This window comes from Stenomitos rutilans (assembly GCF_059505485.1).
Genome location: NZ_JCACKR010000040.1, coordinates 57,672 through 108,312 on the forward strand (window position 1 = coordinate 57,672; position 50,641 = coordinate 108,312).

50 protein-coding genes and 1 pseudogene (1 of these 51 running past the window's edge) are annotated in these 50,641 nt (G+C 50.6%); 20 read left to right on the forward strand and 31 right to left on the reverse strand.

What is annotated here, in order from left to right; translation table 11 throughout:
- Positions 1-704: the 3' portion of a nickel pincer cofactor biosynthesis protein LarB gene (larB, locus tag AC5JLP_RS06440; RefSeq protein ID WP_496067097.1), read on the forward strand. 235 nt of this gene lie to the left of the window's left edge; only the last 704 of its 939 coding nucleotides appear in the window; the start codon falls outside the window, past its left edge; its stop codon occupies positions 702-704.
- Between the two features lie 35 nt (positions 705-739).
- On the opposite strand, the gene AC5JLP_RS06445 is transcribed toward larB, so the two are convergent.
- The 5 genes from AC5JLP_RS06445 to AC5JLP_RS06465 form a co-directional block, all read right to left on the reverse strand.
- Positions 740-1,411 (reverse strand): DUF6391 domain-containing protein, encoded by a 672-nt coding sequence (locus AC5JLP_RS06445; RefSeq protein ID WP_496067098.1) that lies wholly within the window; start codon positions 1,409-1,411, stop codon positions 740-742.
- Between the two features lie 106 nt (positions 1,412-1,517).
- Positions 1,518-2,258: a hypothetical protein gene (locus tag AC5JLP_RS06450; RefSeq protein WP_496067099.1), complete on the reverse strand. Its 741-nt coding sequence runs from the start codon at positions 2,256-2,258 to the stop codon at positions 1,518-1,520.
- A gap of 273 nt (positions 2,259-2,531) precedes the next feature.
- On the reverse strand, positions 2,532-3,383 hold the full coding sequence (locus tag AC5JLP_RS06455) for a M28 family peptidase (RefSeq protein ID WP_496067100.1): 852 nt from the start codon (positions 3,381-3,383) through the stop codon (positions 2,532-2,534).
- A gap of 219 nt (positions 3,384-3,602) precedes the next feature.
- Positions 3,603-4,916: a PQQ-dependent sugar dehydrogenase gene (locus AC5JLP_RS06460; protein WP_496067101.1), complete on the reverse strand. Its 1,314-nt coding sequence runs from the start codon at positions 4,914-4,916 to the stop codon at positions 3,603-3,605.
- 151 nt (positions 4,917-5,067) lie between these two features.
- Positions 5,068-6,048, reverse strand: coding sequence for a protochlorophyllide reductase (locus AC5JLP_RS06465; RefSeq protein WP_496067102.1), 981 nt, complete (start codon positions 6,046-6,048; stop codon positions 5,068-5,070).
- A 254-nt stretch (positions 6,049-6,302) separates the two neighbouring features.
- Between AC5JLP_RS06465 and tatC the strand changes: the two genes are divergently transcribed.
- On the forward strand, positions 6,303-7,127 hold the full coding sequence (gene tatC, locus AC5JLP_RS06470) for a twin-arginine translocase subunit TatC (protein WP_496067103.1): 825 nt from the start codon (positions 6,303-6,305) through the stop codon (positions 7,125-7,127).
- Between the two features lie 341 nt (positions 7,128-7,468).
- On the opposite strand, the gene AC5JLP_RS06475 is transcribed toward tatC, so the two are convergent.
- The 6 genes from AC5JLP_RS06475 to AC5JLP_RS06500 all read right to left on the reverse strand — a co-directional run bounded on the left by AC5JLP_RS06475 (position 7,469) and on the right by AC5JLP_RS06500 (position 13,199).
- The gene (locus AC5JLP_RS06475) at positions 7,469-7,801 is read right to left on the reverse strand and encodes a hypothetical protein (RefSeq protein WP_496067104.1); all 333 of its coding nucleotides are present in this window, start codon (positions 7,799-7,801) and stop codon (positions 7,469-7,471) included.
- Between the two features lie 53 nt (positions 7,802-7,854).
- Positions 7,855-8,052 carry a hypothetical protein gene (locus AC5JLP_RS06480; RefSeq protein ID WP_496067105.1) on the reverse strand — a complete coding sequence of 66 codons (198 nt, stop codon included), beginning with the start codon at positions 8,050-8,052 and terminating at the stop codon, positions 7,855-7,857.
- Between the two features lie 99 nt (positions 8,053-8,151).
- Complete coding sequence (locus tag AC5JLP_RS06485) at positions 8,152-9,879, reverse strand: hypothetical protein (RefSeq protein WP_496067106.1); 1,728 nt, start codon at positions 9,877-9,879, stop codon at positions 8,152-8,154.
- A 721-nt stretch (positions 9,880-10,600) separates the two neighbouring features.
- Positions 10,601-10,750 (reverse strand): photosystem I reaction center subunit IX, encoded by a 150-nt coding sequence (locus tag AC5JLP_RS06490; protein ID WP_496067107.1) that lies wholly within the window; start codon positions 10,748-10,750, stop codon positions 10,601-10,603.
- A gap of 149 nt (positions 10,751-10,899) precedes the next feature.
- Complete coding sequence (locus tag AC5JLP_RS06495) at positions 10,900-12,054, reverse strand: aromatic ring-hydroxylating dioxygenase subunit alpha (RefSeq protein WP_496067108.1); 1,155 nt, start codon at positions 12,052-12,054, stop codon at positions 10,900-10,902.
- 230 nt (positions 12,055-12,284) lie between these two features.
- A complete protein-coding gene (locus AC5JLP_RS06500; protein WP_496067109.1) occupies positions 12,285-13,199 on the reverse strand; it encodes a hypothetical protein in 915 nt (304 codons plus the stop codon).
- Between the two features lie 281 nt (positions 13,200-13,480).
- Between AC5JLP_RS06500 and AC5JLP_RS06505 the strand changes: the two genes are divergently transcribed.
- The 3 genes from AC5JLP_RS06505 to AC5JLP_RS06515 all read left to right on the forward strand — a co-directional run bounded on the left by AC5JLP_RS06505 (position 13,481) and on the right by AC5JLP_RS06515 (position 15,590).
- Positions 13,481-13,825 (forward strand): YbaB/EbfC family nucleoid-associated protein, encoded by a 345-nt coding sequence (locus AC5JLP_RS06505; RefSeq protein ID WP_106260567.1) that lies wholly within the window; start codon positions 13,481-13,483, stop codon positions 13,823-13,825.
- A gap of 153 nt (positions 13,826-13,978) precedes the next feature.
- Positions 13,979-14,464: a low molecular weight protein-tyrosine-phosphatase gene (locus AC5JLP_RS06510; protein ID WP_496067110.1), complete on the forward strand. Its 486-nt coding sequence runs from the start codon at positions 13,979-13,981 to the stop codon at positions 14,462-14,464.
- Positions 14,465-14,486: 22 nt separating this feature from the next.
- Positions 14,487-15,590 carry an NAD(P)/FAD-dependent oxidoreductase gene (locus tag AC5JLP_RS06515; RefSeq protein ID WP_496067111.1) on the forward strand — a complete coding sequence of 368 codons (1,104 nt, stop codon included), beginning with the start codon at positions 14,487-14,489 and terminating at the stop codon, positions 15,588-15,590.
- A 24-nt stretch (positions 15,591-15,614) separates the two neighbouring features.
- Here AC5JLP_RS06515 and pbpC read toward each other — a convergent pair whose 3' ends face one another.
- On the reverse strand, positions 15,615-18,104 hold the full coding sequence (pbpC, locus tag AC5JLP_RS06520) for a penicillin-binding protein 1C (RefSeq protein WP_496067112.1): 2,490 nt from the start codon (positions 18,102-18,104) through the stop codon (positions 15,615-15,617).
- A gap of 220 nt (positions 18,105-18,324) precedes the next feature.
- Between pbpC and AC5JLP_RS06525 the strand changes: the two genes are divergently transcribed.
- A complete protein-coding gene (locus AC5JLP_RS06525; RefSeq protein WP_496067113.1) occupies positions 18,325-18,930 on the forward strand; it encodes a pilus assembly FimT family protein in 606 nt (201 codons plus the stop codon).
- Positions 18,931-19,032: 102 nt separating this feature from the next.
- Here AC5JLP_RS06525 and glgB read toward each other — a convergent pair whose 3' ends face one another.
- Both glgB and AC5JLP_RS06535 read right to left on the reverse strand, forming a co-directional pair.
- Entirely contained in the window at positions 19,033-21,333 is a 2,301-nt protein-coding gene (gene glgB / locus AC5JLP_RS06530) for a 1,4-alpha-glucan branching enzyme (protein WP_496067114.1), read from the reverse strand.
- Between the two features lie 375 nt (positions 21,334-21,708).
- Complete coding sequence (locus AC5JLP_RS06535) at positions 21,709-22,020, reverse strand: 30S ribosomal protein PSRP-3 (RefSeq protein WP_496067115.1); 312 nt, start codon at positions 22,018-22,020, stop codon at positions 21,709-21,711.
- A gap of 190 nt (positions 22,021-22,210) precedes the next feature.
- Between AC5JLP_RS06535 and AC5JLP_RS06540 the strand changes: the two genes are divergently transcribed.
- Entirely contained in the window at positions 22,211-23,083 is an 873-nt protein-coding gene (locus AC5JLP_RS06540) for a TIGR01548 family HAD-type hydrolase (RefSeq protein WP_496067116.1), read from the forward strand.
- A 68-nt stretch (positions 23,084-23,151) separates the two neighbouring features.
- Here the strand turns inward: AC5JLP_RS06540 and AC5JLP_RS06545 are convergent, their stop codons facing one another.
- The 3 genes from AC5JLP_RS06545 to ruvB form a co-directional block, all read right to left on the reverse strand.
- A complete protein-coding gene (locus AC5JLP_RS06545; protein WP_496067117.1) occupies positions 23,152-24,057 on the reverse strand; it encodes a tetratricopeptide repeat protein in 906 nt (301 codons plus the stop codon).
- A gap of 84 nt (positions 24,058-24,141) precedes the next feature.
- Positions 24,142-24,945 (reverse strand): methyltransferase domain-containing protein, encoded by an 804-nt coding sequence (locus tag AC5JLP_RS06550; RefSeq protein WP_496067118.1) that lies wholly within the window; start codon positions 24,943-24,945, stop codon positions 24,142-24,144.
- A 72-nt stretch (positions 24,946-25,017) separates the two neighbouring features.
- A complete protein-coding gene (ruvB, locus tag AC5JLP_RS06555; RefSeq protein ID WP_496067119.1) occupies positions 25,018-26,157 on the reverse strand; it encodes a Holliday junction branch migration DNA helicase RuvB in 1,140 nt (379 codons plus the stop codon).
- 187 nt (positions 26,158-26,344) lie between these two features.
- Between ruvB and AC5JLP_RS06560 the strand changes: the two genes are divergently transcribed.
- Positions 26,345-26,911, forward strand: a complete 567-nt coding sequence (locus tag AC5JLP_RS06560; protein WP_496067120.1) for a sll1618 family protein — start codon at positions 26,345-26,347, stop codon at positions 26,909-26,911.
- 97 nt (positions 26,912-27,008) lie between these two features.
- Here the strand turns inward: AC5JLP_RS06560 and AC5JLP_RS06565 are convergent, their stop codons facing one another.
- Positions 27,009-27,152, reverse strand: a complete 144-nt coding sequence (locus AC5JLP_RS06565) for a hypothetical protein (protein WP_496067121.1) — start codon at positions 27,150-27,152, stop codon at positions 27,009-27,011.
- A gap of 66 nt (positions 27,153-27,218) precedes the next feature.
- Here AC5JLP_RS06565 and AC5JLP_RS06570 point away from each other — a divergent pair, with 66 nt between their 5' ends.
- From AC5JLP_RS06570 to AC5JLP_RS06580, 3 genes are all read left to right on the forward strand, one after another.
- Positions 27,219-28,094, forward strand: a complete 876-nt coding sequence (locus AC5JLP_RS06570; protein WP_496067122.1) for an ABC transporter permease — start codon at positions 27,219-27,221, stop codon at positions 28,092-28,094.
- Complete coding sequence (locus AC5JLP_RS06575; protein ID WP_496067123.1) at positions 28,095-28,859, forward strand: ABC transporter ATP-binding protein; 765 nt, start codon at positions 28,095-28,097, stop codon at positions 28,857-28,859. It begins immediately after the preceding gene.
- A gap of 434 nt (positions 28,860-29,293) precedes the next feature.
- Entirely contained in the window at positions 29,294-29,551 is a 258-nt protein-coding gene (locus AC5JLP_RS06580; protein ID WP_496067124.1) for a hypothetical protein, read from the forward strand.
- A gap of 22 nt (positions 29,552-29,573) precedes the next feature.
- Here the strand turns inward: AC5JLP_RS06580 and mreD are convergent, their stop codons facing one another.
- The 3 genes from mreD to AC5JLP_RS06595 all read right to left on the reverse strand — a co-directional run bounded on the left by mreD (position 29,574) and on the right by AC5JLP_RS06595 (position 32,106).
- Positions 29,574-30,134, reverse strand: coding sequence for a rod shape-determining protein MreD (gene mreD / locus AC5JLP_RS06585; protein ID WP_496067125.1), 561 nt, complete (start codon positions 30,132-30,134; stop codon positions 29,574-29,576).
- Positions 30,131-30,922, reverse strand: a complete 792-nt coding sequence (mreC, locus tag AC5JLP_RS06590; protein ID WP_496067126.1) for a rod shape-determining protein MreC — start codon at positions 30,920-30,922, stop codon at positions 30,131-30,133. Before mreC ends, mreD begins: the two co-directional genes overlap by 4 nt.
- 146 nt (positions 30,923-31,068) lie before the next feature.
- A complete protein-coding gene (locus tag AC5JLP_RS06595) occupies positions 31,069-32,106 on the reverse strand; it encodes a rod shape-determining protein (protein WP_496067127.1) in 1,038 nt (345 codons plus the stop codon).
- Positions 32,107-32,479: 373 nt separating this feature from the next.
- Here AC5JLP_RS06595 and AC5JLP_RS06600 point away from each other — a divergent pair, with 373 nt between their 5' ends.
- Positions 32,480-32,845: a single-stranded DNA-binding protein gene (locus AC5JLP_RS06600; protein ID WP_496067128.1), complete on the forward strand. Its 366-nt coding sequence runs from the start codon at positions 32,480-32,482 to the stop codon at positions 32,843-32,845.
- Between the two features lie 73 nt (positions 32,846-32,918).
- On the opposite strand, the gene AC5JLP_RS06605 is transcribed toward AC5JLP_RS06600, so the two are convergent.
- Positions 32,919-33,677 carry an SIMPL domain-containing protein gene (locus AC5JLP_RS06605; RefSeq protein WP_496067129.1) on the reverse strand — a complete coding sequence of 253 codons (759 nt, stop codon included), beginning with the start codon at positions 33,675-33,677 and terminating at the stop codon, positions 32,919-32,921.
- Positions 33,678-33,984: 307 nt separating this feature from the next.
- On the reverse strand, positions 33,985-34,986 hold the full coding sequence (locus AC5JLP_RS06610; RefSeq protein WP_496067130.1) for a GNAT family N-acetyltransferase: 1,002 nt from the start codon (positions 34,984-34,986) through the stop codon (positions 33,985-33,987).
- A 161-nt stretch (positions 34,987-35,147) separates the two neighbouring features.
- Between AC5JLP_RS06610 and AC5JLP_RS06615 the strand changes: the two genes are divergently transcribed.
- The 3 genes from AC5JLP_RS06615 (at position 35,148) to AC5JLP_RS06625 (ending at position 37,330) form a co-directional block, all read left to right on the forward strand.
- Positions 35,148-36,131: an ABC transporter ATP-binding protein gene (locus tag AC5JLP_RS06615; RefSeq protein ID WP_496067131.1), complete on the forward strand. Its 984-nt coding sequence runs from the start codon at positions 35,148-35,150 to the stop codon at positions 36,129-36,131.
- A gap of 136 nt (positions 36,132-36,267) precedes the next feature.
- Positions 36,268-37,056: an ABC transporter permease gene (locus AC5JLP_RS06620; protein ID WP_496067132.1), complete on the forward strand. Its 789-nt coding sequence runs from the start codon at positions 36,268-36,270 to the stop codon at positions 37,054-37,056.
- Between the two features lie 28 nt (positions 37,057-37,084).
- A complete protein-coding gene (locus AC5JLP_RS06625; RefSeq protein WP_496067133.1) occupies positions 37,085-37,330 on the forward strand; it encodes a hypothetical protein in 246 nt (81 codons plus the stop codon).
- Between the two features lie 62 nt (positions 37,331-37,392).
- Here the strand turns inward: AC5JLP_RS06625 and AC5JLP_RS06630 are convergent, their stop codons facing one another.
- Complete coding sequence (locus AC5JLP_RS06630) at positions 37,393-38,529, reverse strand: ParA family protein (protein ID WP_496067134.1); 1,137 nt, start codon at positions 38,527-38,529, stop codon at positions 37,393-37,395.
- Positions 38,530-38,808: 279 nt separating this feature from the next.
- Complete coding sequence (locus AC5JLP_RS06635) at positions 38,809-39,291, reverse strand: hypothetical protein (RefSeq protein ID WP_496067135.1); 483 nt, start codon at positions 39,289-39,291, stop codon at positions 38,809-38,811.
- 178 nt (positions 39,292-39,469) lie between these two features.
- On the opposite strand from AC5JLP_RS06635, the gene AC5JLP_RS06640 reads away from it, so the two are divergent.
- Positions 39,470-40,648: a hypothetical protein gene (locus AC5JLP_RS06640; protein ID WP_496067136.1), complete on the forward strand. Its 1,179-nt coding sequence runs from the start codon at positions 39,470-39,472 to the stop codon at positions 40,646-40,648.
- On the opposite strand, the gene glmU is transcribed toward AC5JLP_RS06640, so the two are convergent.
- From glmU to AC5JLP_RS06655, 3 genes are all read right to left on the reverse strand, one after another.
- Positions 40,637-42,034 (reverse strand): bifunctional UDP-N-acetylglucosamine diphosphorylase/glucosamine-1-phosphate N-acetyltransferase GlmU, encoded by a 1,398-nt coding sequence (gene glmU / locus AC5JLP_RS06645; protein ID WP_496067137.1) that lies wholly within the window; start codon positions 42,032-42,034, stop codon positions 40,637-40,639. The two genes, AC5JLP_RS06640 and glmU, sit on opposite strands and share 12 nt — an antisense overlap.
- 167 nt (positions 42,035-42,201) lie before the next feature.
- On the reverse strand, positions 42,202-43,224 hold the full coding sequence (locus AC5JLP_RS06650) for an HD domain-containing phosphohydrolase (RefSeq protein WP_496067138.1): 1,023 nt from the start codon (positions 43,222-43,224) through the stop codon (positions 42,202-42,204).
- A 304-nt stretch (positions 43,225-43,528) separates the two neighbouring features.
- Positions 43,529-43,795, reverse strand: coding sequence for a hypothetical protein (locus AC5JLP_RS06655; protein WP_496067139.1), 267 nt, complete (start codon positions 43,793-43,795; stop codon positions 43,529-43,531).
- Between the two features lie 403 nt (positions 43,796-44,198).
- On the opposite strand from AC5JLP_RS06655, the gene AC5JLP_RS06660 reads away from it, so the two are divergent.
- Together AC5JLP_RS06660 and AC5JLP_RS06665 are read left to right on the forward strand one after the other, a co-directional pair.
- Complete coding sequence (locus AC5JLP_RS06660; protein ID WP_496067140.1) at positions 44,199-44,492, forward strand: hypothetical protein; 294 nt, start codon at positions 44,199-44,201, stop codon at positions 44,490-44,492.
- 589 nt (positions 44,493-45,081) lie between these two features.
- Positions 45,082-45,282 carry a hypothetical protein gene (locus AC5JLP_RS06665; protein WP_496067141.1) on the forward strand — a complete coding sequence of 67 codons (201 nt, stop codon included), beginning with the start codon at positions 45,082-45,084 and terminating at the stop codon, positions 45,280-45,282.
- A 64-nt stretch (positions 45,283-45,346) separates the two neighbouring features.
- Here the strand turns inward: AC5JLP_RS06665 and AC5JLP_RS06670 are convergent, their stop codons facing one another.
- Positions 45,347-46,570, reverse strand: a complete 1,224-nt coding sequence (locus AC5JLP_RS06670; RefSeq protein WP_496067142.1) for a DUF8838 domain-containing protein — start codon at positions 46,568-46,570, stop codon at positions 45,347-45,349.
- Between the two features lie 139 nt (positions 46,571-46,709).
- Positions 46,710-47,927, reverse strand: a complete 1,218-nt coding sequence (locus AC5JLP_RS06675; RefSeq protein WP_496067143.1) for a chromate transporter — start codon at positions 47,925-47,927, stop codon at positions 46,710-46,712.
- A gap of 272 nt (positions 47,928-48,199) precedes the next feature.
- Here AC5JLP_RS06675 and AC5JLP_RS06680 point away from each other — a divergent pair, with 272 nt between their 5' ends.
- Positions 48,200-48,772: a hypothetical protein gene (locus AC5JLP_RS06680; RefSeq protein ID WP_496067144.1), complete on the forward strand. Its 573-nt coding sequence runs from the start codon at positions 48,200-48,202 to the stop codon at positions 48,770-48,772.
- 231 nt (positions 48,773-49,003) lie between these two features.
- Here AC5JLP_RS06680 and AC5JLP_RS06685 read toward each other — a convergent pair whose 3' ends face one another.
- Positions 49,004-49,963, reverse strand: a complete 960-nt coding sequence (locus tag AC5JLP_RS06685) for a tetratricopeptide repeat protein (RefSeq protein ID WP_496067145.1) — start codon at positions 49,961-49,963, stop codon at positions 49,004-49,006.
- A gap of 169 nt (positions 49,964-50,132) precedes the next feature.
- On the opposite strand from AC5JLP_RS06685, the pseudogene AC5JLP_RS06690 reads away from it, so the two are divergent.
- Positions 50,133-50,585, forward strand: a pseudogene (locus AC5JLP_RS06690) (transposase); the annotation flags it as partial.
- Positions 50,586-50,641: the final 56 nt, after the last annotated feature.

Sequence of the window (50,641 nt, forward strand, 5' to 3'; positions counted from 1 at the left end):
TTGTCATGGCAACCCGCATCGAACCAGATGTCTATGCCCAACTGAAAGCCAAAGTGCCAGATGTGGAGTATTACGCAACGGCACGCATTTGTGCGTTGAAAAGGAGTCAGAAATCAGAAATCAGAAGTCAGAAGTCAAGTATTGAGACTCACTCAAAACGTCCTGAAGCAACAGCCCAACTCAAAACTCAAAACTCAAAACTCTCTAGCTTGTCGGCGCAAAGCGCTACTCAAAACTCCACACCCCACACCCCACACCCCACACCCTCCCACCCCGGTACCATCAGCATTCTCTCTGCAGGCACGGCTGATCTCCCCGTTGCTGAAGAAGCGGCTGTCACGGCTGATTTGTGTGGTTTCAAAGTTAATCGGCTGTGGGATGTAGGCGTATCCGGCATTCATCGGCTGCTCGAAAACCGCTGGGCGATCGCTGAAGCTGATGTCCTCGTTGTGGTAGCGGGAATGGAAGGCGCACTACCTAGCGTCGTCGCTGGATTAGCAGAGTGCCCTGTCATTGCAGTGCCAACCAGTATTGGGTACGGAGCCAGTTTCAACGGGTTAGCCCCCTTGCTCACCATGCTTAACTCGTGCGCGGCTGGCATTGGAGTGGTCAACATTGACAATGGCTTTGGCGCAGCAATCCTGGCAGGACAAATTTTGCGCAGTGCGAACAGGCTGCAAGAACGGATTAAGGCTGAAGGATAAAGGCTAAAAAGTTTTCTCTTATCCTTTTGCTTTGGTCACGCTTCTTTCCAACTGACCTGAACGAAGTGCGCTGGGCGTCCGATCGCGTCTTTGGTGGGCGTAATACGCTCGATCGCCAGATTAAACGGAACCGCAGTCGTAATATATTGCTGAGCAAACCGACCCAAATCAGGCGTCAGGTGCGCGGCAGTAGCGGCAGCCACCCCCAATCCAACGAATTGCTCGATCGGCCCACGGGGCAAAAGCGTTGCCATACCTACCGCAAAGCCTGCTGTCAGCAGCATCCCCACCGATAAGTTTGTACCACAACGTGGGTGAACAGCTAAATGCCACTCGCCAGCCGTTAATCGCCGCAATGCTACCTGAACCGCTCGTTGCAACTCGATTGTGTTGACCTGTCCATAAAGGTGAAAACCGCGATCGGTTGACAGTCCACCGAGCAACTCATTATCTGGCACAGTTTCTATCGCTGTCGAATGGCGGGGTTTTGCCCAGCTACTTAACACCCATACAGTGGCATGCTCTAAAGCGTGAACCTGCCGCAGCATGAGCAGTTCTTTGAGACCCGGCACGAAATTGAATGCACGCAACAAGTCAGCATCCTGAGTCCAGCGCGGATCTGGCTGCTGATTGGGTGCAAAAAACAGATCAACAAGCTCGGTTCCTCCCAGAAACCAAGACGGTGGGTCAGTGGTGGCCTGTGTCATAACCGCACAACTTCACGTGAGAAGCAGTCGCTAAAAATGTCTTTTCACTCTAGCGCTAACACCATTACAGTGAACGTGAGTTGTTGCAAATCGTTGTTAGCAAGCATCAAGCAGGCTTATTGGCTGCTACCGTCGTCCCAACAGCTCTTGATACTTCAACCCCATTTTCTTCCAAAATGACGATTGGATCAGATCCTGCATTCATCTCAATGCGCTTCACCAGTACCTGCCCATTTGAAAGCCGCTGACCCACGCGAACGTAACGGCTGGTTTCTTCATTCGGTGCTTTCACGATCGCTTGTGCTACCCCGCCTACCATGACAACACCGCTCACTTCAACTGCACTCGCTAGCGTAGTAGAGGGCAGCGGCGGCAAGGTTTTGATCACTGGAACACCTGAATTTGAGCTACCAGGTGGCAGGGGTGTTCTAGGATTGAAGGCTGTTGAGTTTGGCCTCCGAGTCACAGCTCTTGGCGCAGCAGGTAGCTGGCGAACCGTGGGTACACTCTGGCTGTTTGCCGCTGTACGAGGCTGCTGTAGCTTTAAAGGTAGACCTGCAAAGGGATCTTTCCCTTTCCGACTATCAATGCTTGCCTGCACTTGCTTGGCGCGCTCGTCACCATTCGTGGATTGAATCAAACCGGGAATGCTATCGGCAGCGGGTGGCTTTTGAGCGACCAGCGGAGCAGCCTTTGCCCCAAAAGGTTGGGTGGTTGCGGGTTTCTTAGCAGCAACAGACGCAGCAGGGGATGGAGAAGTCGCAACATCGCCACCTGAATCAGACGAACAACTGGCGACAGTCAACGCGATCGCTCCAGCAAGTCCTACGAACACAAGTTTACGCATGAATCTCTCCCCAAACGCTGTTCTTACACGATAGCTCTAAAAAGCAGAAGTGGTCTCATTAATTTCGCGGAGTGTAACAGCAATGCTGTGATGAAATATCTGTGTTAAGTGGTCAGGTCGCAAAGTTTAGGCGCGCGCTTCCCGTCAAAAGCATTCTGATCAAATGCGCTCACTTCACGCTTTGAACCACCATTTCAACGCTTTGTAAAAGAATGTTTTAGGCTCCACTTCATCTCTAACAATTTGCTAGGTCATTACGTCTGAACCAAAGCGTTACAACCGTCGAAGACCCTGCGCCAAACCACAACAAACAGTTGTTAGAAAATTGAGGTCTAACGTTTCTAAACGATCGCTGGGTTTGTGATAGTGAGGATTGCGAAGAAAAGACGTATCTGTCACCATCAGCGCGCGATAGCCTTGATCCCAAAAGACAGCATGGTCACTCCGACGAGTCTCTGGTACGATGAGGCCCCGATTACCAGCAGGCAACCATTCACAGGGCGCACCGCACGATCGCAGGTAATGACTCAGCCGCACTAAATCAGGAATGGTTTTCAAGTTACCAATCAGCGCAATAAAATTTCCCTGTTTTGGATAAAAGCGCTGCAATCCGGTTGGGTAACGCTGAGAACCAGGCGTTTGATCGCAATAGCCCAACATTTCTAGCGACAGCATGAGTCGCAGGGGTTCTTGCTGCAAGTCCTGCCTCAAAGAATTGGCATAGTGAGTGCTACCCGCGCGATCGTAGCTGGTCTCTTCTAAATCAAACGCTACTAAGCGAACAGGGTGTCGGGCTGGTGTGGAAGCAAAGCATCGCGCCAGTTCTAGCAGCACAGCCACACCAGTGGCATTGTCATCGGCTCCGGCTGAACCAGGCACTGCATCGTAGTGAGCGCCAATGAGAATGGGTGGTTTGGACGATCGCCCTGGCAAATTCAAGATCAAATTCTGAAACTCAGTGCCTTGTACATGAAACGCATGGGTTTCTACCGTGCCCCACTGCGCCAACTGTGCCCGAATATATTCACGGACAAAAAAATGTCCTGCGGTTGCCAGGTAGGGATCGCGATCTCGCGCAACCTGTCTGAGATGCTCGTATAACCGTTCCTTCAGTATTTCAAGCACTGTCGAGTCCTGTACTCTACACCCTACTCCCTCAAGACCAACCGTCAAATGCAGACACATCGGGTCGATTGTAGTCAGATTTATGAGTTGGTTGCATTACTACACCCATCATTTCGGCACAAAAGCCAAGCGCAATCATGAGGCAAAAGCTGTGAGTATGCAGCGACCAGATCACAGAGGGAGCAAGAAATGAGAGAGCTTGAGATCGATTGACCCCAATCAATCCTTTGATGAAGTGTTTTTAGAGACGTAGTAGATAACTCCAGCATAATCATCGGTTAAGAAGAACCCATCTGCGCCGACACTCAATAAATCGACGGGTCTACCGTAGATCACGCCATTTTGCAGGAAGCCCGTAATAAACGCTTCAGGGGCTTTGCCCGACTGGATACGATCGACTCGATACCCTCGCTGCAAGCTCTTTTTAGAACCACCGTGAAGCGCAACGAGAAACGCGTTTTGCACAGGTTCGATCGAGCCAAGCCCAAAATATTCCAGACCCAATGGGGCGCTATGAGCAGCAAATGTTGCAGCAGCCAATGGCACGGTACCGCAGTTGACCTTCTTAGCCGACTGCTTGAACTGGTCATCGGCATAAATCCGCGATCGATATTGGAAGCAGTAGGGCCAGCCGTAGTTTTGTTGAGCCTTAATGGGGTAAAACGTTTCCTCTGGCTTATTGTCGCCAAGGTGATCAGCCCCCATATTGGTGGCAAATAGTTGCCCGTTCACCCACTTAAGGCCCACTGCGTTGCGTAACCCCCTAGCAAATTGGCGTTGATTTTGGCCGTCTGCATCCATTTCTAGAATTGACGCTCGCACCGATTCTTTCTCCTCGCAAGCGTTACAACTGCTACCTACAGCAACATAAACTTTTTGGTTAGCCCCGATCGTCACGGTACGAGTCAAATGCCAGCCGCCATATTTGTAGCTCAGACCATAGTCTGGGAAGCGAGCTAGCATTTGTGGTCGCTCGGACGGTGCATGATCACCATTACGGTAAAGGTAGCGAACAAGGCGATCGGTCAGGGCGAGGTACAACCACTGCTTTCCGTCTGGGGCAACATAAAACGTCACACTGTTGGGATTGCGTAACCCCGTCAAATACGTTGTCGTTTGGCGAAATGTGCCGCTTTTAGGGTTGAACCCATCAAGAATATAAACTTTACCGTTGCGGTTATCCGTTAAATCAAACATGTCGGTCACAAAGATCCGATCGTCCGGACTTTTTGCCATAAACCGGACTCGCTTTAAGCCCTGCACCGCCACGTGTATTTGCAAGTCGGCGGGTAGGTTCAGGTTAAAGGTTTTGCCCGTTGCCAGGGTAATGTGATGGGGCGTTAGCTTTAACGGCTTGGCCGTTTGAGCAAGCTGAACTGATGGCTGAAGTGTAGGTTGGGGGTCGATCGCCGCTTCCACGTTTGCGATCGTCACCTTCTTATCAGGGTGGATGGGTAGAGCCGAGCTACAGCCACTGAGTAGAAGTAGCGACGCAGTACAGACGATGAACCAATGGTTATGAGTGCAATCCATACTGCCTTTGTCCGAGTTCAGCTCATTTCACCACATTCACGGCTTATTCTTGAGCACCCCTGCGTGTCGCGCGCTACAACCAGCACGGGTTGCCCGCATCTTACGCCAGTTTAGTCAGTTCAGGCTTGCGCCAACCCAAAGCACTCGCTTCTTACGCCAACCCAACCAGTTTGGCGCTCAGTTCCCATAGGCGATCTGCTTTTTCGTCGTCCCGTGCTTGGGGCGATACTTTTTGCACAAACGACTTGCCGTCTTTCTTCTGGCGATTGCCCCAACTCCAGTAAGCACCCGACTGGCTGTATTCGGGATCGGCAACCACCATCGCGACCCGTTCGCCTGACAACTCTTGAGACACATAACCACCTGTAATGTTCTTCTGGAACCACGGGAAGAGTTTTTGAAACAGCGGGTAGTGGTTACGGAAAAGAGGCGTATCTGCCACGCAGCCAGGGTAGAGGGAACTAAAGGTAATGCCTGTGGACTCGTGGTAGCGCCGATGCAGTTCGCGCATAGTCAGTACGTTACACACTTTGCTGTCTTTGTACGCCTTGACAGGTTCAAATTTTTTGCCGTCAATCATCGTGATGGGCGCTTTAAACCCATCTGCAAAGCCCTGTAAATTACCCAAATCGGGACGTGGTGGAATCTTGCCACCCAATTCGTCCGGGTTGTGCGTCACCGTACCCAAAATGATGAGGCGTGGGTTGCCAGAGGCGGCGTGCTTGAGATCATCAAGCAGCAGGTTGCAGAGGAGAAAATGCCCCAGGTGATTCGTCGCAACGGTCAACTCATATCCTTCGGGACTGCGTAATGGCTCTTTAATTAATGGCATGTAGATGGCCGCATTACAGACCAAAGCATCCAGCGATCGCCCCGTTTCCCTAAACGCAGTGACAAACTGCCGCACACTATTCAATGAAGCAACATCAATATGCAGGATCGAGTAGCTGTCTTGCGGTATTGCCACCTGCTGGGCCACCTGCTCAGCCTTTGCTACATCACGGCACGCCATCACAATATGCCAATCAGGGCGTGCGGCAAGGGCCTTCGCAGCGTATAGCCCTACTCCCGATGATGCGCCTGTGATTACGACTGTCCGATTTCGATTTTCTGCGATGCGATCGTATGTCATGTTCTTCAGACTCCGTTGTCCCACTGAATCTGATCTCAGAATCTCACATTGTTGTCGATCGAGACAATTTAGGTGGAGGGGGTTAGGAAAGGAGTAGAGAGTGGGGAATGGGGAATGGGGAGTGAAAGGCTAAAGGCTAAAAGCGCATTAACTCCTCACTCCTCTCTTGCAACTTAAAACTCAAAACTCTTCAAGCCTCTCCCCCCACTTCCCCAGATACAATAGTGAACAGACCTACGGACAGACGCGAACCCATGACGGCTCCTTCGGAATTAGAGACATCACCCCAGCCAGATTTCGTCCTTGACACAAGTTCTGCGGACGATCGTGGCCTGAGCGCACCCACAGATACCGATGTCATCGCAGACGAGGACTTACTTGACGATGTGGAAATGTCCCTGTTTGACCATCTGGAAGAACTGCGGCAACGGATTTTTTATGCCTTGATTGCTGTAGCGGTAAGCATTGTGGGCTGCTTTTTCTTTGTCAAGCAGATTGTGCAACTGCTGGAAGTGCCCGCTGGAGCAGTCAAGTTTCTTCAGCTTGCACCAGGAGAATATTTCTTTGTTTCGATGAAGGTCGCCGCATATAGCGGCATTTTGCTGGCTAGCCCGGTCATCTTGTATCAAATCATTGCCTTTGTCCTGCCGGGTCTAACTCGACGCGAACGCAAACTGCTAGCGCCGATCGTTTTTGGCTCTAGTTTTCTGTTTGTGGGTGGTCTCTTCTTTGCTTACATCGCGCTCATTCCCGCCGCACTCAACTTCTTCATCTCCTACGGGGCAGATGTCGTGGAGCAACTGTGGTCGATCGATCGTTACTTTGAGTTTGTTCTACTACTCATGTTCAGCACTGGACTTGCCTTTCAGATTCCCATCATCCAAATGCTCCTCGGTCTGCTGGGCATCGTTTCATCCCGACAGATGCTCTCCGGTTGGCGCTATGTTCTTTTGGGAGCCGCCATCCTGGGTGCCGTTCTCACGCCCTCTACCGATCCGCTCACTCAAAGCCTCCTCGGTGGAGCCGTCATTGGACTGTATTTTGGCGGTATTGGGTTAGTGAAATTATTAGGTAAGTAAGTCTGTACGCTATCAATTAGATGATTCTAAAGGAGTTGGATTTGAGTCATTGAATTATGTCTATTCGTCTTGCTTTCTTGTAAGAAGCTTTTAGTTCATCTTAAAAAAAGCTTCTAGAACACACGAGATATAGCTAATACTTTTTAGGAAAGTGGTACACATGAAGCAAACTCATTAGGTGAGTAGCAGCCAAGAGAAAGGTTAAATACTCCGTTATTCTGAATGAGAATAAAATCACTTGATAGCCGAGCGATCGATTCAGCAATCGCAACGAGTAGAGCAAGTTCTCCTTCTGTACGACCACCTCCACTACTCACAGCGTATCCGTAACCTAAACTTTTTCAACGCTGTGATAGGTACAAGCGATCGTCCGTATTGAGGTTTCGACCGAAATTTTCTAAGTGTTCTTGCTCGTCTGTATAGGTTTCAGCGTTATTATCGCAACACAAAATTAGAGTATTCTCGCGCGTCAATTGAAAATAGTAATAATTGCTTGGTAATACTGCTTGCTCATTTTCGACTTCTTGCTTGGTTCTCAATACACGTAATTTTGGATTCTGACCAAGAAGCATAGCGGCATTATTGCTTAGAGGCATTGCAAGTAGTTGAGACTTGAGGTTAGCCCAAGTAAAAAATTGATCAAGAGTAGGTATGACATCAATATCAATGCTCATAAAGCGATTCAATTGCAATGCTGGGCAAGCTCCGCGATCGCTGCCCAAATTCCCTAGTGATAAAGGGCAAAGAAGGCGAATGCAAACGCAATGATGAGGGGGATGACGATCGGAACCACCACAACCAACCCCCATTTATCTAAACGAATCGGTTGACCATCGGCTTTCATCATGGCAACAACAGCAGCACCACCCATCACAACCCAAAGCAGCCCAAAAGCCAGAAAAATCGCGTAGGTTGAGTCTTCCATATTGATCTATCAATCCTCTCAGGTGCTAACGCATCTCGCTAGCTACCTTTGTTTTAGCGCACAGCAAATGATATGAGAATTGATAGTTCTAAAGGGTGCTTAGAGGGGTGACTGCTTGCTTGAAGCTGGCAACGGTTGCTTACCTAAGATGTCTTTTTCGTAACGAATGGGCGCAAGCACGACTTGAATCCCTTTTTGTTGGCACTGCGTCGCTAGATCGGCCAGCCGAGTCTTCATCGCGTCAGGAGACTTCTGATCAGATGCCGACTCTTGAGGAAGGGATAGTAAAAACTCTCGAAAGCCCAGAAAAGCGAGTCCGTAAATCATTTGCTGGCTCCACTTGCCGCTAAAATAGCCACCATGTACATTAACGCCACCAAACCCAAGACTCTGCTTGAAATATGAAAAATTTAGCAAGGCGTAATCCAGCAAATTTAGTGCGGCTTTTCTCAGGGCAAAGCTAACAACTCCACGTGGCTGATCGGCTGCTTCCGACTCCTTCAAATCGTCCTGAAAATCAACATAGTCGGTGCAATCAAAATAGGTGAAGACGTCAGCAATCACATCGCCTTGAGCACCCGGTATAGCCTCCGTTTGCACCTTACCATCTCTCAGTTCTTCGAGACTTTGATGTTCTCGATCAGACGCTCGCACTTCTAAACATTTGAACGGTGGCTCTGGCTTCCCGTTGTTAAGATTAATAATGCCATAGGCATCTTCTCCTAACGCTTGATTGGTATGATCATGTTCATCTTGAAAATGTTTTGCGGTGACGTTTCCTAAGCGATAGCCGCTAGAACGTTTTCTGGCTGGAAAGCTAAAGTAATTAGCCGCCGTTGATGCAAGCCTTAAAGCCAAATCACCTTCATTGCTAAAAACATAGGCTTCTTCGCAACGCCGCAAGGACGATCGCAAAAAGTTTGCCCGTCTCGGCATAATCGACTCGGCTGGAATATCAGGGGCAACCAGCACTAAGCGACCCAGTGAAAAGACACGACCGATTTCACTAGGAGGATTCTGCGCGATCGAGCTTGTGTCAAACACATCAGAAAGAATCCGAATTGTATTAGTGACAATAAAACAGCCCATGCTGTGACCAATAAAGGAAAGTTTAATGCGTCGATCTTTACTGAGCGGCTCTGTTAAATCCAATTTTTCAGAAACGGCTTGATCGAGCTGTCGAATGAGTTCAACTAAATCTAAAACGCCATAGTTTGTTGCGCGGTAATTGTCTCTAAAGTAAGTCAAAAGCCTTAACAGTATGAGCGCAAGCACGATCGCAAACGTGAGCAGTGAAACAATTAAGACTGGTGTTAACAGTGCATTCAATCCAATTGTTTTAAAGAGCAAGATGGTTGTGATAACACTCAAAATAAAGCTGCCGCCAATCAGGCCACTGAGTAAAACTGGCAGAGCATTAATCGCATCTCCTAGTTTTGTTTTTAACGAGCTATTAATGGAAGGATCGCCCGTTGGCTTTTCAGAAGGCCAAAGATAGCCTAGAAAAATAGAGGACTGTGGGCTGCAAATTGTCGCAGCATGGTTGTGGATTTTTTGGTATCGCTTTTGGGCATCCGATCGCTGAGTACCATAGCCATGAATTGAAATGATCACTTGTGGCTCACTACTCGCAATTAAATAATCAGCAATGGCTCTAATTTTGGCTACGACCAACGCACTATCTGTTGCTACGGGATTATCTTCAATATTAATCGCAGCGGTACTATTAATGTAATAACCAGGTATTTTGGCAAATGCATGTGGTTCATCAATGAGACTAATATCAAACTGAGTGATATCTGGTGTCGAATGATCGGGTGTAGTCATAGCCTGATCGTACCTTTAAAATTAATTATTCGCAGCGAAAGCGTATTCAGGTTAGCAAACAAATTCCTTTTATCAGCGCTTTGCTAACAATTTTTAGCGTTTGCACACAAATCATCTTGCAACGCGATCGCGCAGCTAGAATCAATCTGGCAAAGATTGCTCTTGCGTCTTCTGGCTCTGTTCTAGTGATCAAGCTCCAGCTTTTTGCCCTAGATCGCTTCTGAATGCCAAGCTCTTGCTTAGTATTTGATTCAAGCAAGCTCCAGCTTCTTTCTAAAAGCGGAAAGCAGAAACGAGCAAAGCAGGAACCTGGTAACGAGCCGAAAATGATTTAGAAAAAAGTAACGCTAAGTCCAATTCTCTTCAAACGGCAGCATCAAGAACTGACCAAAAGGTTGTTTGACCATTACCATCGGCACTACATTTCAGAGGCAGCGATCGTTCGCTTATAAATACTCTTTTAGAAGCTGCTTAAAAGAAAAACTCAGCAGTTCTCAGAGGATGTCTTAAAAGGTATGAATGCCTACCCGAACCGCCCCCCTGCCCCCCAAATTTGAGGGGTTCTGAGGTGGAAGTCCCCCAGAATTGGGGGATTGAGGGGGCGAAGGCAGCGTCTCTGACACTTCTCAGACATCCTCTCACGTCTAAATGGAGGTAAGAACGACTGGATTTAGGTTTCAGAAGGTATAGCAAAAAGTCAACGCATGCAGCCGTTTTTGTACTATGGCATTGGATGAAACAGCAAATCCGGGAAATAGAAATTAAAAACGGCCCAGGTAGAAATTGCCACAGAGGTTGCAATAACTGCAAGAATAGGCGCAAGCGAAAGGTACCGAACGAAAAAATTAGGCTGGCTGTTTTGTCTTGCCATAATCAAGTGGTGAATTAACAGTTGAACAGCTTTAGTTTAACGACGATGACTGTTGCTGCTTTCAATCAGAGGAAGGATTCCAGCTTAAAAAGTGTGTGATGATTAACACAATTAATTGTCTATTTAAGAGACTCTGTAAAACGATGAAATTACGATCGCACCGCATCAGATGAAACACCGATCGCGGTAGGGCTTTGCTTCTTTGAAGAAGAGCCTTTCGTTGAATGGGTTGATGCAATCGAGCTTGAATGCACCGTTTGTGCCTCAATAAATTGCATGTATTGCCGCACCATTAAGCGCTGGACGGCAAACACAGCGGGATTAATTTCTACCCTGCGCCATTCAGGATCTTTGAGGTAGTTGAGTTGTTCGCTTTCAACCATTTCGACATCCTGCGCCAGAAACTGTAGTATCAGCAATCGTCGCAATAGCACTCTTAGCGCTGGCTCCAGCGGTTTCAACACCCAATGTGGCAAACGCAGCTTAAAGAAAAAGAACACAAAAGAGCGGCTTTCGGTCGCACTCACGGGCAGGCGCATCATGTAGTTAGAGGACATCGTTTGCAGTTTGCAAGAAAAGTGGGGGTATTGGTATTCCACAACTACTGGCTGCGTTGCCACCTGGTTGGCGTGTGCACTCAAGCCCAAGAATTTTGCCAAACGGCCTTTATAAGAAACTTGAAACTCAGCTTTGACAGTTGATTCTGTCTCTTGCAAGCGAGTAAGTACCGGATCAAACCAGCCTTGCTGGTGTTCGTGCAAAAAGCCGTGAAATAAATCTACCGAGTTCTCATTGCAGAAAGAAAAATGTGCTTGAAAGTAAGCGGTGCTCGGAACCATGAGCCAATCAGGATCGTCAAATTCAGGAATCTCTGGCAGTGCTTTCGTTTTAGCCAGCGTGCGATCGCCTGGAAAAAGCCAGATGAGATTATATTTTGCCTGCACAGGATAATACTTCACCTGAGCGCAGGGCAGCTTTTGACCCTCCGGTAGGTAGGGGATGTTCACACACTGCCCATCACCGTTGAATTCCCAGCCGTGATAACGACAAGCCAGCAAATCGCCCTGTACTTTACCCTTGTGCAACGCGACCCCTTTATGCGGACAGGCATCCTCGAGCGCGTGCAGTTGCCCAGAAGCGTCACGGTAGACCGCGATCGCTTGGTGCCAAATGGTAACAGGCATCACCTCACCAGACTTAAGTTGATCAGCCCAACCCACTGCATACCAGCAATTGCCATTGATGCCAACTTCATGCACTCCGACTTTAAGCACCTGGCTGTTTAAGTCTGTCGCTAATTCCATGCGTTTTCCTTTTTCGACGTATTGCACCGTTCTACTGCTCTCACCATACGCTGAGCTTAGCCCAGGTCAATGGCTCATCAAAAGAGACTTCAGTCATCGATCTAGGCAAGTGAATCACAGGCACGTGAGCGCTAGCCATTTAGCTAACAAACTGGGCACACACCAGCCACAAGCATCAGTTGCCATCGACATCCAGAGTCATCGATCGCGCGCTTTACTGGTTATGCTAGCTAAACAAACTCACTTTCTGGTAAAAAGCCATAGCACAAGGCAACCGGGGAATCTTCCGCCCCATTCATGGCACATTCCTTACGCCCACAGTGAACGCAATTAGATTGCGTCGGCAAAATCAGCTCAACCGCCGGATAAATACTGATTCCCTGGTTAATAAAGCCTTGCGCTTCTAGATCTGAAATAGTACTGCAAATTAAAATCGCCTGTTGAACGCCTAGTGCTTCACGCTGGTAGTTAATTTGCCGCAACGTCTCACCAAAGCTCTGAGTATCAGGCTTAATCAATACCAATACCCTCTGCGCCGTACTGATAAAACAGTTGGGATTATTTTGCTCAAAAAAGTCTTTGTACTGAAGGGTAAAGGTGCCATCAGGAAAGCGCAAGGTACGAATCTGGCGTAAAAAGGGCATGGTGAAGTTGCCCCCGGCGTCGATCGCATACCACCAGGACTTATGCCAGGCATTGCACGGTAAGTGCAAAATTTCATCAATCTGCTCTGAGCGAAAGCCAGACTCACCCAGCAGAGAAACGGTAAGTGCTAGTGGCAGATTGTTTCCCAGGGTTTGCATATCCGACTCATGCTGGGTCAATCTTGCCATTTCTCGGCTATCAATGGTTCGGTTATGACTCGATGCCGAAAGCCCGATCGGTTCTCCAGGCTCTACCAGTCGGCATTGCATCGATTCAAAATGCACAACGCCGTCAGCCGTTAGCTGATTGCCCGTTGGCACGCCGACTTGCGTTGAAATTGTACGAATATGCTGCCCTTTCGCCAACGTGGGAATGCAATTTTCGAGGAGTGACTGCAAAACGGTACGCTCGGCGATCGCAAGGGCAATCTGAATCTGATCATGCAGATTCGAGGTACGGGCTGAATCGCTAATTGGATAGAACAGAGGATTCGTTGGCATTGTAACTGCTACCCATTACTACTGCCTGATAGCGATCATTGTGAGACAGTTTTAGCAAAATAACTCTTTCACTTGGGCTTCTCTTAAGAAATCGATAGCTTCTACAGCCGAATAAGTAGCAGTGACTACGAAGCGTTACAGAAGGCAGAATGATAAGGGATGAAGGCTAAAGGCTAAAAAGCTGACTGCTGTATTTTGCAAAATAATGATGTTGCCTGGATGCGCGATGTCATAATGGAACCACGACTACTTACACTTAAATTCGCAACCCGCTATACGTTATGTCACAAGGACAGGGATTTGGCTTCGGTCTCGGCAAAATGAAAGAGCTGACGGAAGCCTTCAAAAAAGCACAACAGGTTCAAGAAGGAGCCAGACGGCTTCAAGAAGAACTGGAACAGATGGAAATTGAAGGTGAATCTGGTGGTGGGTTGGTCAAGGTTGTGCTGAGTGGCAACCAAGAACCCCTTAGCGTCACCATTTCGCCTGATGTTCTCGGTGAAGGTGCAGAAGTGCTTTCCGATTTGGTGACGGCAGCCATGAAGGATGCCTACAACAAATCCACCACCACGATGCGAGAGCGGATGGAAGAGCTAACGGGTGGACTCAATCTACCGGGAATGTAACGTTCCCTGGCTTTGCTAAGCCTGACACGGGAGGCGATGTCAAATGATGACACGAAGCTTTGCGTTGAGTAATCTCATCCCTTCCGTCTCCCGCGTCAGGTCGCACTTTGAGGCTGTATTGACTATTATGAGTGAACGATACTGGCACAGACAATGCCCTACAAGCTGCTATTTGTTTGTCTTGGTAATATTTGTCGATCGCCCTCAGCGGAGAACATCATGAATCACTTGATTGCTCAAGCAGATTTGAGCGATCGCATTGTTTGTGATTCCGCAGGCACGGCAGGCTATCACATTGGGAGTTCGCCCGATCGACGGATGACGATCGCGGCTCAAAAGCAAGGGATTACTCTGTGTGGCAATGCGCGACAGTTCGTTAGAGCTGATTTTGAGACCTTCGATCGCATTTTGGCAATGGATCGAGAGAATCTTGCAGACATCTGTGCCCTTGATCTAGGCGGCAAGTATCGCCACAAGGTGCAGCTTATGTGCGATTACTGCACTCGCCACGCCCTGCGAGAGGTGCCCGATCCCTACTATGGCGGCACCGAAGGGTTTAACCAGGTCATCGACTTGCTGTTTGATGCCTGCGAGGGTTTGTTAGCTGATGTCACTCAAGCACTGGCAGCGAGCAAATAGTGTTTGGCGTTTTCGGTAATCCATGACTCATGTTGTCATCATCGGTTGCGGCGTTGTGGGGGCCGCAACCGCCTATGAGTTAAGTCAGGTTGAGGGGCTATCGATCACGGTCATCGAGCGCTACCAGCCCGCCCAGGTTGCCACAGGAGCCGCGCTGGGGGTTCTAATGGGAGCCGTTAGCCAGAAAGTTAAGGGCAACAATTTGCGGATGCGCCTCACGGGGATCGATCGCTACAATACCTGGGTGCCTGAACTGGAAGCGTTGACGGGACAGCCCATCTGGTTCAATCGACAGGGCATTTTGCGGCTTTGCTTTGAAGACGAGCCGTTGGAGCGTTGGCACTATCTGGTAGACATCCGGCGATCGCAGGGGTGGCAGCTAGAGATGCTTGATCGCGCCCAGATCGCAGCTACCTACCCGCAACTGAATTTAGAGCGGATCACGGCAGCAATTTATTCGCCACACGATCGGCAGGTTGATCCAACAGCGCTCACTCAGGCATTGGTGGCAGCAGCAGCCCAAAAAGGCGTGATGTTTCAATTTGATACGGCTGTAGTTGGCGTAGAGCCGTGTGATCGGGTAGATGAGTCCACGTTGCGAGCATGTCAGCAGGTGCAAACAACTGCAGGAACGTTGGCGATCGATTGGCTGGTAATTGCCGCAGGCTTAGGATCAACACCGCTCACAGCCTCGCTTCAGCAAACTGTGGATATTCGCCCGGTGTTAGGTCAAGCCATGCATGTACGCTTACCAAAAGCCCTGAAATCAGAGTTGCAGCCTGTCATTACAGGTGAAGATGTTCATATCGTGCCGATCAGTGGCGGAGACTACTGGGTTGGTGCAACAGTAGAGTTCCCGCTCGACTCATCCACCCCGCTACCCAATGCCGCTGCCTTAGATACCGTGATGCAGCAGGCGATCGCGTTTTGTCCCAGGCTTGCCGATGCGACGATCGTCCGTGCCTGGTCAGGCTTACGTCCCCGTCCTGAAGGCCGCCCTGCTCCGATCGTAGAACACCTCCCCGGCTACAGTAATGTACTGCTGGCAACGGGACATTACCGCAACGGCGTACTGCTAGCACCTGCAACCGCAGAAAAGATTCGTCAACTGGTTATCTCACTCTAGAGGCAATCCGGTGCACCACTTTTACTATTGGGCGATCGAGAAGCCTTTGCGTGTGCTTCTGCTTTCTGCCATTTGCACAGTAAAACTGACGCGATCGCTCTCACCACCACTTTTCACCTCCAAAATCCAGCTTCCCGGCTTCGGCACCCAAAAAACGGAGTCAGCAGTTTGGGGAGGCAGCAATTGCCCATTGAGCCGCCATTCAACTGTCTGAGCTGATGGGCGTGTCAGTTTGAACTGAAGCCGCTGAGCCGAGTCAGTTCCTCCAGCATCCAATAAAAAGACATCACCATTGCGGGGCGAAAGAATTCTCAAGCCATTCGTTGCGGCTGGCAGCGCTGGCTGCATTGCCAGCCATTCGTTGTATTCAGGCGGCAGTTTGAGGCGATCGGTTTGCTTTCCCTTACTATCCGTCACCGTTTGGTAGAAGGGATCGGGCTGGCGATCGTACTCACCCAAATCCTGTGGCTCGAAATATTCCTGCACAACCACTGGGCAAGCAGGCGTAGGACGGGCACCCGATAAGGCGCAGATGGAACGCTTGATCATTCCCAGCGGGGGTGGAAAAGCACCCGGCTCCTGATGTTCATGCAAATGCAGCATAATGCGATTCCACAGTGGAGCCGCACCTGTCACGCCGGAAACCTGTCGCATCGGGTCGCCATCAAAATTGCCGACCCATACCGCAACGGTGTAATCCCTTGTAAAGCCAACCGTCCAGGTATCTCGAAAATCTGATGAAGTGCCCGTTTTAGCGGCTGTGGGAAACGGCAAACTGAGCAGCGAATCGACTCCAAACGCTTTCGCGCGAGCATGGGAGTCACTGAGCATATCGGTGATGAGAGACCAGGAGGGAGAAGAGGAAGCAAGAGGAGCAGGGGAAGCAGGAGGAGCAGGGGAAGCAGGAGGAGCAGAGGGGGCAGGGGAAGCAAGGAAAATTCTGACTCCTGCCTCCTGCCTCCTGGCTTCTGTCTCTCCCCTTAAGCCGATCGCCTCTCCCCCATTTGCCAAAACCAAATACGCCCGCGCTAACTCCCACAGGCTGACTTCACCACCACCCAGCGCTAGACCCAACCCGTAATAGTCAGGGGTTTGGGTCAGGTGGGTAAAGCCAAGCTGATGAAGGCGATCGAGGAACGCCTTCACGCTCACTTTCTCCAACACTCGCACGGCTGGGACGTTGAGAGAATTTGCCAGTGCTACTCGCACGCGTACAGGGCCTTGAAAGGTTTCGCTATAGTCGGAGGGGGTATACAGCTTGGCACCAGGAATGGCGTAACGAGTGGGGATGTCAGCCAGAACTGTATTTGGGCGAATCGATCGCTGCTCTAACGCCAGTTCGTACAGGAAGGGCTTCAGCGTGGAGCCGGGTTGACGTAACGCCTGTACACCGTCATTGCGTCCCCCTTGAGCATCCGCAAAATAGTTGGGCGAACCGACGTATGCCAGCACATCACCAGAGTGGTTGTCGAGCACCAGAGCCGCTGCATGATGTACGTTATGCGGTGCCAGCGCTTGAACGACATGCTGTACCTGAGCTTCGACAAATTGTTGTAAAGGACGATCGAGCGTTGTACGCACTTGCACTGGATGGGTCGATCGCTGCTCAGCCAGCCAGAACAAGAAGTGTGGCGCTGCAATAAGACCTTGTTGCCGTGGTTGGAGCGCGAGTTCTTCTTGAAGGGCGCGATCGGCTTCCGCACGGGTCAGGTAGCGATCGTGCACCATTCGACTAAGCACATAGGTTTGCCGTCTTTTGAGGGCTTGCCAGCGATCGTAAGGATTGAGGCGATTGGGATCGTTGGGCAACCCTGCAAGCAAACTGGCCTGCGCCACATTCAAATCACTGGCAGGAATGCCGAAGTAAATGCGGGCGGCGGCTTCAATGCCATAGATGTTGCCGCCCATTGGTAGACGATTCACATACGCTTGCAGGATTTCGGCTTTGCTCATGCCAGCCGTCAGCCGCCAGGATGTCCAGATCTCCTTGGCCTTTCCTGATAGGGTGCGGGGTGATGGCTCCAACATCCGGGCAAGCTGCATGGTGATGGTAGAAGCTCCGCTAACCACCTGACGGGCTTGCATCGCTTCCAAAACAGCACGGACGATCGCCCGCCCATCCAGTGCCCCATGCCGATAGAATCGCCCATCCTCTGCGGCGACGATCGCCTGCTGGAAGGGCTGCGAGACCTGCGTGAGAGGCACAGTGACCGTGTGTTCCTGGTTGCGGGTAAGAACTGTGCCCAGCGGTAGCCCGTTGCGATCGGTAAACGCAATCGCCTGCTGGTCTTGCTCCAGGGCAGTTGCACGAATGGGAGCGACATAAGGTAGCGAGCGCACAACCAAACACAGCACAACAACAGTCAGTATCAAACTCCAGGGTGATCGTCTGATGTACCAGCGTCGAAGCGATCGCAATTGAATGGGTAAATGGACAGTCGATCGCTGCACCATTCTCAATCGTTTTTCTAATAATGGGCCTGGCTTGAGGGCAAACCATTTGTGCTGACGCATATCCAGTCCTTTAGCCAGCGTGCCACAGGTTCATCATGCAGGCTTTCCCAGGCTGCTGGCGGAATTGTAACGAACATTCAAGCTGACTACACCGGAATGAGGCACCGATCCGGCAAATGGCAAAGCAAAGCGTTACAGCCCTAAATTCTCTGGGAAATCTTAAATAAGCGAAGCTTAGCTGTAGCTGCGCATGCATCAACCTGTATCTACTGTCACTGTCATGTTTCATCAACGCAACGCCCTTTCTACCGAAGCTAACGCCCTTGACCCTGTTGACCGTCAACGCACGATCGCAACTGATTCAAAACTCAAAACACGCTCATTCACCCAGGGGTTTACAATGCTTGAACTGATCGTGACTGTCCTCATCATCAGCATTCTCTTTGCTATGATGGCTCCCGGATGGGCTGTTCTCATGAACACGCAACGCCTTAACGCTGGGCAAGAGCGTGTGCTGCAAGCCATGCGCGATGCTCAAAGTCATGCCAAACATAACCAGATTGTTTGGCAAGCCAGCTTCCAAGAGAGGAACGGTGTGGTGCAATGGGCCGTGCATGCAGTCAACGCCACCCCGATCGCCTCAGCGTGGAGCAGCCTGGACTCTGCGATTCAACTGGATGCCGAAACAACGCTACAGCAATCAGGTGGCGTTCGTAGAGTGCAGTTTGACCACGAAGGACACGTCAACGGGCAGCTAGGACGGCTGACCCTTTCTAACAAGAATGGCGGGAAAGCCAAGCGCTGTGTGGTTGTATCAACCCTGCTAGGAGCCATCCGCACAGGCAGTGAACACTCAACCATGCAGGATGGGAAGTATTGCTATTAGGGCTGGTTCAAACCTCCGAGGTTTGAACCAGGAATCAAGCATCAGCACCAAAGGTCGCTGCTTAAACCTCCAGGTTTTGATCAAATGCGTAAGTCCTGGCTACTAATCATTCACGCCTTGTAGCGCTTTTTGGGTTTTCACGCGATCGAGCTTCAAAATCAACGTACCCAAGGGCGGCAAACACAGGTCGATAGAGTAGGGCTGATTGTGATACGCCCAATCATCCGTCCACTTGCCGCCCAAGTTGCCCATATTGCTGCCGCCATACTCGCGCGAATCGCTATTTAACAACTCGGTGTAGAAGCCGCGTTCTGGTACACCGACCCGGTAGTGAGAGTGAGGCTGGGGGGTGAAGTTACACACCACGATGACAAACTCATCTGATTCCTTGGCTCGGCGGATAAAGGAAACAACGCTGTGGCGATTATCGCTACAGTCGATCCACTCAAACCCCTCTTGCCCAAAGTCCTGAGTGTATAGCGCAGGTTCACTGCGATAAAGCTCGTTTAGCACCGACATAAATTGCTTCAGCTGTTGGTGCGTTTCATACTGAAGCAAGTGCCACTCCAAATCGGCCCACACATTCCATTCGCTCCACTGCCCAAACTCCATGCTCATGAAGAGTGTCTTTTTACCTGGATGCGTGTACATGAAGGAGTACAGGCAGCGCAAGTTCGCAAACTTCTGCCACTCATCACCGGGCATTTTCCCAGGCATATTGCTCTTGCCATGCACAATCTCATCGTGGGAAAGCGCCAGCATGAAGTTTTCGCTGTGGTTATACCACATGCTGAAGGTGACGTTGTTTTGGTGAAACTGACGGAACCAGGGGTCCATGTGGAAGTAGTCCAGCATGTCGTGCATCCAGCCCATATTCCACTTCAGGTTGAAGCCCAAACCACCCACGTAGGTGGGCCAGGAAACCATCGGCCAGGACGTTGATTCTTCGGCGATCGACAGCACGCCAGGGAAGTAGCTAAAGATGACGTGGTTCATCTGACGGAGAAAGTCTGCCGCCTCGATGTTCTCACGCCCACCGTACTGGTTGGCAACCCATTCGCCCGGTTCGCGGCAATAGTCGAGGTAGAGCATCGATGCCACTGCATCTACCCGAATGCCGTCAATGTGATACTTATCAAACCAGAACAGCGCATTGGCAACCAGATAATTGCGTACTTCGTTACGAGCGTAGTTAAAGACCAGGGTGCCCCACTCTTTATGCTCACCCTTGCGGGGATCAGCGTGTTCGTAAAGATGGGTACCATCAAAGAAGGCCAGTCCATGCCCATCTTTGGGAAAGTGACCCGGAACCCAATCTACAATGACCCCGATACCATTGGCATGGCACTGATCCACAAAGTACATAAAGTCTTGCGGACTGCCAAAGCGAGAGGTACAGGCGAAGTGTCCTACCACCTGGTAGCCCCATGAACCGTCGAAGGGGTGTTCTGCAACGGGCAGTAGTTCGATATGTGTGAAGCCTAACTCCTTTACGTAAGGAATGAGTTTAGCAGCGAGTTCCCGGTAGGTCAGGAATCTTGCTCCAGGCTTGAGTTCAGAGACAACCACAACGGGTTCTGACTCACCGTTCGACCGCAAAGCAGGTTCACTAGAAGCCGCATGTAACCAGGAACCCAGGTGACATTCATAGACAGAAATCGGTTGGGTGAGCGGTTCGTTATGGCGGCGGTGCTCCATCCATGCATCATCGTTCCAGGCATAGGTATCCAGGTCGGTGACGATCGAGGCTGTTTTCGGTCGTGGCTCTTGTTGAAAGCCGTAGGGATCAGATTTTTCGTAAATGTGGCCGTCTTGGTTTTTGATTTCGTACTTATAAGAATCGCCAGCACTCACTTCTGGGATAAAGAGATCCCAGATGCCATCCCCAATCTTGCGCATCTGATGCTTACGACCATCCCAATGGTTGAAGTCTCCTAACACAGACGCATTTCGTGCATTCGGTGCCCAGACCGCAAAGTAAACGCCTTGCACTCCATTCATCGTCGTCACATGGGCACCCATCTTCTCGTAGATTCGGTGATGGTTGCCTTCTGCAAACAAGTGGATATCAAAGTCGGTCAGGTAGGGCGATCGAAACGCGTAGGGATCGTAAATAAACCGCTCGTGTTCACCTTCCTTCAAGCGAAATTGGTAGTTCGTAAGTTCGGCAACGTCAAGGATGCATTCAAAAAAGTGGGGATGGTGGGTTGCCTGCATGGGATATTCTTCCCGCAGTTCTGGAAGCACAACCCAGACAGCATCGGCATTTGGCTGATAGGCTCGCACCATCCAGGCAGGTTGACCATTTTTCTCGAAGGGATGAGGACCCAGCACCTCAAACGGATCATGATGCTGGTTCCAAACAATCCGCTCTACCTGATCGGGCGTAATGGTCATGGTCATGAAGCTACCTGCCTAAACAAAATTATCAAGCCGCCAAAATTAATTTATACCGCAGAGAAATATAAACAATGCGTTACTAACTTTCATAAACCGTAGCAAATCATGACCAAAGTCTCAAATTTATTTGCCTCGGTGCGTGATTTTTCGTAGAGTCTACTGCTATCTACCGTAGAGCCTAGCGTCATCAGTGACTACACGCCTCTTGTAAAAGAGGTGGAAGACCTTACAAATCCAGGCTTCAACACAAAACACGCCCTAACTCTATCATTTACAAGTCAGGGCGGTTCAGTCTCTTGATCAGCACTTAGAACTGGTTCAAGCGTTGTATGTGCAAAGCAGCAGTGAGCGTACGCTTACGCCACGGAGGACACGCGCTTAGGCGCTACCTGTAAATGTAACTTCTGGGAACTTTGCCTGAGCTTCTGCCATCGGTCGCCGCTTGCCTTCTTCTTGCCAGTAATTGATGACCTCAGTTGCCTGGTTCAGCAACTCGACACGATCGATTTCAGAGATCCAATGCTTTGCTTCCATCTCGGTCTTCAACTGTTCCCACGCATCATTACGGGGCCAGAAAAAGTATGAGGTTAGAGGGCTTGTGCCTTTCCCCACAACCTGATCAACTGCCAGGGCGACATTCTCATCTAACCAGAGAACTTTTAGAATAAACTTCGACAACCCAACCTCCATCGTGTCCCAACCTGTTTGCTTACATTGCAGCGTGATGTTGTTCCGCAGCTTCCAATTCTATCGCACTGTTGAGGGAAGTACCAGCGTCACTGTGAAGCTGCCACGAGAGAGCAAGGTGGTGGAATTGGGTGTAGGGTGTAGGGTGTAGGGTGGTTTTAAGTACAGCATGAGGGCAGTAGGCGCAGACCAGATGGACGCTTCACGGATTGATGAGCGCGTGCGGACGATCGTCATTTTTGACATTGACGGGGTGATCCGGGATGTGGGTGGGTCGTATCGACGGGCGCTCGCTGATACTGTCGAGCATTTTACCGAGGGTGCATATCGTCCGTCTCAGTGGGATATTGATGCCCTCAAGGCAGAAGGCATCTGGAACAATGACTGGGAAGCCTCGCAGGAATTGGTGTATCGCTATTTTGAAGCCCAGGGGCGTTCGCGTAGCGTCTCTGAAAGAGAATCGCGGGATGTTGCTGCTCAAAATGCCATCACGCTTCACTACGAAGCACTGGTCGCCTTTTTTCAGTCTCGTTATCGTGGTTCCGATCCAACCAACTGGACAGGTTACATTTGCCAGGAACCCCTACTGCTGCAAGCAACCTATCTTGATCAACTGACGGAAGCAGGCATACAGTGGGGCTTTTTTAGCGGTGCGACGACTGGATCAGCTCGCTACATTCTGGAAAAACGCCTGGGGCTACGATCGCCCGTTCTGGTCGCAATGGAAGATGCACCGGGAAAGCCTGACCCCACCGGACTGTTGCAAACCATCCGCTTATTAAATGGCGCTGATACGGCTCCCGTCTTGTATGTGGGCGATACAGTGGCAGATATGCACACGATCGCCAATGCTCGTCAGGTTCAACCCGATCGTTGTTGGATTGCGGTCGGAGTGTTGCCGCCTCATGTTCAGGAAACCCCAGAACATCGCCAGCCCTATGCTCACACGCTAGAGCAAGCAGGTGCAGAGATCGTGTTGGGTAATGTGCAGGAGTTGAGCGTAGAGGCGATCGGGAAATTGGTGAGGGGAGAGGGGGAGGGGAAAGTTTTGAGTTTTGAGTTTTGAGTTTTGAGTTTGAAGTCAGAAGAGGTTTGGGGTTAGTTGATTCTGACACCTCTCACCTCTCACTTCCCCTACGCCTTCAGTTTCAAGAACTTTTCCATCGCCGCGACCATTTCTGGAGGCCAGCGGCGGTTGTTTTTGAGCCAGTTCACATCTTTGTAGCGCGAGTCAAGACCTACGGCAGAGACCCACTGGCTTTCGGCTTCGCCCTGTTTGCCTTGTGCCCACAGGGCGGCTGTGAGCGCAGCACGCATATCGGCAAATTGGGGATACTTGCGGACTAGATTTCGCATCTTACGGACGGCTTCGTCTTGTTTACCAAGTTGGTACAGGGCAAGGGCATAGTTGGCGTTGGCAAAGGCGTAATCGCTAACAAGTTGAGTGGCTTGCTTATAGTCGGCGGCGGCATCTTCCCACTGTCCCAGTCCAGCTTTGGCATTGCCGCGATTGTTGAAGGCAGCAGGGTCTTTGGGGTCTAGTTCCAGGACATGGTTATAGTCGGCGATCGCCTCATCCCACTTACCCAAGCCTTCAAGGGCGGTTCCACGGTTGAGGTAGGGGTCTGGGGCATCTGGTGCCAGCTCGATCGCTTTGGCGTAATCTGCCAGCGCACTTTGCAGCTTATTCTGGCTGACTTTGGCGTTACCACGATTGCTCCAGGCAGCAGCCGTCTGCGGCAGTTTTTCGATGATTTGTGTCCAGTATTCTTCTGCGGTGCGGAAATCGCCTTCGTTTGTGGCTTTGAACGCCTTGTCGGCGATCGCATCAAGCTGTTTGTACAAGTCCAGAACGGTTGACTGGGGTGTTGTTGAGACTTCTGGTTGCGGCGCTTCTGGCTGGGGTGCTGCTTCTGGTTGAGTAGCGGCGGGTGTCGTAGCAGCCGAGGTCGTTTGCTCAGCAGCCAGTGCTAGCTCAGGCGAACCAAGCAGGAGGCTAGAGAGCAAGATACTGAAGAGAACAAGAAGGAACCGAATCATAAAGCTACTCAATGAACAGCAACGTAAGCCGTGTGATAGTCAGGATGCGATCGAAGTTAACGGGTAGAAAACGGGGAGAACAGCTTAAGGATGCTTTCTCAAAACGAGAACCATTTCATCCTTATTTTTAAGAAATAGTTCAACGTCAAAGGGAAATTGTAGGGTTCTCTGTAAGGTTACCAGTAGTTCTAGCATCTCGGTCTGAGTCCAAACATGGTAGTGAATGCTGTAGTCTTGCTCCATAAAGCGGGCTGCTTCGGTTTCAATCCTGGGATCGTCGATTCCATCGTTCTCATGGGTATACCCCAAGGTGGGAAATTTTGCCCACTCTAGAAAATGCTGTTTTTGAGACCACTCCGCGCCTTCACGATAGTCCTTTAACAGATGATTAATATCTGTCAGGGGACGATGAACATCAAAGGTATAGCGTTTGTCTGGAATGCCTAAGTAAAGAATGCCCTCTGGCTTGAGCACTCTTAACATGCTGTGGATGGCTTTAATGGGGTTCTGACAGTGCTCCAGAAAGTGGTTCGCAATGACAAAGTCTTGCGATGCTGAAGGAATGCTGGTCAGTGTTTCGCCATCGTCCATGATATCGATTTTGACCAAGGGCAGGTCTTTCTGTTCGGGATAGTGGGCTTTGAGGTCGGTCACGGTCATGCGATCGACATAGCGAACGGTGGCTTTGCCTGAAACGTTTAGCGGGTTGTGTAAGGCTCCAATCTCGATGCCGTTGCCTTTGAGGTAGTAGTGAGTGGCAATGCCTCTGCGATCGAACACGTCGTTTCGCATCGTCCAGAAGGCTGTGGAGGCAAGGCGAAGCACAGGCTTGATGATACTTTTCAGGCTGATTATCCAGCGATTTGATGGCGTTAAACGGTGGTTCATTGCAGCAACCGTTTCTTTCTCAACATGTACACTCTGGTCTCACTCGCAAACTAGAGGGCTAAATTTAGAGGACTAAAGCACGGAAAGCTGAGTATTGGGTGGAGAATAGCCCAGATGTTTCCAAGCGGCAGACGTGGCAATGCGACCGCGAGCCGTACGGTTGAGGTAGCCAATTTGCATGAGATAGGGTTCATAGACCTCTTCGATCGTCTGAGCGTCTTCGCCTGTTACGGCTGCCATTGTTTCTAGCCCAACGGGGCCGCCGCTAAACTGCTCGATCATCACCGTAAGCAAACGGCGATCAGTCCAGTCTAAGCCACAGGGGTCAACGTTGAAGCGTTCCAGAGCTTCCGCTGCGATCATCTGGTTGATCGTGCCCAGCGCTTTGACCTGCACATAATCGCGCACTCGCTTCAGCAGGCGATTAGCCACACGAGGGGTACCCCGCGCACGTCGAGCAATTTCGGCAGCGCCTTCGGGTGTGACAGGAGTGGTAAGTAGTTTTGCCGTGCGCAACACAATTTGCGTGAGTTCGTCGAGTTCGTAAAAGCGCAGGCGTTGAATCAGCCCAAAGCGATCGCGCAGAGGAGAGGTGAGAGCACCCACCCGTGTGGTAGCACCCACCAGCGTAAAGGGCTGGAGTTTGAGCGATCGAGTGCGGGCACTGGAACCCTGGCCGATCGTCAAATCGATCCGAAAGTCCTCCATTGCCGGATACAGCAGTTCCTCACTCACCTTATTGAGACGATGGATTTCATCAATAAAGAGGACATCCCCTGGTTGCAGATTGACCAGTAGCCCCACAATATCTTTGGGTCGCTCCAACGCTGGCGCACTGGTGATTTTGCACTTAACACCCATTTCCGTTGCCAGAATCAGTGACATGGTGGTTTTGCCTAACCCTGGTGGCCCGTAGAGCAAGAGGTGATCCAGCGTCTCACTCCGAGCTTTGGCAGCACGGATGGCAATGTCGAGGATTTCTTTCAAATCCTTTTGCCCCACGTACTCAGCCAGTCGTTGAGGGCGTAACCGTTCTTCCTGCTTACCGCGCTCTTCTGGTTCGGCTTCGGGCTGCAATAGGTCTTCTGAGGAGGGCTTTTGGGAGGTAGGCGCGATCGTCTTCTCTAGCGGCAGCGCACCGTTACGATCTATACCGTTTGGATCTTTCCCATCCGACTCTGAAGGCTGTTTCTTGGAGGAGATTATTGCCATACTTAGGGGAAGCGGTCATTTAGTAGCGGTCAGCGATCAGCTATAAAGGAGCTTTCAGCTAGCGAAATCAATCTTGTGGCTAGTGGTTGAGCCTGTAAGAAGTCAGTAGGAGCTTAGAGATCTTAGCCCAAACGCTGACGGCTGACGGCTGACCGCTTTGTTCATCATATCGACAGAACTTGAGAAGATGGCAGTTGAGTCTGGTTTCACCATTCCTGATCCGGTAAGCTTTACAGAGGCGATCGCGCTGTCGCAGACGCTTTTAGACACGCTTGAGCAAGGCAACGTTTCGGCAGCAACCTTGGAGACAACGGTGCAGGCGTTGGTTAGCAGTGAGAACGGCGCGCGCGGCTTCTTTGTGACGTACTTGAGTGACGATCGTCCACTGGCAGATCAGCCAGACCCAGCCATCCTGACAGCACTGCAAACAGCACCCACGATTGTCGCACCGCTGCTGGTGAAAAATTTGGCGATGTCTACGGCAATGGCAATCACTCATCGTCGCAATCAGGACGAACCGATGGCAAAAGGGTCAGACCGAGTGCGATCGCGGACGTTGCAGTTAATTCAACAACTTCAGTTGCCTCAAGTATGGGTAGAAGCGCAGCAGTTAACCCATGCCATTGAAATGGGGGCAGGCGAGTATCGACCCTTCTTAAAGCGCTGGGGCTATGACCTGGAGCAGCAACAAGCTATTCAGCGTGCCCTGAGCGAAAGCGGCATGAGTGAGCTAACCGTTCGTTCAGAACGCTAACGGTAAAACCCATAATTCTGGTTGACTGATAAAGCTTTCGTAGCCTATCAACCGCTGTCAGGAAGAACGTTTCGCTTATGCCAAATGTTCAGCCACTTTAACCGTCCATGCATGGAACCCTGCGCTCATTTTCGTCGTCAACGATCGCCAGCGTGCAGTGAACACAGCTTACTTTTGCGCTTCTACTTTTTACCTGGATGGACGCGATCGCCCTTAAATCAGCGTGCAGACTAGTTGACATTGGCACCAATTCCAGGGAATTTAGATTAGCAATGACAATCAGACATTCGTTCGGTTTTACTTAAGCATGGCAATCTCAGTTCAGAAAAACCTGTCTCGCTCTGAGGCACAGCGGTATTGGGAGTTGCTTCGTGTTTTGGTAGAACGTAACCTAAGCGCTCGTTACCGTGGCTCTGTTTTAGGGGTGTTCTGGTCGCTACTTAACCCCCTGACCATGACGTTGCTTTACACCGCTATTTTTGGCGGAGTTTTTGCAACTCAATACGGCGGTTCGCTGTTTCGTTATGCCATGTCTGCATTTACAGGGCTGACGATTATTAACTTCTTTTCAGCCGCAACGTCGCAATCCCTCACAAGCGTTGTCGGCAATGGGCCACTGTTGAACAAGATTCGGTTGCCGATCAGTGTTTTCCCAGTCTCCGTGAATGCTGCAAACGTTTTTCAGTTTCTGGTTGGGCCTATGCCATTGTTGGTCATTGTCACGATCGTCAATGTGAGACATCACGTGCTGTCTAACCTGACGGCTCCGATGTCTTTGTTGGAACTGGTCGCAACGATCGCCAAGAATAGCTTGATTAACCTGATTATTTTTCCCCTTCCGCTGTTGGCTCTCACACTGGTCTGTTTAGGCGTTGGGTTTTTGGTGAGCGCACTATTTGTGTTCTTCCGAGACTTGCCTTACTTCTATGAGTTGGTTGTCTTTGTGCTGTGGGTTAGTAGTCCCGTGTTTTATCCCGCTTCCATTGTGCCTGCTCAAATCAGACCTTTTTTAAACCTGAATCCGCTTGTTCCCATTATTGAAAGCACTCGTCAGATTGTGCTTTCAGGCGTACCCCCAGAACCGATTATGCTGGCGCAAGCTCTGCTGGGCGGTTTAGTGATTTTTGGGCTGGGTTGGAGTTGCTTCAGGTGGTGGCGACCGCAGTTTATGGACTTACTCTAGATGGAAGTAATTCGCCTCGATCAAGTGTCGCTCTTACGACGAACTCAGGAAGAGTTTTCGTATGACTTAAAAAAAACATTGCTATCGTTTGTCGAGGGCAAATATCGCAAGCCTGCCCGTAAACTGGTGCTGGATAGTATTAATTTGTCGATCGCGCCTGGTGAAAAAGTTGGCATCATTGGCGCTAATGGCTCTGGTAAGTCAACCTTGCTCAAGCTGATTTCGGGCATTTTACAGCCGACTCACGGCTCTTTGCGCGTCAGAGGGCAGATTGCTCCACTCATTGAGCTAGGTGCAGGCTTTGATAGCGAAATGAGCGTGATGGCAAATATCGTTCTCTACGGCGTGCTGCTAGGGTTCCGGCGCGATGAAATGCTAGCGAGGGCACCCTACATTCTGGAGTTTGCGGAGTTAGAAGACTATGAGTCGGCTCCTGTGAAGGCGCTATCGTCCGGTATGACTGCCCGATTGGGGTTTGCGATTGCAACCGATGTGCAGCCTGACATTTTGATTTTGGACGAAGTGCTGTCAGTGGGGGACGAAAGTTTTAAGCAAAAGTGCAAGCAGCGGATGGAGCAGCTATGGGACGGTAACGCGACCGTACTGCTGGTTTCCCACAGCATGGAAGATATCTATCGCTCTTGTGATCGTGTGATCTGGCTCGATCGAGGTCGTATTCGCGCGATGGGGCGTGCCGATGAAACTGCTGCCGCCTACTTGAGTGCGGTCGATCGCAAGCTAGACATGGGGTTACGTCACGCGTAAATCACTGCGAGAGCATTGAATTTAAGCCGTGCTTCAGGAGCGAGGATCAATGAAGGCGCTGCAATCATGTGGCGAGGCTCGGTGTAGCAGGTGCCATCGGGGTTAGGACAATTTTGCTCCTCATGACCCACGTCTTATAGCCGCTTTTGCCCCCCTAACCCCCCAATTCTGGGGGGAATCAGAGTCAAAGTCCCCCAGAATTGGGGGATTTAGGGGGCTGAGAAAATCTGCAAGCGTGGCGTATTCATCTGAAAACTGCTGTAAGCGAACTTCGCACTTCGCACAAAGCTGTACTCTATTGAATTCAACGCTGTACCATAAACTTAAGTGATGGTTATAACAACAAAGAGTGTTTGCTTTAATGAGTCGGCAGCGCTTAGGCTAGAGGAAATGATCGCAGCCGACCAACATAAAAAGCTTTAAGGATTTTCCCTATGAATACCAGCGTAACGACTAGCCAAGAGATTGACTGGAGTCCGATTCTGAGCAAGATTCAGCGTTTAGACGAGCATAGTCTGCCTGCCTATCCTGGTGATCTAAAGACGGCTCTACTGCAACACGCACAACTGAGCCAGCATCCCAAAGCCGAAATGGCTTATCAGCTTGCTAGTGATATTGCCCGCCTGACCACCCACTGCGATCCAGAAATTGTCTATTGGTTCTCGCGGTTGCTGTCGCTTGTAGAAGTCTAAGCCACACGATCGCTTGCTTTCACTACGGTTGTTCCAGGCTCTCAATCCACTGCCACCAGCGATTTAGTGGAAAGTAGACGACGGGTGCCCACAGGCTGCTGAGAATGGCAGAGCTTAGGGCAATGAGCTGATGATACGTCCAGATTTCCACTAACGAGCGATCGGCCTGAAAGCTGTATTGAATCGCCATCACCGTTTCAGCAATCACAGCCGTGCCAAAGGCAATCAGTGCAACTGAAATAAAGTCTTCCTGAATGTAACGACCTTTACGCAAACGTGCCGTTAGAACGCCAACCACCATGAGGCTAAAGATGTGGGTAGGCGCAGGCGATGTCATACCGTCTTGAATTAAGCCCAACACCAGCCCAGCCAAAGCGCCCTGAAACATGGTGCGGTTAACGCTCCAAGCCACTACCCAAATGAGAAGCCAGTTAGGCCCAATGCCAGCCAGCTCCATGCCCGGTAACCGAGTGGGCAAAATCAGCAGGCACAAGAGTAATGAACCAACAGTGACAGTGCCATTGACTAACAGCCGTTGCAGTGGATGCTCCTGCCAGGTGCTCGCTAACGACTCACTTTTCATGGCAGCTTTTGAGCAGGCGCTGGGTTAGGTAAGACGGTTGGCTGAGCGGTCTGGTCGTGGGCATAAACCACGGCCCATTCCAAAAAGCTGACAGGAGCTGAAAGCTCGATCGTCGCTTCGGGGGCTGGGCTTTTGTTGAGATTAACGGACTCTACACGCCCGACAGGCATCCCGGACGGGAAGAGCTGACTTAAGGTAGACGTAGACACCACATCGCCCCGGCGGACATCCGGTACCTTATCAAAAAACTCCATAACGGCGTGGCTCGTTGATTGCCCGCGCATGTAGCCCATAAAACGGCTGCGACTAATTGTAACGCCAATGCGACTAGAGGGGTCGCTCAGCAACAGGACGCGACTCGTATTGGGGGTAACGCTTGTGATGCGACCAACGACGCCCCCAGGAGCCATCACCACATCGCCAACCTTAATCTTGTCATTACTGCCTCGCCCTAAAATTAGCTGCTGCCACCAATGGTCGGCACTCCGCCCAACCACAGGTGCCGTAATACCAGGCTGTTTCGCATCCGATACATAGCCCAGCAGTTCACGTAAGCGCTGGTTCTGGCTCTCTAATTCAGTGAGCCTCTGCTGCAATTCTTGAAACTGAGCATTCTCAAGCAGCGTTTGCTTCGCCAAGTTTGGTTGAAACGTGCGGGAGAGTAATTGATAAACTTCAAACAGCGGTGTCGCTTGAGTTTGCCGAATCAGCAAAGCAGAGCCAACAGCCATGCTCGCTAGAATAATTCTAAGCCGGTGCCGATCCCACCAGCGGCGCAAGGTATACATGCAGGCAATTTAGGCGCTAAGCGAGCGTTAACTGAATCCAGTGATCAACAGAAGGAAACACGGACGACCCAGGAAGATTGACAAGAATGGCGAACAAAAAAGCTTGACAGACTTTAATAGCTTAATCCAATGACTCAAGGGACTGTCTAAAAGTTGCGCGATCGCCCACTGAAGACACGCTCCAGTTGCTTGAAGTTTTCTAAGACACGCCCTGTACCGAGCACAACACAGCTCAATGGATCTGCGGCTACGTGAACAACAATTCCTGTCTCGTGGCTAATAAGCGTATCGATGCCTTTTAAGAGCGCGCCGCCGCCTGCCAACATAATACCCCGATCGATAATATCTGCGGCTAATTCTGGTGGAGTCCGTTCTAACGTGCGCTTCACTGCATCGACAATCACAGCTAGCGGTTCCGACATGCTTTCACGGATTTCGGGAGCCTTGACTGCAACGGTGCGAGGAAGGCCAGAGAGCAGGTGCAGACCGCGAACCTCCATTGTGGTGTCGTCATCCACCGGGTAGGCAGACCCGATCGTAATCTTGATTTCTTCAGACGTGCGTTCCCCGATGACCAGGTTATGCACCTTCTTCATGTACTGAGCGATCGATTCGCTCAGTTCATCACCCGCTACGCGTACAGATTCACTGAGTACCGTCCCCTGCAAGCTCAAAACTGCCACTTCAGTCGTACCGCCGCCAATGTCAATAATCATATTGCCAGTTGGCTCGGCTACAGGCAACCCAGCACCGATCGCAGCGGCCACTGGTTCATCAATTAGATAAACATCTCTAGCGCCTGCTTGAGAGGCCGCATCCATAACCGCTCGGCGCTCAACGCCCGTGACACCACTGGGGATCCCAATCACGATACGAGGCGATACGAGGGTTTTACCTTCGTGAACCCGCGTAATAAAGTGCTTTAGCATCAGTTCGGCAGTGTCGAAGTCAGCGATCACACCATCGCGAAGAGGGCGCAGTGCAATCACGTTGCCAGGAGTTCGGCCCAGCATCCGTTTGGCATCTTCTCCGACCGCCAGTGGCAGTTTTGAATCCTGATCCATCGCAACAACGGATGGCTCTTGCAGGACAATGCCTTTGCCCGACACATAAACCAATGTATTTGCTGTTCCAAGGTCAATGCCCATATCCCGCGAAAGGGAAAAGCGACTAAAAAGTCCCACTAGCCTCTATGCCTCTCAAATAACTTCGGTATGACTGATGCTGCCGTATACAACTATAGATGCAATCAAGGTTGGATCTTATTATGTTTTTAGTCTTGCGTCCAGTTAGCTAGCATCTTAATGATGCGAATCAGGTCAAAGAGAGATGGCGTTCAGCCTACTGTACCCACTAGCAAAACGTTACGAGCCAAGCCATGCCAAAACTGATTCAATGACGCTTAAAGCTATGCAAAAAACATACAGTTTCCTGAAACAACTATTCGTTGTTAAAATACATTTGTACTAAACGATATGACATCCCAGCTTTAGAATGGGAAGCCGTTAGTCCAAACTATTGTTTACACTAAACCTTACAGAAACCTATAGAAACGCTATGAGTTTGAATGCTGTTACCCTGGTCGGTCGTGTTGGTGGAGATCCGGATGTCAAATATTTTGAATCGGGTAGTGTGAAATGTAGTCTCACGCTGGCGGTTAATCGTAAAACGCGCAACAACGACCAGCCGGATTGGTTTAATTTGGAGCTGTGGGGCAAGACGGCTGAGGTCGCTGCAAACTATGTCCGCAAAGGTAGTCTCATCGGCGTTTCGGGCGCGTTGAAGTTTGACATCTGGAAAGACCGTAATACAGGGGACGATCGCTCCAGACCCGTCATTCGCGTCGAACGGCTAGATCTGTTGGGATCGAAGCGCGATAACGAGGCTGGCTCGAGCACGGGTGGTTATGACGACGAATTTTAAGGAATTTTGAGTTTTGAGTTGCATAAGCCTTTGAGAGCACTCAAAACTCAAAACGAGGCATTCAAACGTTCTCCTAGTAGCTGATCTGTAACGTTACAGATGCCTCTACCTCCTGTTCACTCCCAAGAACGGGGGTTGGTGGAGCTGCCGCAGTTCTGGCTTCTAGGGCATCAGCCTTGAAGAGTGGCCGTGGTGGAGGTGTAGAGGCACCGTTCACCTGAATGCTAACAATCTGTCCTTTGCTCAGGTTGAGGGCGCTAAACACAGCATCTGCTTGTAATTGGGCATCTTGAGTCGCTTCACGTAGAGCGGCTTTTTGGGTGGCCGCGATCGCCTCATCCGTAGCAATAAAGCTTACCCCATCGATCCGGGATGCCCCTGCTTTTACCGCTTCATCCAGTAGCGTTCCCGCTTTGGAAGTGACAATGCGAAAGCTCACAATGTTGCTGGCAGAGTAGCCCGTCAGCGCTTGCTTGCCGTTGTCGTACTGATACGTGGGATTGAGGTTAATGCCTGTCGTTTCGAGCTTGTCTACCTGACGGGACTTGAGCAAGTTGACGACCGCATTCGATCGTCGCGCCACTTCTTGCTGCACCCCATTTGCTGTTTTACCCTGCGCTTCTACGCCCAGACGCACCTGAGTAATGGTTGTGGCGACCATTTCGGTACCACGCCCTGTCACGGTTAACGTTCGCAGCATCTTTTCTGGTGTCAATTTTTCTTGTGCCAATACAGGGTTTGCAAACGCAAGACTCAAAAAGCCAGCACTAACAACCAGCTTTTGAACGCGTTTCCAGGAAATCGCTTTTACAGTTGAAAGGGTTGAAGGCATCACGCTAGGTTCTCCTCACAAAGACCAATGAAGTGAAATGGTTTGAATGTATCCACTCTGCCACTGAATTGTAAGAAAGTATGTTTGGTTACCGTTTTGGCAACTTGTTGGAGGCACGAGAGAGTTGGGAGTCGGGATTTGGAGGGAGCTAGGGAAGCAGGGGAAGCAAGGGGGGCAGGGAAAGCAAGGGAGCAAGCTTCTAAACTCAAAACTTCTTGTCCTTCACCTTTTATCCTTCTTCCAACTCAAAACTCAAAACTTCTATGCTAGACGCTGATAGCTCTTCAACTCAAAACGTCCTTCCTCCCTACTCCCCCTGCTTCCCCTGCCCCTCACCCTTCACCTCCTTCGTGTAGGAGATCGACGTGTGGAGTTGAGTAAAGCCAACGGACTCGTACAGCCGCAATGCTCCCGATGGGTTTTTGGAATCTACGCCCAGAAGGGCAGTTTCAACGCCGATCGCCTTTAGCTGCTCTAACCCTGAGAGCAGCATGGCACGACCTAGCCCCAAGCGACGGAACCCTCGACGAGTGCCCAATACGTTGATCCAACCTTCGTTGCGCCCGTTGCGCTGATTGTCTTTGAGGTAGATTTGACCTGTGAAAAAGGCGGCAAAGGTGCCATCGGCGGCAATGGCAATTCGATCGAGCGCGGGATTGTAGTCTGGCTCAGTCCGGTAATGCTTGAACTGTGCGATCGTCAGAGGGTGATGATTCCAGTGGTCGATGAATGACTGATTGAACATTTCAACCCAGGCTTCGGCATCGCGATCGCAGTCTACGTGGCGCACGCTAAACCCTTCTGGAAACTGAGCCGTTGGGATGGGTTCTGCTAATGAGCGGGTCATGCGGTAGAAATAGCGTTCACGTACAAAGCCATGCTGTTCGAGTAGCGAGACTCGGTAGTGATGACCAACACGAGCACCTGTTTGAAGATTGACACAAACACCACGCTCATGAGCCACTTCACGCATTCGTTGCTCACTCCAGGCGAGAATTTGGTTTTCTAGGGCGCTTCCTCGTACAGTTGGGTGAACGTTAAACCACAAAAAGCCACTGTGATTTTCGCTGGGTGGCAACACCCAAACCGCCCCAAAACCGAGCAAGCGGGTTTCATCCTCCCACAAATAAATATCACGGTTTAGATCCCAATCAGGATCAGCAAATTCTTGACGTAGTTCTTCAACTGAGGTGCCTGCATCCAGGCGATCGATCGCTTCGCAAGCATTGAGTAGGTCAGCGATCATGGGCAAATCCGCTTCACCAGCGTAGGAACGCATGATGAGGCTGGTTGAGAGTAAGGTAGACACGGTAGAGGCTCCGTTAATTTCTAACCGCCAATTTCAATCGCAAGAGGCTGCAAGCGATCGCGTCTAGGGACTATAAAGAAGAGGTGTCGATCGCGTGGCAACTCTATGCGCCTGCATGACTACACGTTGAATCAGGTCAATTTCGTAGCAAGAGTAGAAGAATGCCTGTAATTTTGGCGGAAAACTTGAGCAAGCTCTATCCCGTTGCAGTGAAAGAGCCGGGGCTGAAAGGGACGGTGCAGCATTTTTTCCGCCGCACGTATCGTCAGATCAAAGCTGTTCAAGCCATTTCGTTTGCGATCGAGCCAGGAGAAGTAGTGGGCTTTCTGGGTGCGAACGGAGCGGGAAAGACCACCACGTTGAAAATGCTGACTGGACTCATTCACCCATCAGCAGGACGGGTCACTGTGGCAGGGCATGTCCCTTTTCAGCGCAAATTTGCGTTTTTGCAAAAAATTACGTTGGTGATGGGGCAGAAGCAGCAGTTGATTTGGGACTTACCTGCGCTGGATTCCCTGCGAATTAATGCAGCCGTGTATGGGATCAGCGATCGCGACTTCAAAATGCGAGTAGGTGAACTCACCGAAATGCTGTCTCTCGAAGGCAAGTTGACTCAAGCCGTGCGTAAATTGTCCCTGGGTGAAAGGATGAAAGCCGAGCTACTAGCAGCCCTGATTCATCAGCCGCACGTTCTGTTTCTAGACGAACCAACGCTGGGCTTGGATGTGAATGCTCAGGTTAGCGTCCGTGAGTTTTTGCGCGAGTATAATCAGCGCTATCAGGCGACGGTTTTATTGACCAGTCACTACATGGCAGATATCACAGCGCTCTGTCAGCGGGTGCTGGTTATCCACCAGGGGCAATTAATCTACGATGGTAGCCTGGATGGTCTGGTCGATCGCTTTGCCCCCTGCCGCGAAGTGAACGTGGAACTGGCACATCTCTACCCCCGCGAACAGTTGTCTTTATATGGCGATTTGGAGTCGGTCGAGGGGGCGATCGCCAAATTTTTAGTGCCTCAAGAGCGTCTCACACGCACGGTTGCCAAGCTGCTATCGGAGCTGGAAATTGTCGATCTGGCAGTCACAGAACCCCCGATCGAAGAAGTGATTGGACGAGTCTTGCGATCGGGAGTGGCTGCATGAAGGTAGAAGGGAAGGGAGCGGTGAGAGGTGAGAGGTAGGAGGAGTCACAATTAACTAAACTCAAAACTCTTTTAACTCCTGACTGCAAACTCAAAACTTAAAACTCAAAACTCAAAACTTCCCTTTCCCCACTCCCATGAATCGCATCATCAACATCGCCCGTACCATGTCTTCTGTCTACTACGCCTACATGGTGGAGTACCGTGCTGAGCTGTTGCTGTGGGTGCTGTCGGGATCGCTCCCAATCATTCTGATGGGCATCTGGATGCAAGCAGCCACGACGGGAAACTTTGGCTTAACACCCGTTGATTTTGCCCGCTACTTTCTGGCCGCCTTCATCGTGCGGCAGTTCACGGTCGTGTGGGTCATCTGGGAATTTGAACGCGAGATTGTCGAGGGCAAGCTATCGTTTCGTCTGCTGCAACCGCTTGATCCCGCATGGCACTACTTTTTCTCCCACTTTGCGGAGCGCTTCGCCCGGTTGCCGTTTGCGTTTGGGCTGATTGCGCTCTTCTTCTGGCTCTACCCGCAGTCGTTTTGGCTCCCCAGTTTGGGCAGTTTGCTCCTGTTCTTCCTGGCGGCTGTCTGTGCGTTTACGCTACGGTTTTTGATGCAGTACACGCTGTCGATGTTTGCTTTTTGGACGGAGCGTGCTAGTGCGTTGGAGCAGTTCTGGTTTCTGTTTTACTTGTTTTTATCGGGCATGGTAGCGCCGCTGGAAGTTTACCCGCCGCAAATGCGCGCGATCGTCCTCTGGACACCGTTCCCTTATCTGATTCACTTTCCTGCCAGTCTCCTAGTCGGTCTGCCTGTCAACCTCGGTCAAGGATTGCTGGTTATGCTCGGCTGGACGGCTGTATTTTTCGCCATTTACCGCTGGCTGTGGCACAAGGGCTTAAAGCAATATTCGGGGATGGGAGCGTGAGAGATTCACATGGCGCAGGAAAAAAACGATGAAGTGGCAGTATCTTGAAGCGTACTCCTCTGTCAAAGTAGAGGGGAAACCTAGTAAGAATGGTCACCGGATTCTCACTCTGAACGGCCAGGAATACAAACTTGCAGAAGGACTAAATTTTTTGGGACAGCGTGGCTGGGAATTAGTAGCAGTGCATTCCATTGACGAAGCACATGGTGGAGAGTTCAGCCGTATTCGCACGTTGACCTATCTTTATATTTTCAAACGATCGCTTGCCGAGTAGGTTTGCGTTATCAGCCATTAGCTTTCTTCTGACTCCTGACTTCTGGCTGCTAGCGCCGATAGTTATTTGTTCCCAGCTGCGCCCATTTCCTTTGCTTTTGCAGCTTCGATGTTGGTGTGGTCTTCTAAGTAATCGAGCAGCTTGAGGAAATCGGTGCGAGGGAGCGATCGACCGCCAATTTCTCGAAAGGCTAACTGGGGTTTATCGTTCTCAACAATGTGATAACCCCAGTACAAAAGCTGCTTGCTGAAGCGAATGGCGACGGTTTCAGGGTCAATGTAATGACATCTGGGATCATCTGCCATTAAGGTTTCAAACTCAGTCTTGAGGATGCGGTTTAACACATCGTTTCGTTTGGCTTCGTCGCTGTGATAGTTGTTGACGATGACAAACAGTTCGGCATTAGTATTGATGCGCCGAATAGCCGTAAAGGTGCGACGGATTACATCAGCGTTCTTGTTGATGCCAAGAGGATTTAGCGTCGTTGGAATCAGGCAATAGCTAAACTTTTCGATAAAGGCTTCGGGGTTGGCATCGTACTCTGGGCTGCAATCACAAATGACGACTCGCGTTTCGGGATAGTCCTCTTCGCGCCATTCGGTGTGGTTGAGGACGGTAATGGTTGCGCCTAGTCCCCCTCTGCGTCCCGGAATGTACACGCCATCACCGAGGAGTTTTCGCAAGTTGCTCTGGCGATCGAGATCAATCAGCACCACATCATACCCATTCAGCGCAAAGGCTCCTGCAAGGTGGGCGCTGATCGTTGTTTTACCCACTCCTCCCTTACAGGTAAAGACCCCGATGTAAGTGATGTGTGCTTTGGGCGGTTGCGGTGGAATATCCCCATCTTCCCAAGTTAGTTCGGTGCCTTTGAAGCTACCGATCGCCACATCAACAACCTCTTCCGCCCGCATGTAGGTAAACACAGAGGGCGTAAAGCCTGAGGCTGAGATCAGAAAGCCGCGCGTGAACTTGGCCCCTGTTGGACTCTCTAGAAAGTCGATAAATTTTTCTAGCTGTCCCGCGTGGACTTTTGCCCGTTGCTGCTTCACCTGCACGGCGACACACTCACTGTCTCTGGTCAGCTCAAGGTCGTAGCCGATCACATCGGCGGGGGCAACGGTTGCCGTCCAGCCGTCCTGCTCAAAGTGCTGTAGGACAACCGTCTTGAAATCGGAGTCGTTCTCAAACTGTGGCATGGGTAGCACCGATCGCACGTCAGGTAGAGATAGTCGCTACTAGAGATTATCCCAAACCTGCCAAGCAGCAAAGCACGATCGTCAACGTCGAATTCATCAACGCTTGATGGCAAACGCTTGTGGGTGCGATCGATCAATCATCGCCTTACTCCTGACATTAACTTCAGCAAACCCGCCAGCAAAGGGAGATGGCGCTCTTGTAGAGCTATGATTCTGGCTCAAACCGCAGAGAGTCTGTTGAAGAGAATAAAGCGATCGTGCGCCTCTTAGCGATCGAGATCAGACCGCCACCGATTCACCAGCCGTCTCGAAGAATTTTGCCAGGTTTTGAGGCTGCATAAACTCAGTATATTTTGCAGCCATCGCAGGGGTTAGAAACTCTAGCATCAGCTTATTCTCAACCCAAACTTCAATGACATCAAAGAAGCCATCACGGTTGCAACGAACGGCTCGCCAGCCTTCCCGTGCAGCAACGCGTTCAATGTCTTCTTGACTAAGCGGTACGGAAATCGCCACGTGGGTAGCACTAAATGGCGAGGCAAAGGCATTGCTGGAAAAGGTGACCTGCTCGGCACCAAACCCTGGCATCAGTTCCGTTTCGGCAGGGTAAACCTCGATCATCGTGCCATAGCGATCCAACGAGAGCGCCATAAAGCTACCAGGATGAGGTAGGAAGGAGGCAAATTCGCCGTTGAGAAGATTTGCCAGAGCTTGGGCCACACGAGCAGGGTTTTCAGCCGCGATCGAAAAGTGGTGCAACATAAAACGTCTCCTTACAGGATGAATTGGTAAAGTAGGCTACTTTTTATGACTCGAAGCGTGATGAACGCTTTACGCAAAAAGCTACCCAAAATTCATTGAGTTCATCCGATCGAATGACTTTATATCACCTCATTGGATGACCCAACTAGTACCAGTTCTCAGTTTTAAGTTTTGAGTTTTGAGTGACCGAACTTGCGTAGCATCGCTGGTTGAAGTAGCTAAATATGATGAGACACTCTGCCAGCAGGGTAAAATAAGTAGAACACTCGTCCTGATTAAACGTGTCGTTTTGAGAAAGTCGATCGCCCAGGCTGTCCTCAAAGAACCATATCAACGCCAACGTGCTGTTCTACCGCAGACGCTACGTCCGATCGCTGCTGTGCCCTCTCACCCGCCGCGAAACGCACGATCGCGCGGAGAACTGCTGCTGCTGGTTCATGCAGGGTGGGTGGGGATGGCGCTCCTTATCGTGACCTGCATTCCCGCATGGAGAGCTGATTTTGATTGGCAACGGCAGCCAAGTGCTGAAAAAAGTGCTGTTGTGCCCAAGCCACCACTTGCCAGCAAGGGACGCAGTACTTTGTCTAATCGGCAAGTGCTATTTGCAGGCGGCTCAAATTCACTGGTAGCCCGCACTGTAGGTCATGCTGAAGGCACACGCACACCAGACGGTCGCAAAACCCGCGCGTACTACGGGCACAAAGACCCTGGCAACGGAGTTTGGAACCTGGGTAGCTTCTCGTTTCAGCACTGTGGGGAAGCACGCTACCGCTGCTCGACTCCTGAAGAAGCGGACGATCGCCAACTGCAACGCTTACAGGTACAACATGCAGCTTTGGAACGACAGGCAACGGCTGCAAAGCTGCGAATGACGCTAATGGAAGCACTCAACGGCGTGGATCTGGCGAACCAAGCGCCCCTGGCAGCCTTGAGTGATCAGGGATACCTCGATCGCCTACTGCAAGCCAAGCAAAAGGGCTTCAGCGGACAGAATGCCATCCTCGAAGCGCGGGTCTGGAGCTATTGGAATCCCCAGAAGAACCGCTGGGATGCTCCCGGACTGGGCAACATTGAACCCAGCATTCGCCACGATCAAGAACGACGGCTGCTAGCGATCGCCCGTGCTTTGACCATCGCACAACAGCAGCTTGCACGACTACCCGCCAATCAACGCAGCCAGAACTTGCTCACGCTGCAACCAGAGACCATTAACCCTTATGCCCTCAGCCGTGAGCGATCGAACTATCTCTGGTGGGAAGCAGGCTACTGGGATGCCAAACTCCAGCACCAGCGGCAAGTGCCAATGGGCTACGAATCGGCTTATGACCAGGGATTTGCCAACGGCTCAAGTTTCTAACGTCTTTGCTTTAAGTTTCCAGCCTGGTTTAAGCACTTGACGGGCACGGGCAATGACGAGGCAATCATCTGGAACGTTCTCTGTCACCGTTGAGCCAGCCGCAATATTGACATCTTCGCCAACCGTAATCGGTGCAACTAAAACACTGTTAGCACCTGTTTTGGTGCGATCGCCAATCTGCGTTCGGTGCTTTTTCACGCCGTCATAGTTAGCGGTAATCGTGCCAGCACCCACATTCACCTGATGCCCCAGCGTTGCATCACCGAGGTAGGAAAGGTGCGCCACATTGGTACGATCGCCCAGTCTGGTATTTTTCAGTTCAACAAAGTTACCAATACGACAACCCGAACCCGTTTCAACCTGCCCTCGAAAGTGAGTGTAAGGGCCAATGCGGGTGTTGGCGGCCACAGTACTGCCAACCACTACCGAGTACAGTACCGTTACATTGGCACCAATGTGGCTATTTTCAACCAGGCTACCGGGGCCAATGCGGCTACCAGCTCTAATTGTCGTCGTTCCCCGCAAATGGGTTTGAGGTTCAATCACGACATCTGGTTCTAACGTCACCGTATCATCGATCGTGATGCTATCTGGGTCAATCAACGTGACCCCAGCGGCCATCCAGTCGTCTTTAATCCGGGCTTGAAGGATGTCATACGCGGTGGCAAGCTGCTTGCGATCGTTAATGCCGAGAATCTCCTGGTAATCCTCGACATCAACCGCCATCACCGGATCAAGGTAGTTGACTACATCGGTCAGATAGTACTCTTGCTGGTCATTATTGGTAGTCAGCTTTGGCAACACGGCAGCCAGGTCAACCCAGCGGAAGCAGTAGATGCCAGCATTAATGCGACGGTTTTGCTTTTGTGCTGGTGTGCAGTCACGGTCTTCAACAATTTGCTGCAACAGGTTTTGACTGTTGCAAAACACTCGTCCGTAACCTTTAGGATTAGGCAACTGAGCCGTCAGAATCGTGGCTGCATTGTGATGCTCTCGATGGGTTTGTAGCAAATGCTTAAGCGTTTGGGGGCGCAGCAATGGCACATCCCCATTCAAGATCAGCAAATCGCCCTGAAACCCTTCCAAATGAGGCAATAGCTGCTGGACAGCATGCCCAGTGCCCAGTTGCTCTGGCTGCTCTACAAATTCCAACCGAGTTGCTGTGCCATTGTTCTTTTCGTTCATCAGCGCTTGTGCAACCAGTTCGCCTTGATAGCCCACAATGACTAATCGTCGAACCGTTTCAACCGCTGATAGACTACCAAGCACCCATTCAATCAGAGCTTTCCCTCCAAGTTGGTGCAAGACCTTGGGCAAGTCAGATTTCATCCGCGTGCCTCGTCCAGCAGCTAAAATTGCCACCGCTACCATGATCGTTTTTGCCACTTAGTTTGCAGTGGAGAGAAGCACGTCGATCGCGCCACTGCTCCACCTCGTCACGCTTTACAGGATACCATTCGTCTTACCGACATGACCTGGTAAAGGCACTTTTCAGCCGCTAATTTCTCCCTGAACAGCACGGCTTCCGTGGCTCAAGGCTGGTCAGATTCTGGTCAGGCTGATTGTGGGATGCGTGATAACTCAAGCGGCACGTCTTGCTCTGACTGCACTGGAGCCGATTGAACAAATTCTCTAAACCGCTCGACTAACTCAGGGTTGCGCCAGCCTTTAGCGGTTTCTTCGTCCAAAATCGTCAGTGCCTCGATCGGGGTAAAGGCTTTCTTATACGGACGTTCACTGGTCAACGCATCGTAAATATCGATGATTTGAAAAATTTGCGCCAGTAGAGGAATTTGCTCCCCCGCCAAACCGTCTGGATACCCCGTCCCATCCCACCGTTCGTGGTGATGACGAATGATAGGCAATACGCCGCGCATCGTTCGCAACGGTTGGCAGATTTTTACTCCAATGAGTACGTGCTGCTGCATGACCTCCCATTCTTCAGGGGTAAATTTTCCTGGTTTCAGCAAAATCGCATCAGGAATGCCTACTTTGCCAATGTCATGGAGATACCCACCCCACATTAGATCACGGATCTCGATACGAGACAGCCCCAAAAATTCTCCAAAGGCTTTGCCGTGAGCCACAAGGCGTTCACAATGGTCACCTGTATTAGGATCACGACTTTCAACGGTCTGCGCGATCGAAAAAAGCACTCTTTCGGCGTGATCCAGATCTTCGTTCAAACGTTTTTGACGAATTAGCGATTTAACACGAGCAGACAGTTCAAGCTGATCAAATGGTTTTGTTAAAAAATCATCACCACCAGCTTCAATGCCTTTTAAGCGCGCACGACGATCGTCCAACGCGGTTACAAAAACCACAGGAGTCAGGCGCGTTTGCTCATCTTGCTTGAGGCGACGACACACTTCAAAGCCGTCCATCCCAGGCATCATGACATCCAAAAGAATTAAATCAGGATTGGTTGCAACAATAGAGTCTAACGCTGCGGGGCCACTATCTGCCTCCAGTACGTCGTAGCCTTCAACTGACAGCAACGCCACTGCCGTGAGCCGACTGGAAGGATTATCATCCACAACAAGCACTCTGGGTCGCTCTGTATAAAGGCGGTTCACTAAAGCAGACCTCACGATAGGGATAAAACACACTCGTCTAATGGAGCACCGCTCACTGCGTGCTACTAGCAAGTGTGGTGTTTTTATCAGGGTGTTGAACTCTAGTATGAGCAATTGCCAGGAGCGCGAAATCGGGCTTTTCACGGAGATCAGTGCTCTGCAAACTGGGTAAGTTCACGAGGATCAACGTAAATCCTGTCAAAGAAGCGCTTGATGTGTTGCGGCTGTTACTCACGGTGCAACAATCAAACCTCGGACGCAGTACGCACTTGAGCGATCAGGCAACCAAGCCGCCTGAAGCTGGCTAAACGTCGATCGTCATAGAGGGCTGTTGATGCTGAACACGTCCGGCAGGGGAATCACGCTCTAGCGTTGGCAATCGGATGACGGCGTGATGTGCAGGGATGGGAAGTGGAAGCGCTCTGGGACTAGCCTCGTGTGCAGGGTAGTTTTTTGCCGTTAAATCTTTCTTTTCTAAAATTTCGACGCGGCAACGCCGACAAAGCCAGTAGGGTTTACCAGAGCGAAGATGGCGCAGTAAAATGTCAGAGCATAAAGGGCAAGTTGCCATTTCATCACCCGTTTAATCTTTAGAGTTTTAAATCGTTACGTTTGAAACGCTGCTTTAATATGACAGCCACACCTTCGCACCACAACAGCCTGCGGATATAGCTTTGTCCGCAGCCGTGCTTTCGCTATTGAGATCATCAGGTTGCCAGCGATCCCTCTGAATCATTCGGAGATTTCTATGCCTCTATTCTGGCTGCACAAACTTTAAAGTGCCTGTATATGCAACTACAACTTTAACTAACTTTATAAGTTGTCTAAAGCGATGCTTTCGGTGTAAATCGTCAAGCAAAAAGCGAACCTTCCTAGTGTAGAAAGGCAGAAGTAGGAAGGCAAAAGCTTCGTTATTTCTGCCTTTGAGCTTTTGTGAAAGTGACAGGTTGTTTCCGACAAGGTGTACTAGCCTTATGAGAGCCAGAATTGAGCAAGAAATTGTGTTTCTTCACCACGAAGACGTACCGGCCTACAAAAAAGGCGGTTCGGTGGTACGGAACAGTTATTTTTGGGCGTTGCGATCGATTGCCGCTCAAGCCCATCGCCAGCGCGATTGGGAGTATGAAGCCGATGTCTGGCTGGCACTCCAGCGGATGTTGCTTTCTTTCACTGAATCGGGCTACCTGGGCTTGCGAGAAACCCAGCTAGAGTTTCCAGCTCAGGCTGAAATTCCAGCCATTTTGAGGCCAATCTCTACCTGGGAATAAAGTGGCCTTGATCTCGATCGAGGCATACGACAGCGCTTTGGCCTTTTGAAGCAAGAAAGCGACCTGCAACGCAAGGAAGCAGACGCGATGAGGATCAACGTACTCGCGCCTAAGCAAACCTATGAGTCGATAGAGGATAGGCAAACGAATCAAAACAATTAAGTGCTCAAGGCGGTAGTAGATGGTTGCACAACTGGCTTTAAGCATGTAGGGAAGGATCTTCAAAAGTTCCCCAAACTTATTTTGTAAATTTTATGTAAAGTTGACGGTTCTATGTGTAAAACTTATGTAAAGAGCAGTGTGCTCCAGCACTAACTTGGCGTGTAAAAGGATGCACCCTTGCTTTCAAGGACGGTTTAGAGTGCTTCTTGCACGCACAGTGAGAGAGTTGGGCATTGAGCATCGATCAGGGTGGTTAGATTGTGACGTAGAAGGCGAATAGCCCTGTTGTTGACACAAATAAAATTGTCATTGACAGGTTTGGCATTCAAACCGCTTTCTTTGTAATCTCTAAAGTCGAAAAATTGACGGTTTAAGGGCTCTACCAGGCGAAAGAAATCCGTATGTTTTGAGAGAGCATCAGGCGCACATGTCCAGACAGCGAGTAGAGTTGAACCCCGAAAACGCGGCGATCGTGAATGAGCTGGTCACGTTGGGATTCTTTAAAACCCCCACGATCGCCGCTAATTATCTTCTATCAGTGATTGGTAAACGAGCATTGCACCGCTTGCGAAGAAAACTAAAACAGCGCTTGATGGAAAGCGATGACCAGCAGCGCTTTGTCGAATAATGGGCTGATTGCAGATTGAGAGCCTGCAACCAGCCCATTCTTTTCAGCACTCATAGATGAGCGATTAACAGCAGCTTTCCGATGGGTCACAGCAGGAATTGGAAGCGGCTGTGATGGTGGCGTGATAGTCCGTTCCTTTCGTTTCGTGAGGGTGACGGACGCGATCGCGCGCGCAATCAAACTGCTGGGCCGTTTCTAAAGGAATGTCTGTCTGCGGTGTGATGGGAATGATGTCCTGCTGGTAAGGACTGGTGGCGTCAGTATAGATCTTGAACGTTTTGTCGCAAACGCTCATCCGCTGACCCCGGTAGAGTATATGTCCATCGTCGTCCTGCACTGCTTTCCAGGGGCCTTTGTAGATCACGGCCTGATTGCGTTCCCAGCAGTCCCCCTCTTTACCTTTGAAGGCGCGTACCGTCATGGAGCGAAATTCAATGCCATTAATGACTTGCCAAGGTTCTGCCTGACGCACCAAAATTTCGACACCGTAGAAGCCAGCCTGCTCAAACATCTCTAGAAAGGTATCTTCACGGAAAGCACCTGCAATACAACCACTCCACAAGTCGGGATCATTCAGAATGGCAAGGGTTGGGTCTTCGTCACACACGATATCAGAAATCACGGCGCGTCCACCGCGTTTCAGCACGCGATAGATCTCTTGAAACAACTGCTGTTTGTCTTGAGGACGCACCAGATTAAGCACACAGTTAGAAATGACGACATCAATACTGTTGTCAGCAATTAAGGGGTGTTCCTGCCGCAAACGGGCGCATTCGGCTTCAAAGGCACTCAGACGATCGAGATTGGTGATGGGATACCTTGCTAGCCAGGTTTGGGCGCGATCGCGATCCAACGCCAGATCTTGAATTTTCCCGTTCACAAACGAGACGTTACGATAGCCCAGCTTGTCTGCCATCTCATCAAGATATTTCCGCGACAGCGAGAGCATTTCATCATTGAAGTCTACGCCGATCACTCGTCCCGTAGCACCCACTTTCTGCGCCAGAATGTAGCAGTTCTTCCCCGCTCCAGACCCCAAATCAACGACGGTTTCGCCCACAGCAACGTATTTGGTGGGATCGCCGCAGCCGTAGTCTTTTTCGATGATTTCTGATGGCAGCTTTTCCAAGTATTGGGCATCGTATCCATCTGTAGGGCAACAAAGCGCTGCTTCAGGTTGGCGTGCTCCAGCTTCATAGCGCTGTAAGACAGCCTGTTCAGCATCATAGGCAACAGTGACGGACGGTTCGAAGCAGGCCGTCTGTTTGGGTGAGGCAAGGTCAACCATCGGTTTTTCTCTGAACTTTTTCTCGTTAATCTAGCCTTGTCAGGCGATCGAACGTCGTCTAACAGAGCCACTTCACCTTCAGTCTAGTAGCTGTGATTACGAGGTAAAGAAGTACTTTCTGAAGAAAGGTTGAAGCCACTTACGCAAGCCAGCCTAGTGTTTGCGTCAACCACCCGATCGCGGCACCTGCCAGCACCAGCCATGCAGAATTGACCTTGAACCGAAACACAATGATCGCGCTGATCAATGCCACTAGGACGGTCAACCAATCCACAAGCGTTTCGTGCGCCAGCGTGTAGGTAACGACTGCCATTAAGCCCAGTGAAGCCGCATTCACGCCATCTAAAAAGCCGCTTGCCCAGGGAGACGACCGCAGTTTGGACACCCAGGGATTCACCAGCGCGACGAAAACAAAGGCAGGCAAGAAAATGCCGATCGTGCCTGCGATTGCGCCTGCATTCCCTGCCAGCAAGTAGCCAATGAACGTTGCCGTGGTGAAGACAGGGCCGGGAGTAATTTGCCCGATTGCGACGGCATCCAAAAGCTGTTGGGAGGTGAGCCAATGAGTACGCTCTACCAAATCACGTTGGAGGAAAGCAAGCAGCACATACCCACTGCCATAGAGCACTGAGCCAATCTTGAGAAAGACCAAAAACACCTGAAGCCAGGTCGCTTTGCCCACAGCGATCGTGGTCGTCCCTACTTGTGCCAACACACCCGTCAGAGGGAGTAAGACAGCGGCCCCGGTGCCACCACGCCGCAGATTTTCGTACAGCATCACGCCCAATCCTGCCAGCAGCAGCAGTACAATCTCGTTAACGTTGAGCCAGAAGGCGGCAAGCACTGTGAGTCCCGCGATCGCCGTTGGCATATCCTTAATCGCTGCTTTGCCGAGCTTCCACAATGCCTGAAGTACGATCGCAATGATGACGGGCTTCACGCCATACAGCAGCCAACCCACAGCGGGAATGGTTTGAAAGCGGACATAAACGGCTGCCAGTGCCCACACAACCAGCATGGCAGGCAGAATAAAGCAGGTTCCCGCAATGACCAAGCCCTTCCAACCTGCACGCTCATAGCCAATGTGAATTGCCAATTCCGTCGAGTTGGGGCCAGGGATAAGATTAGTCACGCCGAGCAGATCCAGCAGCGCTTCTCGGCTCATCCACTGCCGCCGCTTGACGACTTCATTATCCATCATGGCAATATGAGCAGCGGGGCCACCAAACGCGATCGTTCCCAGCTTAAGAAAGACCCATGCTAACTCTTTTACTCGCTGCTGCTTGCGTGCGGCAGCGAGTTGCTTATAAGGAGTGTCGTGTGTTTCAACCGATACTTTTCCCTGAGTCTCAGACATGATAGTTGTGCATTCTTATCTCAAAAGATGCTACTGCACGATCACGGTTTTCTATACTTAAGAGACCAAAAACTGGTCATGGTTTTTAATAAGTATAGGACTTACGCAGCCGCCCCCTTTTCTTGTGTGCCCAAAGGGCTTTAAGCCCCCAAGTTTGGGAGAACTCAAAGTTTCCCAAACTTGGTGCTGGGGGCTGGTTTTAGAGAGTCTGCGTAAATCCTGGTCAATACGATTACAGCAAGATTTAACGGGAACTAATTGGTGGCACGGGTTTGCGTGACGGCAATGCAGTGGATGCGCTCACGCCCATTTTGTGCTGGCTGGATGATCGCGATCGACAACCCGACGAACCCTACGGCAACGGCACAATCAGCGCAAAGTCTTGCTGCGTGCCAACAGATTGTAGCAGTGCTTGCCAAGCATTCAGTACTGTCGAATTCAAAGACGCGATCGTCAACCTCGATGCCCAACGCTGTACTCAACTCACCTTGCAATTGGCAGAACCAGTACAGCCCGTCAACCTGGCACAACTGGAAAGCGATGACGATCGCCTCTTGCCTCGGTACTACAACCTAAACCTGGCACAAGTTAACTTCAGCCAGCGCTTCTACGACATCCTCCAACGAGCGCTGGCAAACCATTTGCGTGTTCTTGGCAACATGGGTCTCTATGCCAAAACGCTCGCAAACCTGAAAAGCGTCGCCCATAAGCTTGATTCCGACTTTGACCTGTCTAACCAGATTAAACCACTGATGACCGATCTGTTTCGGCGACAACTGGTGGGTGGAGCTCCACTTCAGGCACTCCTGCGTACTGCGTTGGATCTCAAAACCCTGTCGCTCTAGTCTCCACGCCAACTGTAACTGCTGTTTGATCGCGTCACCTCCAAATGCCCTAAAGCGCGATCGACCCTACATGATTTCCGGCTTCCGCAAGGCGGTTGAAGCCATCATGCTGCCGCGCCTTTTACCCCGCACGGTTTTGCAACACTCGTCGGGAACTCAAGCCAGCGCATTTTCGAGTAAATGGTAAAAGGATTTGCCTAAGCAACCCGATGGTTTAGATAAGTCATGATGCTAAGGATTAAACCAAACATTTCCTTGGCCTAACACTTGTCGCTCGACTTGAGCTTCAGGCAAATTAGGATTGATCTGCAAGGCTCGATCGTAGTCAAGTATTGCTTCAGCATTACGATGAAGTCTGGCAAGCGTTAACCCTTTTTTCCACCAGACTTGCTCAGCAGGAAAGGTGCCCCATTCCATACCTGGTTGTAATGCGGCCTCAAAGCAATCAAGTGCTTCTTGATGGCGGCGCAAATACGTGAGCACGAGCCCTTTACGATACCAAACTTCAACCTGTTTAGGATTCAGTTGGGTAGCTTTTTCATAGCTCGCAAAGGCAGCTTCGTATTGTTGTCTATCAACAAGCAGGTTAGCTTGATTCAGTAGCTCATAGTAGGCAGGTTGCTGGCTGGACGTAGCCTGTGGCTGCTTCAACAAATTCCAAGCAGCCAGGGAAAAATTGATAATCGTTGCGAGGACAGCAACAACTAAGACTGATCGCACTTTGGGGAGATGGATGGAAAAAGCAGGAATGATCTGCCAAAGCCTGCCTGTGGCAGAGAGATCCACCTGGCGCAATGCGTACAATGCCGATCGCGCGTCTAGATAGCGATCCACTCCTTGGGGTGCTGTCATCTCCATCAACCATCGCTCAAGCACCCGTCCCTGCTGAGGCAGCTTCTTAAAATTGATGCCGTAGTTCTCGTTGATGAGTTGTCCGACATCACGCGATCGGGTGCCTGTCAGTAAACACAGCAATGTCACTCCCAGACTGTATAAATCCGAAGCCTGTGTCAACTCACGGTTCAATAGTTGCTCTGGCGGCATAAAACCCATCGTGCCTTTGACCACGCTGCTAGTAGCAATCTCTCCACCACCCGGCCGGGCAAAACCAAAATCAACTAAATAGGACTTACGCAGTCGCCCCCTAAATCCCCCAATTCTGGGGGACTTTGAGTGCTTGCTCCCCCAAATTTGGGGGCTGGGGGGCTAGTTTTAGAGAATTTGCGTAAGTCCTGCTAAATAAACCTTGATACTGTTCTGGCGATCAACCAAAATATTTTCTGGCTTACCCCTCTTTAATCACTTTGAAGAGAAGAATTTAGAATAGGAGGTAGAGAGTTTAGAGTGCAAACAAGACATAATGCCAGCTTCGAGAGAGGCTCGACCGACGATTCGGTTTGTCGATGAATACTGCCAGCTGTATGAGGGGATAGTTCCAGAAGTGCGAAGCTTTGAAGCCTTCAAGCTTCTGCACTTGGGCATGATCAGCGAGATCAAACGTAAGTCCCTGCCCGCGATTACTAAAGCGGTTGGCTTAGACAATCAACAAAACTTACATCACTTTTTAACGGAATCTCCTTGGAGCGCTCAACAACTGCGCCAGAAATGACTGGAACTGATTCTCAAGGTGGTGAATGGCAGAGCATTGATTTTGTTAATCGATGAGACTGGCGACTGCAAGAAGGGAAACAGTACCGATTACGTCAAACGACAATACATCGGCAACGTCGGCAAGAAGGAGAACGGGATTGTTGCCGTTACTGCTTACGGCTTAGTTGAGGGGATGATTGTGCCTTTAACCTTCGAGGTGTATACCTGGTTGCCTGACAGAAGTAGGTGAAACCCAATAAACACGAGGAAATTGGTGAA

Excerpts from the sequence above, each read along its gene's own strand:
- AC5JLP_RS06655 (WP_496067139.1), bottom strand. The coding sequence starts at position 43,795 with ATGGCAACTTGCCCTTTATGCTCTGACATTTTACTGCGCCATCTTCGC.
- AC5JLP_RS06565 (WP_496067121.1), bottom strand. The coding sequence starts at position 27,152 with ATGTCAACTAGTCTGCACGCTGATTTAAGGGCGATCGCGTCCATCCAG.
- AC5JLP_RS06480 (WP_496067105.1), bottom strand. The coding sequence starts at position 8,052 with ATGGAAGACTCAACCTACGCGATTTTTCTGGCTTTTGGGCTGCTTTGG.
- AC5JLP_RS06550 (WP_496067118.1), bottom strand. The coding sequence starts at position 24,945 with ATGAACCACCGTTTAACGCCATCAAATCGCTGGATAATCAGCCTGAAA.
- pbpC (WP_496067112.1), bottom strand. The coding sequence starts at position 18,104 with ATGCGTCAGCACAAATGGTTTGCCCTCAAGCCAGGCCCATTATTAGAA.
- AC5JLP_RS06545 (WP_496067117.1), bottom strand. The coding sequence starts at position 24,057 with ATGATTCGGTTCCTTCTTGTTCTCTTCAGTATCTTGCTCTCTAGCCTC.
- AC5JLP_RS06505 (WP_106260567.1), top strand. The coding sequence starts at position 13,481 with ATGTCACAAGGACAGGGATTTGGCTTCGGTCTCGGCAAAATGAAAGAG.
- AC5JLP_RS06675 (WP_496067143.1), bottom strand. The coding sequence starts at position 47,927 with ATGTCTGAGACTCAGGGAAAAGTATCGGTTGAAACACACGACACTCCT.
- AC5JLP_RS06510 (WP_496067110.1), top strand. The coding sequence starts at position 13,979 with ATGCCCTACAAGCTGCTATTTGTTTGTCTTGGTAATATTTGTCGATCG.
- AC5JLP_RS06620 (WP_496067132.1), top strand. The coding sequence starts at position 36,268 with ATGAATCGCATCATCAACATCGCCCGTACCATGTCTTCTGTCTACTAC.
- AC5JLP_RS06460 (WP_496067101.1), bottom strand. The coding sequence starts at position 4,916 with ATGGATTGCACTCATAACCATTGGTTCATCGTCTGTACTGCGTCGCTA.
- tatC (WP_496067103.1), top strand. The coding sequence starts at position 6,303 with ATGACGGCTCCTTCGGAATTAGAGACATCACCCCAGCCAGATTTCGTC.
- AC5JLP_RS06635 (WP_496067135.1), bottom strand. The coding sequence starts at position 39,291 with ATGTTGCACCACTTTTCGATCGCGGCTGAAAACCCTGCTCGTGTGGCC.
- AC5JLP_RS06665 (WP_496067141.1), top strand. The coding sequence starts at position 45,082 with ATGTCCAGACAGCGAGTAGAGTTGAACCCCGAAAACGCGGCGATCGTG.
- AC5JLP_RS06475 (WP_496067104.1), bottom strand. The coding sequence starts at position 7,801 with ATGAGCATTGATATTGATGTCATACCTACTCTTGATCAATTTTTTACT.
- AC5JLP_RS06600 (WP_496067128.1), top strand. The coding sequence starts at position 32,480 with ATGAGTTTGAATGCTGTTACCCTGGTCGGTCGTGTTGGTGGAGATCCG.
- AC5JLP_RS06525 (WP_496067113.1), top strand. The coding sequence starts at position 18,325 with ATGTTTCATCAACGCAACGCCCTTTCTACCGAAGCTAACGCCCTTGAC.
- AC5JLP_RS06450 (WP_496067099.1), bottom strand. The coding sequence starts at position 2,258 with ATGCGTAAACTTGTGTTCGTAGGACTTGCTGGAGCGATCGCGTTGACT.
- AC5JLP_RS06560 (WP_496067120.1), top strand. The coding sequence starts at position 26,345 with ATGGCAGTTGAGTCTGGTTTCACCATTCCTGATCCGGTAAGCTTTACA.
- AC5JLP_RS06630 (WP_496067134.1), bottom strand. The coding sequence starts at position 38,529 with ATGCCACAGTTTGAGAACGACTCCGATTTCAAGACGGTTGTCCTACAG.
- AC5JLP_RS06670 (WP_496067142.1), bottom strand. The coding sequence starts at position 46,570 with ATGGTTGACCTTGCCTCACCCAAACAGACGGCCTGCTTCGAACCGTCC.
- glgB (WP_496067114.1), bottom strand. The coding sequence starts at position 21,333 with ATGACCATGACCATTACGCCCGATCAGGTAGAGCGGATTGTTTGGAAC.
- mreC (WP_496067126.1), bottom strand. The coding sequence starts at position 30,922 with ATGTATACCTTGCGCCGCTGGTGGGATCGGCACCGGCTTAGAATTATT.
- AC5JLP_RS06660 (WP_496067140.1), top strand. The coding sequence starts at position 44,199 with ATGAGAGCCAGAATTGAGCAAGAAATTGTGTTTCTTCACCACGAAGAC.
- AC5JLP_RS06575 (WP_496067123.1), top strand. The coding sequence starts at position 28,095 with ATGGAAGTAATTCGCCTCGATCAAGTGTCGCTCTTACGACGAACTCAG.
- AC5JLP_RS06495 (WP_496067108.1), bottom strand. The coding sequence starts at position 12,054 with ATGGAATTAGCGACAGACTTAAACAGCCAGGTGCTTAAAGTCGGAGTG.
- AC5JLP_RS06605 (WP_496067129.1), bottom strand. The coding sequence starts at position 33,677 with ATGCCTTCAACCCTTTCAACTGTAAAAGCGATTTCCTGGAAACGCGTT.
- AC5JLP_RS06500 (WP_496067109.1), bottom strand. The coding sequence starts at position 13,199 with ATGCCAACGAATCCTCTGTTCTATCCAATTAGCGATTCAGCCCGTACC.
- AC5JLP_RS06625 (WP_496067133.1), top strand. The coding sequence starts at position 37,085 with ATGAAGTGGCAGTATCTTGAAGCGTACTCCTCTGTCAAAGTAGAGGGG.
- AC5JLP_RS06485 (WP_496067106.1), bottom strand. The coding sequence starts at position 9,879 with ATGACTACACCCGATCATTCGACACCAGATATCACTCAGTTTGATATT.
- AC5JLP_RS06490 (WP_496067107.1), bottom strand. The coding sequence starts at position 10,750 with ATGGCAAGACAAAACAGCCAGCCTAATTTTTTCGTTCGGTACCTTTCG.
- AC5JLP_RS06540 (WP_496067116.1), top strand. The coding sequence starts at position 22,211 with ATGGACGCTTCACGGATTGATGAGCGCGTGCGGACGATCGTCATTTTT.
- AC5JLP_RS06515 (WP_496067111.1), top strand. The coding sequence starts at position 14,487 with ATGACTCATGTTGTCATCATCGGTTGCGGCGTTGTGGGGGCCGCAACC.
- AC5JLP_RS06465 (WP_496067102.1), bottom strand. The coding sequence starts at position 6,048 with ATGACATACGATCGCATCGCAGAAAATCGAAATCGGACAGTCGTAATC.
- ruvB (WP_496067119.1), bottom strand. The coding sequence starts at position 26,157 with ATGGCAATAATCTCCTCCAAGAAACAGCCTTCAGAGTCGGATGGGAAA.
- mreD (WP_496067125.1), bottom strand. The coding sequence starts at position 30,134 with ATGAAAAGTGAGTCGTTAGCGAGCACCTGGCAGGAGCATCCACTGCAA.
- AC5JLP_RS06580 (WP_496067124.1), top strand. The coding sequence starts at position 29,294 with ATGAATACCAGCGTAACGACTAGCCAAGAGATTGACTGGAGTCCGATT.
- AC5JLP_RS06445 (WP_496067098.1), bottom strand. The coding sequence starts at position 1,411 with ATGACACAGGCCACCACTGACCCACCGTCTTGGTTTCTGGGAGGAACC.
- AC5JLP_RS06615 (WP_496067131.1), top strand. The coding sequence starts at position 35,148 with ATGCCTGTAATTTTGGCGGAAAACTTGAGCAAGCTCTATCCCGTTGCA.
- AC5JLP_RS06570 (WP_496067122.1), top strand. The coding sequence starts at position 27,219 with ATGGCAATCTCAGTTCAGAAAAACCTGTCTCGCTCTGAGGCACAGCGG.
- AC5JLP_RS06535 (WP_496067115.1), bottom strand. The coding sequence starts at position 22,020 with ATGGAGGTTGGGTTGTCGAAGTTTATTCTAAAAGTTCTCTGGTTAGAT.